This window comes from Mycobacterium sp. GA-1841 (genome assembly GCF_001954135.1).
Lineage (GTDB): Bacteria > Actinomycetota > Actinomycetes > Mycobacteriales > Mycobacteriaceae > Mycobacterium.
Genome location: NZ_MBEQ01000003.1, coordinates 1 through 57,671 on the forward strand (window position 1 = coordinate 1; position 57,671 = coordinate 57,671).

A 57,671-nucleotide genomic window follows, 5' to 3' on the forward strand; every position below is an offset into this window, starting at 1 on the left:
TGGCTAATCCCTTTTCCAGCCCTTCGGGCGAATCAGTGGTCACAGCCTTCGTGTCTACACGGCGGGCCGGCGAAAATGCGGGCGGGGGGCGCCGGGTTGTGAAACGCGGGACCCGCCCTCGAGCGGACCGGGGGTCTCTGCAGCCCTCAGGACTCCGGCACGGTCCGTTGGTCTCGTGCTTACATACTAGGCAAGGCTACCCTAATTAAGCAAGACCTTCCCCGCGCGGCAGCAACCGCGGACCGGAAGACCGAAGCCGACCAGGGCGTCGAGCACCGCCTGGGCACGCCGCATGCTCACCACCTCACTGGACCCGGCCAGCATCGGAACCTGGGTCGCCGCGCCGACCACCGCAGCCCCCACCATGTGCCACATCGCGGCGATCGAGACCGCGCCACCGCTGATCTCCACCAACCGGGCGAACAAGGGCTCCAGTGCGCGATGGCTGCGATGCGCCACCCAGGTGGTCAATGCCGCCTCACTGGGCAACGCGACGATCCCGTCCGCAGTGGCACTCGCATAGCGAACGACGCGGCCGGACAGATACGGATCCTCCGGCAGCCCACGCAAGGTCGGGTCGACGACGCCGACCCAGTCGATCGCGCCTTCCGAGTCGACGTGGACCCACAGGTTCTCCAGGCCGGTATCCCAGGCCCGGCCCTCCAGCGCCAGCAGCGGTATCACCCGCCCGATCACCACATGGGTCAACGTGGCGGCCAACTGCTGTGCGACCGCGGCCCGGTTTGCCGTCTCGGCCATCGCGGCGTCGAACATCGCCTGCAACCGGTTCGCCGTCAACGCCTCGGCCAGCGGCCACCACCGCCGGCGCGACAGGTCGCCCACCACGGCCACACCGTAGACCCGCGGACATTCCGGGTAGAGCTCGCGCAGACGCCGACTCGATTCATGCAGCGGCAGCGTCCGCTCGATGGCCATACCCGCGATCAGCGGATCTTCGATCAAGACCGTCATGCCACCTCCGAAGGCTCCAGTTTCACTTAGGCTAGCCTTACTATAGTCACCGGCAGCACGGGGGCTACCCCGTGTGACTGGTTTCACAGGCGCCCCGACAACGGCGCTGACCTTGAACTAAACCGACGACGGCGACGCTTACCGGCTTGCCGCCAAAGACATACGACGCGCGGTAGTAAACCCGTAGTACGCTGGCTTTACTGCTCAGGAGAGTGAACGGAACATGGCCAAATTGACGCGTCTAGGGGAACTTGAGCGCGAGGTGATGGATCACCTGTGGTCCGCACCCGAACCCCAAACAGTGCGCCAAGTCCACGAGGCGCTGGCCGCCCGCCGCGACTTGGCCTACACGACGATCATGACCGTGCTGCAACGACTGGCGAAGAAGAATCTGGTCGTGCAGCACCGCGATGATCGCGCGCACCGCTACGCGCCGACGCATGGCCGGGACGAGCTCGTCGCCGGCCTGATGGTCGACGCCCTCGACCAGGCTGCGGATTCCGGCAGCCGCCAAGCCGCGCTCGTCCATTTCGTGGAGCGAGTCGGCGCCGACGAAGCCCGGGCTTTGCGCCGAGCGCTGGCCGAGCTGGAGAGCAAGCACCAACTGTCTCCACCGGCTGGCAATTCGGGTACCGCCTGAGAGAGACTTACGGCGTGTCCGCGCTGGCCTTCACCCTCCTTGCGCTGGCGCTGGTGGGGCCAGTGCCGGCGGTGTTGGCGCGCGCCACCTGGCCACTGCGTGCCCCACGCGCGGCCATCGTGTTGTGGCAGTCGGTGGCGCTGGCCGCGGTCCTCTCGGCTTTCTCGGCCGGCATCGCCATCGCCAGCCGCCTGTTCGTGCCCGGGCCCGACGGCCGGCCCACCGCCACGATCACCAGCGAGATCGATGCGCTCGGTTGGCCGCTGTGGCTTCTCTACGTCGTCGTGTTCACGCTGACACTGCTCATCGGTGGCCGGTTGTGCGTAGCCGTGGTCCAGGTGGCCGTGGCCACGCGGCGACGACGTGCCCATCACCGCATGATGGTCGACCTGCTCAGCAAGTCACGCCAGGCGGTGCAGTCCCACCTCTGTACGGCACACCGCCCGTTGGCCGGTGGTGGACTGCGCATCCTCGATGTCGCACAGCCGCTGGCCTACTGTCTGCCCGGGGTCCGCAGCCGGGTCGTGCTCAGCGAAGGCACGCTCACCGCGTTGTCCGACAACGAGCTGGCGGCCATCCTGACCCATGAGCGGGCCCACCTGCGCGCCCGCCACGATCTGGTCCTGGAGATGTTCACCGCCGTCCACGCGGCGTTCCCCCGGTTCGTCCGCAGCGCCAACGCGCTGGATGCGGTCCGGCTGTTGATCGAGTTGCTGGCCGACGACGCCGCGGTACGGACCGCGGGCCCCACTTCCCTGGCCCGGGCACTCGTCGCCTGCGCCGGCGGGCGCACCCCCTCGGGTGCGCTGGCCGCGAGCGGGCCGACCACCGTGATCCGGGTGCGACGCCTCGGCGGCAAGCCCAACAGTGTGGGATTGGCGGCCACCGCCTATCTGGCTGCCGCCGCTGTTCTGGTGGTCCCCACGGTCGCCGTCGCGGTGCCCTGGCTCACCGAGCTTCACCGCCTGTTCGCCGGGCTGGGATAACACCTGGTCCGACAGGCGTTCTGACACAACAAAACAACGAAAGGTTGCTGCATGACTTCGTCGAGGACCCCGTCGAACACCACCGGCACTGCACAGATCGGGGTTACCGGCCTGGCGGTGATGGGTTCCAACATCGCCCGCAACTTCGCGCGGCACGGCTACACCGTCGCCCTGCACAACCGATCGATCGCCAAGACCGACGCCCTGCTGGCCGAACACGGTTCGGAAGGCAACTTCGTCCGCAGCGAGACCATCGCGGAGTTCCTCGATGCCCTGGAGAAACCGCGCCGCGTGCTGATCATGGTCAAGGCCGGCGACCCGACCGATGCGGTGATCAACGAACTCGCCGACGCGATGGAACCCGGCGACATCATCATCGACGGCGGCAATGCGCTCTACACCGACACCATCCGCCGCGAGAAGGCGATCCGCGAGCGTGGCCTGCACTTCGTCGGCGCAGGCATCTCCGGCGGTGAGGAGGGCGCACTGAACGGCCCGTCGATCATGCCCGGCGGTCCCGCCGAGTCGTACAAGAGCCTGGGCCCGCTGCTCGAAGAGATCTCCGCGCACGTCGACGGCGTGCCGTGCTGCACCCACATCGGCCCCGACGGCGCCGGGCACTTCGTCAAGATGGTGCACAACGGCATCGAGTACTCCGACATGCAGCTGATCGGCGAGGCCTACCAACTGCTGCGCGACGGCCTGGGCAAGACGGCGCCCGAGATCGCCGATGTCTTCGCCGAATGGAACGAGGGCGATCTGGACAGCTACCTGATCGAGATCACCGCCGAGGTGCTGCGCCAGACCGACGCCAAGACCGGCAAGCCGCTGGTCGACGTGATCGTGGACGAGGCCGAGCAGAAGGGCACCGGCCGCTGGACCGTGAAGTCCGCCCTGGACCTCGGGGTGCCGGTGACCGGTATCGCCGAGGCGGTGTTCGCCCGCGCGCTGTCGGGATCGGTCGCCCAGCGCAAGGCCACCACCGGCCTGGCGTCCGGAGAACTCGGCGGCAAGCCCACGGACGCAGCGCAATTCATCGACGACGTGCGCAAGGCGCTGTACGCATCGAAGATCATCGCCTACGCACAGGGCTTCAACCAGATCCAGGCCGGCAGCGCCGAATACAACTGGAACATCAAGCCCGGCGACATGGCGAGGATCTGGCGCGGCGGCTGCATCATCCGGGCCAAGTTCCTCAACCGGATCACGGAGGCCTTCGACGAAAGCCCGGAGCTGCCGAGCCTGATCGCCGCGCCGTACTTCCGCGATGCCGTCGAGGCAGGTATCGACAGCTGGCGTCGCGTGGTCGCCACCGCCACGGCTCTCGGCATCCCGATCCCCGGCTTCTCCTCGGCGCTGTCCTACTACGACGCGCTGCGGACCGAGCGGCTGCCCGCGGCACTGACCCAGGGCCTACGCGACTTCTTCGGTGCGCACACCTACGAACGCATCGACGCCGAGCCGGGACAGAAGTTCCACACCCTATGGAGCGGGGACCGCAGCGAAGTCACTGCCTGAGTAGTACTGGGTAGATTCGGGGCGTGAGGTTTTTGACCGGGCACACCCCGCCGTACGACCTGACCTACAACGACGTCTTCGTCGTTCCCGGCCGCTCCGATGTGGCCTCGCGGTTCGATGTCGACCTGTCCACCGTCGACGGGTCCGGCACCACCATTCCGGTGGTGGTGGCGAACATGACGGCGGTGGCGGGTCGACGGATGGCCGAGACGGTCGCCCGGCGCGGCGGCCTCGTGGTGCTCCCCCAAGACCTGCCGAGCACCGTGGTGGCCGACACCGTGCAGTTCGTCAAGAGCCGCGACCTGGTCGCGGACACACCGGTGACGCTGAGTCCCGACGACTCGGTGTCCGACGCGACCGCGCTGCTGCACAAACGGGCGCACGGAGCCGCGGTCGTGGTGTTCGAAGGACGCCCGATCGGACTGGTCACCGAGGCCGGTTGTGCGGGGGTGGACCGGTTCGCCCGGATTCGCGACGTCGCCGTGTCCGACTTCGTCACCGCACCGGTCGGCACCGATCCGCGGCAGGTGTTCGACCTGCTCGAGCATGCGCCGATCGACGTTGCGGTGCTGACCGCCCCGGACGGGACGCTGGCCGGGGTGTTGACCCGCACGGCCGCGGTGCGGACCGGTATCTACAGTCCCGCCGTCGACGCGAACGGGCGGCTGCGCATCGCCGCGGCCGTCGGCATCAACGGCGACGTCGGAGCCAAGGCCCGGGCCCTGGCCGAGGCCGGCGTGGATCTGCTGGTCATCGACACCGCCCATGGACATCAGACCAAGATGCTCGACGCCGTCAAGTCGGTGACGGCACTGGATCTGGGGCTGCCGCTGGTGGCGGGCAACGTGGTGTCGGCCGACGGCACGCGTGATCTCGTCGAAGCCGGGGCCTCGATCGTCAAGGTCGGGGTCGGCCCGGGCGCCATGTGCACCACCCGGATGATGACCGGCGTGGGCCGGCCCCAGTTCTCCGCCGTGGTCGAATGTGCTGCCGCGGCAAGGGAACTCGGCGCTCACGTGTGGGCGGACGGCGGCGTGCGCCATCCGCGTGACGTGGCCCTGGCGCTGGCCGCCGGAGCCGCCAACGTGATGATCGGCTCCTGGTTCGCCGGCACCTACGAGTCCCCCGGCGACCTGATGTACGACCGCGAGGAGCGGCCGTACAAGGAGAGCTACGGCATGGCCTCCAAGCGCGCGGTGGCCGCCCGTACGGCCGGCGACAGCCCGTTCGACCAGGCCCGCAAGGCCCTGTTCGAGGAGGGCATCTCCTCGTCGCGCATGAGCCTGGACCCGGCACGTGGTGGGGTCGAGGACCTGCTCGACCACATCACCTCGGGCGTCCGCAGCACTTGCACCTACGTCGGCGCGGTCAACCTCGCCGAACTCCACGAGAAGGTGGTGTTGGGGGTGCAGTCGGCTGCCGGCTTCGCCGAGGGTCATCCCCTGCCGACGGGCTGGTAATCCGCCGAGTCGCGATACTATTGGGATCCTGTGTATCGAGTGGACGATCGCCTACTGCCTGGTCGCCTGCTGTGTCAGATCGAACGAAAGGGTTCACGTGCCGCAGGCACCCACCGAGGCCTCCGGTTCTGAACCGGCCTTCGGGGCGGAACACCAGTCACTTCTGAGCGCCGACGCTGACGACCCCTCTCCTAGTCGGCCGGGCCATCGGTCCGGCGCCCCCTTGGTGAGGATCTGATGGGCAGCTCGACCGACCTGGTGCTGTCCTTGCTGTCGATCCTCGCGATCGTCCTGCTGACGCTGGGCACCGCGGTGTTCGTGGCGGCCGAGTTCGCACTGACCGCGCTGGAGCGCAGCACGGTGGAGGCCAACGCCCGCACCGGCGACCGTCGCGACCAACTCGTCCGTCGCGCCCACCGCACCTTGTCCTTCCAGCTGTCGGGAGCCCAGGTGGGCATCTCGATCACCACGCTGGCCACCGGTTATCTGGCCGAACCGGTCGTCGGGGAGTTGATCCGCCCCGGTCTGGATGCCCTCGGCCTGCCGGCCAGGTTCGCCGGCGGTCTGTCACTGTTCCTGGCGGTTCTCATCGCGACGTCGCTGTCGATGGTGTTCGGCGAACTCGTGCCCAAGAACCTGGCCGTGGCCCGGCCGGTCCCGACGGCCCGGGCGGCAGCACCGGTGCAGGTGCTCTTCTCGATGCTGTTCACCCCGGTGATCCGGATGACCAACGGCACCGCCAACTGGATCCTGCGCCGTCTGGGCATCGAGCCCGCCGAGGAACTGCGCTCGGCACGCTCGGCGCAGGAACTGGCGTCGCTGGTGCGCAACTCCGCCCGTAGCGGTTCCCTCGATCCCTCCACGGCGTTGCTGGTGCACCGCTCGCTGCAGTTCGGCGAGCGCACCGCCGAGGAGCTGATGACGCCGCGATCCAAGATCGAGGTCCTTGATGCCGGCGATTCCGTGGCCGACCTGATGGAGGCCGCGATCCGGACCGGCTATTCGCGTTTTCCGATCGTCGAGGGCGACCTTGACGAGACGATCGGCGTGGTGCACGTCAAACAGGTGTTCGCGATCCCGCGCGAAGAACGCAGCCGCACCCGGCTGGCCGGACTCGCCCTGCCGGTGGCCACCGTGCCCTCCACCCTCGACGGTGACGCCGTGATGACCCAGATCCGGGCCAACGGGCTGCAGACCGCACTCGTGGTCGACGAATACGGCGGCACCGCGGGCATGGTGACGGTCGAGGACCTGATCGAGGAGATCGTCGGCGACGTGCGCGACGAGCACGACGACGCCACCCCCGACGTCGTCCCCGCCGGTGCCGGCTGGCAGGTGTCCGGCCTGCTGCGCATCGACGAGGTCGCCGCCGGCACCGGATTCCGGGCATCTGAGGGCGAATACGAGACGATCGGCGGGCTGGTCCTGCAGGAGCTGGGTCACATACCGGAGAACGGCGAAGCCGTGGAGCTCACCGCGTTCGACCCCGACGGGGATCCCGACCGACCGGTTCGATGGCTGGCCACCGTGGTGCGCATGGACGGTCGCCGCATCGACCTGCTCGAGCTGACCCGACTCGACGGCCGGGAGGACAGCCATGGGTGACATTCTCGGCGTGCTGTTGACCGTGCTGCTCCTGGCGGCGAACGCGTTCTTCGTGGCGGCGGAGTTCGCGCTGATCTCGGCCCGCCGCGACCGGCTGCAGGCGCTGGCCGAACAGGGCAAGCGCAGCGCCGTCACCGTGATCCGGGCCGGTGAGCACCTGTCACTGATGCTGGCCGGGTCCCAGCTCGGCATCACGATCTGCTCGATCCTGTTGGGCCGGGTCGGTGAGCCGGCCGTCGCCCACCTGTTGGAGATGCCGTTCGGGCTGCTCGGGGTGCCCGACGCCGTCCTGCACACCGTCTCGTTCATCGTCGCGCTGGCCGTCGTGGTGATCCTGCACGTGCTGCTCGGCGAGATGGTGCCGAAGAACATCGCGATCGCCGGACCCGAGACCGCCGCGATGCTGTTGGTGCCGCCGTACCTGGTCTACATCCGCGCCGCCCGGCCGTTCATCGCGTTCTACAACTGGTGCGCCAACGCCACTCTGCGGGCCTTCCGCGTCGAACCGAAGGACGAACTGGAATCGGCCGTGTCGACCGTCGAGCTGTCGGAGATGATCGCCGAGTCGGTCTCCGAAGGGCTGCTCGACACCGAGGAGCACGGCCGGCTGACCCGGGCCCTGCAGATCCGCAGCCGCACGGTCAGTGACGTGGCGATGCCGTTGGACGACATCCATGCCATCCCGGTGGCCGCCGAGGGCAGCGGGCCGACGGTCGGAGCGGTCGAACAGGCCCTGACCGAGACCGGTTACTCCCGCTTCCCGGTGACCGACATGTCAGGGACTGCCATCGGTTATCTGCACATCAAGGATGTGTTGCCACAGCTCAACGATCCCGATGCGGTGGTGGACGTCGCGATGGTGCGTCCGCTGCCGCGGGTGCCCGCCTCGTTGCCGCTGCCCGACGGGCTGTCCCGGATGCGACGCAGCAACAGTCACCTGGCTCTGGTGATCGCCGACGGCACCGCCGCGGACAATCAGGACGGCGCCGATCCGATCGGTGGCGTCGTCACCGCCATGGTGGCATTGGAGGACCTGGTCGAAGACCTGGTCGGTACGGTGCGTGACGGTACGCACCGTGTCTGAGCTGACGCTCTCGGCGACCGAACGGGTTCTCGACGAACCTGAGTGGACCGCTGCCGAGGCGCGTCACCGCGAGCGCGTCGAGCGCTTCGTGGCGCCGCACCGGCGCCGGCAGGAACGCGGCGAGCCGCACCCGGTGTGGGACTTCCTGTTCACCTACTACAGTCTGCGGCCGCGCCAGTTGCGGCGCTGGCATCCGGGCTTCGATTCGGTACTCGCCGGTCCGGCCGCGCGGCGTTATCTGGGCATCGGCGGGTACACCGAACACGACCGCGGTGTCACCGTCGGGCATGACTATTTGGTCACACGTGCGGCGACAGTGCGATTCGTGGCACATCTGATGCGCGCGACTGCGGCCCGGGCGCCGCGGATGAACTGTTTCGGCCTCCACGAATGGGCCATGGTGTACCGCTCACCCGAGGTTCGCCACGGTCAGGTACCGCTGCGTCTCGGTGCCGCCGGAACGGACGCGGTGGTCGAGTCGATGCCGTTGCGCTGCAGCCATTTCGACGCGTATCGGTTTTTCACCGAGGCCGCCGCGGGCCGCAACGACCGAGCGCTGAGCCGCGAACAGCAGCTCGACGCCGAGCAGCCCGGCTGCATCCATGCCGCCATGGACTGCTACAAGTGGGCCTATAAATTGGGTCCGCTGGTGTCGTCGGACCTGGTGATGGATGCGCTCGAACTGGCCGCCGACGCACGCGCGGTGGATATGTGTGCCAGCCCATACGACTTGAGGCGCTATGGTTTCGAGCCGATCGCCATCGAAACACCGGCCGGGCGTGCCGAATACGTCAGGGCGCAACAACGCATCGCCGAACGGGCGGCTCCGTTGCGGATCACGCTGGCAAACCGGTGTGAGCTGTTGCTCACCAGGCTGGACGGCTGAAAGGCCGACGTTACCAATGGGTAAGCTGGATAAACGGCAGGCGCCGCACGGTGCCTGGAGCCGAGGGAGGAAACGCGCATGACCAATCGCGTGACTGTCGGAAACCTGCGCGTGGCACAGGTGCTGCACGACTTCATCACCAATGAGGCACTGCCGGGCACCGGCGTCGACCCGGACAGTTTCTGGTCCGGTGTGGACAAGGTCGTCGCTGACCTCACCCCCAAGAACCAGGAGCTGCTGGCCCGTCGCGACGATCTGCAGGCGCAGATCGACAAGTGGCACCGCTCGCATGTGCTCGAGCCGGTCGACCCCGAGGCCTACAAGCAGTTCCTCACCGACATCGGTTACCTGTTGCCCGAGCCGGCCGACTTCACCGTCACCACCTCCGGTGTGGACGACGAGATCACCTCGACCGCCGGTCCGCAGCTGGTGGTGCCGATCCTCAACGCCCGCTTCGCGCTCAACGCCGCCAACGCCCGGTGGGGCTCGCTGTACGACGCGCTGTACGGCACCGACGTGATCAGCGAAGAGGACGGCGCCGAGAAGGGCACGGGTTACAACAAGACCCGCGGCGACAAGGTGATCGCGTACGCCCGCAAGTTCCTCGACGAGGCCGTGCCGCTGGCCGAGGGATCGTGGGCCGACATCACCGAGGTCAAGATCGAAGACGGCGCGCTGTCCCCGGCCCTGGCCACCCCCGAGCAGTTCGTCGGTTACACCGGCACGCTCGGCGAGCCGCAGTGGTCCGTGCTGCTGCGCAACCACGGCCTGCACATCGAGATCCTCATCGATCCGGACTCCCCGATCGGTTCCACCGACGCCGCCGGCATCAAGGACGTCGTGCTGGAATCCGCGATCACCACGATCATGGACTTCGAGGACTCCGTGGCCGCCGTCGACGCCGACGACAAGGTGCTGGGCTACCGCAACTGGCTGGGCCTGAACAAGGGCGACCTGGCCGAAGAGGTCAGCAAGGGCGGCAAGACCTTCACCCGCGTCCTGAACCCGGACCGCACCTTCACTCGGCCGGACGGCGAGGGTGAGTTGACCTTGCCCGGACGCAGCCTGCTGTTTGTCCGCAACGTCGGCCACCTGATGACCAACGACGCCATCGTCGACTCCGAAGGCAACGAGATCCCCGAGGGCATCCAGGATGCGCTGTTCACCGGCCTGATCGCCATGCACGGGCTGAAGTCCGGTGACGACAACGGCCCGCTCAAGAACAGCCGGACCGGCTCGGTCTACATCGTCAAGCCCAAGATGCACGGTCCCGAAGAGGTGGCGTTCACCTGCGAGCTGTTCAGCCGCGTCGAGGATGTCCTCGGTCTGCCGCAGGCCACGCTCAAGGTCGGCATCATGGACGAGGAGCGCCGCACCACGGTCAACCTCAAAGCCGCCATCCTGGCCGCGTCCGACCGAGTGGTGTTCATCAACACCGGATTCCTGGACCGCACCGGCGACGAGATCCACACCTCGATGGAGGCCGGCCCGATGATCCGCAAGGGCGCCATGAAGGCCCAGCCGTGGATCAAGGCCTACGAGGACAACAACGTCGACGTCGGACTGGCCACCGGTCTGGCCGGCAAGGCACAGATCGGCAAGGGCATGTGGGCCATGACCGATCTGATGGCCGACATGGTCGAGCAGAAGATCGGCCAGCCGAAGGCCGGCGCCACCACCGCGTGGGTGCCGTCACCGACCGCGGCCACCCTGCATGCCATGCACTACCACCAGGTGGATGTCGAGGCCGTGCAGAAGGAACTGGCCGGCACGTCCCGCAGCACGATCGAGGAACTGCTGACCATCCCGCTCGCCGATTCGTCGCTGACCTGGTCGCCCGAGGAGATCCACGAAGAGGTCGACAACAACTGCCAGTCGATCCTGGGCTACGTGGTCCGCTGGATCGACGCCGGTGTCGGCTGTTCGAAGGTGCCCGACATCCACGACGTCGCTCTGATGGAAGACCGTGCCACCCTTCGGATCTCCAGCCAGCTGCTGGCCAACTGGCTGCGCCACGGCGTCATCACCGAAGAGGACGTCAAGACCAGCCTGCGTCGGATGGCCGCGGTCGTCGACGAGCAGAACGCCGGCGACCCCGCGTACCTGCCCATGGCGCCGGATCCAGAGGCCAGCATCGCCTTCGGCGCGGCGCAGGAGCTGATCCTGTCGGGCGCTGCGCAGCCCAACGGCTACACCGAGCCGATCCTGCACCGGCGCCGCCGCGAGTTCAAAGCGAGCACCGCCGGGAAGTGATTAGACTTCGGCGGGTCCGGATGACTAGACGACGCGAGACGTACAGGGGTTAGGAATGGGCAGGCACAGCATTCCCGACCCCGAGGATGCAGCCGAAGAGCCCGACCACGGGCGCATCGGCGACTCCCGGTACTCCGGCGATTACGCGCCCGAGTATCCCGAGTACCGCGCACCTCGGTACGCCGACGGTGACGACGACTACGAATCCGATTACCACGATTCGGAGTACGCCGACTACGACGAAGCGGACTACGAAGCGGACTATGCCGAGGACTACGCCGGAGACGATGCCTACGCATCCGGCTATCACGACGAGTACGCCGACGATTCCGAGACGGATTACGCCGACGACGAGCCGACCACGCAGTTCGGCGCGGTCTCCGACGCCCCACCTCCGCCCGCTCCGCCGCCGTCCGGCCGGCAGCACGGCGGGGACTGGGACGGCGGCGAATGGACCGGTAGCCATCGCGCAGTGCAGACCGGCAGGCGCGGAGTCAGCGTCGGCGTGATCGTCGCGCTGGTCACCGTGGTGGCCGTGGTCGGTGCGATGATCCTGTGGAAGTTCTTCGGGGATGTCCTCGCCGACCGCAGTGACGCCGCGGCAGCCCGGTGCGTCGACGGAGAGCTCGGCGTCGCGGTGATCGCCGACCCCACCATCTCGACGTATGTCGAAAGCCTGGCCAACACCTACAACGAGTCGGTCAGCCCGGTGGGCGACCGGTGCGTCAAGGTGCGCGTGCAGTCCGCCGAATCCGACCGGGTGGTCAGTGGTTTCGCCAACGCCTGGCCGAGCGAACTCGGTGACCGGCCGGCCCTGTGGATTCCGGCCAGCAGTATCGCCGAGGCCCGACTGGAGGCCACTGCCGGCGCCAAGACCGTCAGTGACAGTCGATCCCTGGTCACCTCCCCGGTGCTGCTCGCGGTCCGACCACAGCTCAAGGATGCGTTGGCACAACAGAGTTGGGCCACCTTGCCGCAGCTGCAGAGCAGCCCGGCCGCGATGAACGCGCTCAAACTCCCGGGGTGGGGCACCCTCAAACTCGCGCTGCCGACCCGCAGCAACGGCGATGCCTCCTATCTGGCCGCCGAGGCCGTGGCCGCGGCGACCGCACCGTCGGGCGCGCCGCCGACCTCGGGGATGAGCGGCGTCAACAGCTTGTTCGGCGGGCAACCCAAGCTCGACAACAACGAGCTGGGAACGGCTCTGGACGCGCTGATCGACGCGTCCGACCCGGCGACCGGGCCGGTACACGCCGTCGCCACCACCGAACAGCAACTGTTCCAGCGGGGCAAGACACTCGACGATGCGAAGTCCTCCTTGGCCGGCTGGATACCGCCGGGCCCCACCGCCACCGCCGACTATCCAGCGGTGCTGCTGGCCGGTGATTGGCTGGAGAACGAGCAGGTGACCGCGGCCAGCGAATTCGCCCGCTATCTGCGCAAGCCGGAACAGCTCGCCGAGCTGGCCAAGGCCGGGTTCCGGGCCGAGGGGACGACACCGCCGTCAAGCGATGTCACCGGCTTCTCCGAGTTGGCGGCGCCGCTGTCGATCGGTGACAACACCATGCGGGTGACGCTGGCCAACGCGACTGCCACGCCGTCGGAGAGCCGTGCGGTCACCATCATGCTCGACCAGTCGATGCCCACCGAAGAGGGCGGTAAGTCGCGATTGGCCAACGTGGTGGCCGCGCTCGACAGCCGACTCAAAGCCCTGCCGGACACCTCCGCGGTGGGCCTGTGGACCTTCGACGGCACCGAGGGCCGCTCGGAAGTCTCGATGGGGCCGCTGGCCGAGCCGGTGAGCGGCCAACGCCGTTCCGATGCACTGATTTCCACGCTGGACGAGCAGTCGGCCTCCGGCGGCGGGGCGGTGTCGTTCACCACGCTGCGGATGGTCTACAACGAAGCCCTGTCCAAATACCGTGAGGGCCAAGCCAACTCCGTCCTCGTGATCACCACCGGACCGCACACCGACCAGAGCCTCGACGGTGCGGGCCTACAGGACTTCATCCGCGGCGCATTCGATCCGGCGCGCCCGGTCACCGTCAACGTGATCGACTTCGGTGGTGGTTCCGACCGGGCCACGTGGGAAGCCGTCGCACAGGCCAGCAGCGGCACCTATCAACACGTCTCCAGCTCGGCCTCACCCGACCTCGAGACCACGATCAGCTCTCTGCTGGGCTGAGCCGGTCGACTGGGCTGAGCCGGCGCTGGTCTGAGCCGATCGCACCCGTTTCTACCGCAGGGTCGTTCGACGCGACTGCGCACGACCCTGCGGTAGAAAACGACGAATGCGCTACGCGAACGCTCCAGCCGTCTGGCGCGCTACGCGAACGCTCCAGCCGTCTGGCGCGCTACGCGAACGCCTCGACCGGCGGGCAGGAGCACACCAGGTTCCGGTCACCGTACGCCCCGTCGATGCGACGCACCGGCGGCCAGACCTTGGGCCGGAAGCCCTTCCCCAACGGATAAGCCGCCTGCTCACGGGTGTACGGATGGTCCCAGTCGGCCACCATCAGGCACTCGGCGGTGTGCGGAGCCCCGCGCAATGGGTTGTCCTCGACCGGCCACTCTCCCGAACCCACCCGGTCGATCTCGGCACGGATCGCGATCATCGCGTCACAGAACGCGTCGACCTCGGCCAGGCTCTCACTCTCCGTCGGCTCGACCATCAACGTGCCGGCCACCGGGAAACTCATGGTGGGTGCGTGGAAGCCGTAGTCCGCCAAGCGTTTTGCCACGTCGTCGACGGTGACGCCGGTGGTCTTGGTGATCCCGCGCAGATCCAGGATGCACTCGTGGGCGACCATGCCGTTCTCCCCGGTGTAGAGCACCGGGTAGTACTCGTCGAGCCGGCGCGCCACATAGTTGGCCGAGGCGATCGCGGTCAGGGTCGCCTCGCGCAGACCTTCGGCACCCATCATCCGGATGTAGGCCCATGTGATCGGCAGGATCGAGGCCGATCCGTGCGGCGCCGACGAGACGGTGTGCTCATCGGGCAGCTCGTCGGCCAGCGGGTGCCCCGGCAGGAACGGCGCCAGATGCGACCGCACCGCCACCGGACCCACACCAGGCCCGCCACCGCCGTGCGGGATGCAGAACGTCTTGTGCAGGTTCAAATGGCTGACATCACCGCCGAACCGGCCGGGCCGGGCCAATCCGACCAGCGCGTTGAGGTTCGCCCCGTCGACGTAGACCTGCCCGCCGACATCGTGCACGGCCGCGCAGATGTCGGCCACGTCGTGCTCGTACACCCCGTGCGTGGACGGGTAGGTGATCATCAGTGCCGCAACGTGATCCGCATGCTCGGCGATCTTGGCGCGCAGGTCGTCGAGGTCGACGTCGCCGTTCTCGCGGCAGGCCACCACCACAACTCGCATGCCGGCCAGCGCTGCCGAGGCCGCGTTGGTGCCGTGGGCGCTCGACGGGATCAGGCAGAGATCACGGTCGGTGTCGCCGCGGGAGTCGTGGTAGGCCTTGATCGCCAGCAATCCGGCGTACTCGCCCTGGGATCCGGCGTTGGGCTGCAACGAGATCTGGTCGTATCCGGTGATCCCGGTCAGCCATTCCTGCAGGTCGGCGATCAGCCGCCGCAGTCCCGGGTTGTCCGAGGCCGGAGCGAACGGGTGTTGACGGCCGAACTCGGGCCAGGTGATCGGCTCCATCTCGGCGGCCGCGTTGAGCTTCATGGTGCACGAGCCCAGCGGAATCATGCTGCGGTCCAAGGCAATGTCCTTGTCCGCCAACGACCGCAGGTACCGCATCATCTCGGTTTCGGTGCGGTAGGAGTTGAACGCCGGATGCGTCAGGAATTCTGATGTGCGCGTGGCGATCTCGCCACCACGGGGCTCTGCAGGTGCCACCCCGAACGACTCCAGCACCGCCCCCACATGCGCGTCGGTGGTGACCTCGTCACACGACACCGACACGTGATCGGCGTCGACCCGCCACAGGTTGATGCCCTTGGCTTTGGCGGCCGCGATCACCTCGTCGGCCCGGCCGGGAACCCGGGCCAGCACGGTGTCGAAGAACGTGTCGTGCACCAGCGCGTCCCCCAGACCCGCCGCGATCGCCGCGGCATGGCCGTGCACGCGGCGGGCAATCGCGGTCAGCCCCGCGGCGCCGTGGTAGCTGGCATACGTCGCCGCCATCACGGCCAGCAGAACCTGAGCGGTGCAGATGTTGCTGGTCGCCTTGTCCCGGCGGATGTGCTGTTCGCGGGTCTGCAGGGCCAGGCGGTAGGCCGGCGCCCCGTCGGCATCGACGGACACCCCGACCAGCCGGCCCGGCAGCTGCCGGGCATGCTTGGCGTGCACGGCCAGGTAACCGGCATGTGGACCGCCGAATCCCATCGGCACGCCGAACCGCTGAGTGGTGCCGAATGCGACGTCGGCGCCGATCTCCCCGGGTGGGGTGATCAGCGTGAGCGCCAGCAGGTCAGCCCCGATGGCCACCAGGGCGCCCCGCTCGTGGGCATCATCGACCAGGCTCGTCCAATCCGTGACCCGCCCGCCGGCTCCCGGCAGCTGCACGATGGCGCCGAAGAATTCACCGTCGGGAAGCCCCTCGCCGAGGTCGGCGGTGACGATCTCGATCCCGAGCGGACGGGCCCGGGTAGCCAGCACCGCCGCGGTCTGCGCGTACACATCGGTGTCGACGACCAGACGGTTGGACTTGGACTTCGTCGCCCGGTGCATCAGCGTCATCGCCTCGGCCGCGGCGGTGCCCTCGTCGAGCATCGAGGCGTTCGAGACCTCAAGGCCGGTGAGGTCGGAGACCATGGTCTGGAAGTTCAACAGCACTTCGAGCCGGCCCTGGCTGATCTCGGGCTGGTACGGGGTGTAGGCCGTGTACCAGGCCGGGTTCTCAAGAATGTTGCGGCGCAACACCGCGGGGGTGAAGGTGTCGAAATAGCCCTGGCCGATCATCGAGACCGCGATGGTGTTGGAGTCGGCCAGTGCGCGCAGCTCGGCCAGCGCCTGCTCCTCGGTGGCCGGATCGGGCAGACCCTCCAGGCCCGGGGCCATCCCATCGGAGGCGAGCGCGTCGAGAATGCCGGCGGGCAGCGCCTTGGCGGCGAGGTCGTCGAGCGACGACACGCCGATCACCTCGAGCATGGTGGTGACGGCGGCGGCGTCCGGGCCGATGTGACGATCGGCGAACCGCGATTGATGCTGGTCGGACACGAGACTCCCCTGAGGCGCAGACGTCCGCAGACGCGCGCAGACGTTGTAGGCGTCCCTCCCCCTCTGTCGTCGACCCGGTCCGGGCGCCTGAGAGATTCAGCCCGGCAGCCGGGCCTTTCCCCATGGGCGGGCACCCAGCGGGCACCACTTTCCAGAGGCATCGGGGCCTGGCGCGGTCCTGGGTGCCTGAGAGGTTGATGGAGAGGTATTGCTCCTTCGGCGTCCGTGACTGGCTGTCACGAAGCTCTCCCGCACGAGGGCGATGCGTCGCCGATTCTACCGGGCGGCTAGCCGATCTTGCGGTCGCGGCTCTTGCGACGCGAGGCCAGCTCATCTTCGGGGGCGGCGATGGACTCGCCCCCATCGGCCCGCTCACCCGGGAAGTCGGCGATCGCCCCGGTCAGCTCCCGCATCGCACCCGACACAGCGATGCCGAACACACCTTGGCCGCCCTGCAACAGGTCGACGACCTCTTCGGCCGACGTGCATTCGTAGACCGTGGTGCCGTCCGAGAACAGCGTGATGTTGGCCAGGTCCTGCACACCGCGCTGACGCAGATGATCGACCGCGACCCGGATGTTGTGCAACGAGATGCCCGTGTCCAGGAGGCGTTTGACGATCTTGAGAACCAGGATGTCCTTGAAGGAGTACAACCGCTGGCTGCCCGAGCCGGCCGCACCGCGGATGGACGGGACCACCAGGGAGGTACGGGCCCAATAGTCCAGCTGCCGGTAGGTGATCCCGGCGATCTGGCAGGCGCTCGGACCGCGGTAGCCGACCAGTTCATCCGGCACCGAGTCGTCGGGGAACAACCCACCCTGGACGGCTTCGCCGGTCGGCCTGACAGGCGGCTCCACACCGCTTCCAGTGGTCAGATCCAGCTCTTCCTGCCGTGGCGTGTCACCCACTGTGAATCCTCTCGCCGATCGAACTCGCCCGCGCTGTACTCATACGTCCTGCACCACAGCAACCTCTGCCACGGCGGTTCGCGGCAAGCTCGAATGTGTCGAGCATACGCTTCCCGCCGGGCCCGGAATGCCCGCTGCCAAGAAAGTATGGCGGCCGAATTGGCGCCCCATCGACTGCCGCGCCGCGTGTCGACACCGATATGCCCAGTTGAGACGTATCCGTGACCTCGCGGGCGACGATCATGTCGCCTTGAAGTCGTCCGGGGAGACGCTGTCCAGGAATTCCTTGAACTTCTCCACCTCGTCCTCGCGAACGGTGCCGGTGGCTTCTTCGTCGTTCTCGTCGGGAATCAGCAACCCGGCCTCGGCCAGCACCGCTTCCTCGACGTAGATCGGCACGCCGACGCGCAGGGCGATCGCCACCGAATCCGATGGGCGCGCCGATACCTTGACGTCCCGGTCGAAGATCAGGTCGGCGTAGAAGGTGCCTTCCTGCAGGTCGACGATCCGTACCTCTTTGAGCGAATGTCCCAGGGCGGCAATGACATCTCGGATCAGGTCATGGGTCAGCGGCCGGGCGGGCTCGACACCTTGCTGCTCCAGCGCGATCGCCGCGGCTTCGGACTGCCCGATCCAGATCGGCAGGTAACGGTCACCGTTGGATTCCCGTAGGAGCAACACGGGCTGGTTCTGCGGCTGCTCCACCCGAATGCCGACCACACGAACCTCAGCCATCTGTGCCTGCCCTCCGCACCGCCGTGCCGTTTCGTCGATTTTTCGTCCGTCGTGCCATTCGCCTGCGCCTCCGCCAAGGACCCGACGTTGACGAATTAGCCGTCGAAATGAGTCTAGTCCTCAGCGATCCAGAACGTCGCGTACGGCGGACTTGATCAGGGACGTGTGGAGAGTGATCGCCAGGGCGGCCACTTCACGGGCCAGGTCGTCGGCCCGGTCCCGGGCGCCGGCCTTGCCGGCCTTGCCCACCGGACCGGCGATCTGGGCGATCAGGTCGGACTGGCGGTCGGCGGCCGAGCGAAATGCCCGCAGATGCCGTGGCTCGACCCCGTAGTCGCCGAGGGCGCGCGCACATTGGGCGATGACCACGGAGTGCTCGTCGAAAAGCCCGGCCGGCCCGGCGGTGATGATGCCGTTTCGCAGCAGCGCCGAAAGGGTGTCCTCGTCGACACCGGACCGGGCCAACAAATCTTCCCGGGACAGCCGCACCTGGGTGGGCGCCACCGCGGCAACGCCGGCCCCGTCGCCACCGTTGTCCTCGCCTTCGGACACCGGCACCAGACGCGGAACCCCGTAGGCCGAACCGGTCTGCGGGATCTCCCCGTCGGGTTGGGCGTCCAGCTGCGCCTTGATCACCTTCAACGGCAGGTACTGGTCACGCTGGGCGGTCAGGATGAACCGCAGCCGCGCACAGTCGTACGCGGTGAACCGCCGGTACCCCGACGCCGTGCGCTGCGGCGTGACCAGCCCCTCGGCCTCCAGGAACCGAATCTTGGAGATCGTGACATCGGGAAAGTCACCCCGCAGCAGGTCGAGCACGGCGCCGATCGACATCCCGGCCAGCGCAGGTCTGTCGGGGGCAGTCATCGGCTAGCTGGCGGAGCCGCTGTCGTCGTCAGACCGGGGGCCGGTGAGGAACACCAGGCGGAACTTCCCGATCTGGACCTCGTCGCCATTGGCCAGCACGGCCGAATCGACCGGTTCGCGGTTGACGTAGGTGCCGTTGAGGCTGCCGACATCGACAACCTGGAACTCGCCGCTCTCCAGCCGGAACTCGGCATGCCTGCGGCTCACCGTGACGTCATCGAGGAAGATGTCGCTGTCCGGGTGACGTCCTGCCGAGGTGGTCGGCTGATCGAGCAGGAACCGGGACCCGGCGTTGGGTCCGCGCTTGACGACGAGCAATGCCGAACCCGCGGGCAGGCCCTCCACGCCGGAAACGGCGCCTTCGGTACCGGCCGTTGCGGGCGCATCCAGTTCGTTCAGGAAGTCGGCGCGGAAAACCGATGTGGTTTCCACCGTCACGTCTTCCGACGACTGGTCGGCCCCCAAATTGCTGTCTTTGTCCGTCACCCGCTGCTCCTCACTGGCTGCTGTGGCGTTGCCCGGCGTGGCCCCAGCCCATCGTCGGTCTCACCGTCGACCGTACCGCGCATCAGGCACCATTGTGTCCACCAACGCCGGATCCGATGGGGAAGATCTCTGCGCGCCGGGCACGGTCGAACCGGTCTCGGCGACCGGCCCTCGAAACCCTAACAATCCCTCACTCGGTTACCGCGGCGCGGTAGCCGTCGGCGTCGAGCAAACCGGACAGCGCCTCCTCGAGAGTGCCCTCCTCGAGCCGCAGATCGACCAGCCAGCCTTCGCCGTAGGGGTCGGAATTGACCAACTGCGGGCTGTCTTCCAGATCACCGTTGACGGCAACGACTTTCGCGGCGACGGGGGCATACAGGTCCGACACCGATTTGGTGGATTCGACCTCGCCGAACGCATCGCCGGAGTTCAGTTGGGCGCCGACGTCGGGCAGTTGGACGAACACCACGTCACCGAGCGCGGACTGGGCGTAATCGGTGATGCCGACGCGGACCGTGTCGTCACCGGTACGCAATACCCACTCGTGCTCCGAGGTGTAGTACAGGTCGGCTGGGATCTCGCTCACGGCGCTCCTTTTGTCGGGCATTTGATTGCTGTGCTCATTTGACGGGCTGAGCGTATTGGCGAGGTTTCGGTTGCCGCAAGGCGGTGACGTCGACTCGCTCGGCCTGTTGTACCACCATCGTGCCGCCGACCCGCTTGACGCTGTCCATTGCCCCGCCGGGAATGTTCATCGCCGCGGCCAACGTCGGTGGATCCCCTATGGCCAGAACCGAATACGGCGGGCCCACGGTGACGTCGTCGACCGCCAGCGCGCCGGGGGCGCCGACGATCCAGGTGTCGAGTCCGACCCGGACCGCCGATTGCTGATCCCCACCGCGGATCTCGATGGCCTCGGCTCCGGCCGCGCGCAATTCGTTGATCACGTCGAGCATGGTCTCGGCCGGAACCCCGGGCGCGTTGTCCTCTATGGTGAGCGTCACTCCGGGCCCGGTGGCGGCCACCGTGCCGATCTGGATGGACAGTGCCTCCAGCCGGGCTTGGGCGTTCTCGATAGCCGCCTGGTCGCTGCTGCCCGAAGCCTGTAGCTGCTGCAGGGTCCGCTGCAGGTCGGCCACCTCGGTGTTGAGCGAGGCCTCACGTTGCTGCAGAGAATCGAGCAGGATGAGCAGATCTGCCGGCCGTGCGGTCTCCAGCGAATCCCCGGACTCGTTCTGGCGTACCTGCGTGACGATTGCCATGCCCAGCAGAAGACACAGCAGCACCCCGAGAGCGCCGAACACCAACTGCGAGCGGCCGCCCCGCACGATCCGCAGATTGCGGAACCGGCGTGGCGAGACATCCGCGGGCATCTCGTGACGACCGTGGTGTTCCTCGGCCGCATGCTCGGGCTGGTGCTCGGGAGCGTTGTCGGTCTCGTCGGGGTCGGGGGTGTCGCTCATGTCAGGCGCCGAACAACCGTCGCCGCAGCGCGGCGGCATTGCCGAAGATCCGGATGCCGAGGACCACGATGATCGCCGTGGACAACTGGGTGCCGACGCCCAGCTGATCACCGACGTACACGATCAGCGCCGCCACCAGCACGTTGAACACGAACGACACCACGAACACCTTGGCATCGAAAATCCGCTCCAGATAGGCCCGCAGGCCACCGAACACCGCGTCCAACGCGGCCACCACGGCGATCGGCAGGTACGGCTCGACGAACTCGGGAACGTTGGGGTGGAACACCAATCCCAGCACGATCCCGATGACGAGCGCGACGATCCCGATCATCTAACGGCCAATCCTGTCCACGTCAGGTCTATCCAATCCGTTTGGCGAAGTTGACATCTCGTACCGATACCGCGGGAACGGTCAAACCGTCGCCCGCACTCACGTTGACCCCGGCTCCATAGGAGAGCTCCAACAGCCGCAGCCGCTGCAGGCCCGGTGAGCGTTCGAAAGCATCGGCCATTCCCTTCGGTGGTCCGATGGCCACAATGGCATATGGGCTCGTGATCGGCTGGTTGTCGACCAGAATCCCGCCACCGGCCTGCCGGATCGTGACACCAGCGCCGACCCGCACACCGCCCACCGAAACCGCCTCTGCGCCACTGGCCCACAGCGAATTGACCACCAGTTGCAGGTCGCGGTCGAGGATGACCTGCTGGCCGCCGGCAACCCGCTGTTTCGACACGTCGCTGAGATCCTTGGACACGCCCGGATCGGTGATCGTGACGGTCAGCCCGGGCCCGATCATGCCGACGGCCGCCGCCTCGATGTTCGCGGTGTCCAGGTCGCCGAGCAACTGCTGGCCGTTCTCGTCCATACCGAGTCGGGTCCGTCGTTCGGAGTCCACCTGATCGACGAGTGCGTCGCGGGCGGCAGCGGCCTTGTCGGCACTGAGCGCCGCCGCGCGCACCCGTGCGGCCATGGTGTGTTGCGCTTCGCGGGCGGCCGGGGCCGCGGTCTGCGCCTGCCCGGCGGCAACCGCGAACACCGTGGCGATGGCGGCTGCGCCCACCACCAGCCAACCGAGATCGGTCCACCGGCGACGGGGCCGGTCCTCGGCCTCGCGGGCCGCGGCGGCCGCGGCGTAGCCGGGATCGAGGTGCTCGGACAGCAGCGACCGCAGCAGGGAGGGCAGCGGAATCCGCTTGGGCGCGTGGGCTTCGTGGTGGTTGAGCCCGGCCCCGGATTCGTAGCCGCCCAGGGTGCTCATGACCGGACCGGGGGAAGTCGTCGCACCACCATCGTCACCTGGATCAGATAGAGCACGGCCGACCACAGATACAACGCCAGCCCCCACAGCAGGAAGGCCCATCCGCAGGCCAGCACCACCCGACTCCACAGTGCTGGATCTTGGGCGTCCGCGGTCCCGAGCAGGACCAGCGGGAAACCGGACATCAGCGCGAACGTGGCGGCCTTGCCGAGGTAGGTCACCGGCAGCGCGGTCAACCCCCGGCTGCGCAGCACCGGCAACGTCGCGGCCAGCACTGCGTCACGACCGAGCAAGGTGAGCACCAGCCACCACGGCACCGTGCCGTGCGCGGCCAGTGCCAGCGGGACGGTGACCATGTAGATGCGGTCGACGAGCGGATCGAGCAGTTCACCCAGCCGCGACGACTGGTTGGCCACCAGCCGGGCGATCTTGCCGTCGGCCCAGTCGGAGAAGCCGCTGAACATCAGGATGGCCACTGCCCACGCGTTGGCGTGCGCGCCGAACAACAGCCACAGGAACACCGGCACCAGCGCCAGGCGCAGCACACTGAGCACATTGGGCACCGTCAGCACGCGGTCGCGCGCGGCAATCGGCGCGTGTTCCATGCCTAAAACTTAGCGGAACACTCCCGGCAGGCTCAGCGCCGACATGGTGTCGTCGTTGAGTGGGTTGTCGTGCACCATGTACGTCCACGTCGAGGTCGGGCGCGCCAGTTTGGACAGATCGATGCCCGGCTCGTCCTCGATGGAGTCGGCCGTCTCGAAGGTCTGTTGAGCGGCCTCGATGGCGTCGGCGGCCAGCGAGGCGAACGCGTCCACGGCCATCCGGTGGAATTCGTCGAGCGGGTTCTGCCGGCCCAGCGCCCGCAGGTGGATGCTCTCCCGGATGTCGGCCAGGAACGCCAGGTGATCACACCAGCCACGGTCGAGGTGGTAGAGCATGATCAGCCGGCAGATCTTGGTCAGTTTCTCCTCGGCATCCGCACCGAGTTCTTCTGCCAACTTGGCATACCGCTCGGGTGAGCGTTCCTCGAGCTCGCGGCGCGCGGTGTCGGTGCGCAACAACGTTTCGCGGCGGTCGACGATGATCGCGCGCTGTTGGGCGATCAACTGGTTGTAGCGCCAGGTGTTGGCGTGCACGTCGAGGAGCCGGCCCTCGGCGACGCGCTGGGCGTGGTCGAGAAGACCGGCGGCCTTGGGCGCGATGATGCGCCCGTCCTCGTCGGTGTCGGTGGGCAGCTTGGTCTCGTCGAGATGGGCGGCCACCACCTCGTCCTCCCAGCTGGAGAAGAAGACCGAGGAGCCCGGGTCGCCCTGGCGCCCGGCACGGCCCCGCAGCTGGTTGTCCAGGCGTTCGGTCTGATGCCGGCCCGTGCCCACCACATGCAGGCCGCCGAGCTCGGCCACCTTGTCCTTCTCGTCGGAGTCGTCGCCGACGTCGGATCCACCCAGCCGGATGTCGGTGCCGCGACCGGCCATCTGGGTCGACACCGTGACCGAACCCAGCTTGCCCGCTTCGGCGATCACGGCCGCCTCTTCGGCGTCGTTCTTGGCGTTGAGCACCACGGCCGGCACTCCGGCCTTGACCAGCCTGCGGTGCAGGTCCTCGGATTCGGCCACGTCGTGGGTGCCGACGAGCACCGGCTGGCCGGTGGCGTGCACCTCGGCGATGTGCTCGACGATCGCGTGGTTCTTGGCCGCCTCGGTGAGGTACACCCGGTCGGTCTCGTCCTCGCGGATGTTGGGCTTGTTCGGCGGGATCGGCGACACCCCGAGCTTGTAGAACTGGCGCAGCTGCTCGCCGGCGGCCAGGGCGGTGCCGGTCATGCCGCACACCGTCGGGTAACGGTTGACCAACGCCTGCACCGTGATGGTGTCGAGCACTTCACCGGTTTCGGTGGTCTCGATGCCCTCCTTGGCCTCGACCGCGGCCTGCAGGCCGTCCGGCCAGCGCTGCAGGGAGGCGATGCGCCCGCGCGAGGAGTTGATCAGGTGGACGGCGCCGTCGCGGACGATGTAGTGCACGTCGCGCTGCAGCAGCACGTGCGCGTGCAGTGCGACGTTGATCTCGGTGAGCGTGGTGGCGACGTGCTCTTCGGAGTACAGATCGATGTTTCCCAGCCGGGCTTCGAGCTTGCGGGCCCCGGCCTCGGTGAGGTGGACGTTGCGGTTGTCGTCGTCGGTGTCGTAGTCGACGCCGGCGGTCAGCTCGCCGACCATCTGGATCACCTCGACGCGCGGCTGCTCACGGTGGCTGGTGCCGGCCAGCACCAGCGGGACCAGCGCCTCGTCGACGAGCACCGAGTCGGCCTCGTCGATGAGCGCCACATCCGGATTGGGTGACACCAGATCGGCGACATCGGTGACCAGCTGATCGCGCAACACGTCGAATCCGATCTCGTTGACCGAGGCGTAGGTGACATCGCACTCGTAGGCCGCGCGACGTTCGGCGGCCGTGGAATCGGCGGTGATCCAGCCGACCGTCAGCCCCAGCGCCTCCAGCAGCGGGGTCATCCACTCGGCGTCGCGGCGGGCCAGATAGTCGTTGATGGTGATCACGTGCACGTGCCGTCCGCCGATGGCGTAGCCGGCCGCGGCGATCGCTCCGGCGAGGGTCTTGCCCTCACCGGTGGCCATCTCCACGACGTCACCGGCCAGCATGCGCAGCGCCGCGAGCAGCTGCACGTCGAACGGCCGCAGAGACGTCGTTCGTTCGGCGGCCTCGCGCGCCAGGGCCAGGAACTGCGGCATGTCCGCCGAGGCCGCCAGGTCCTGCAGTTCGAGTAGCTTGGCGGCCTTGGTGAGCTGCTCGTCGTCGAGTTTGGCCGCCTTGTCTTCGAACTCGGCAGCCCCCTTGACCTCGGAGAGCGACCGAGCCTGATTGCGCTCGGTGCTGGCCCCCAGCAACTTCCAGAACTTGCTGCTCAAGCGGCCGGGTTTGGCGGTGGACGTCTTCGACACATGTTCACGGTACGCGGACGCGCCGAGTGGCTTCGAGCATGACCCCGGACAGGATCGGGGCAGCACGCCGGGACACCGTCCCACCCCGCTGCTGCCGGTTGTGGGGGGTACTTTTCCCGCATGGAGATGTTCAGCCCGACACTCGACTGGAGCACCGAGCTGCAGACGTCGCTGGTCTGGATCGCCAAAGGGTGGTTGATCGCAGCGGTGTCCACCATGGTGATCCTGTTTCTGCTCGCCAGGTTCACCACGTGGGGCAGTCAATTCTGGCGCGTCACGGGCGGCTACTTCACCGGAGCCCAGAGCGTCAAGGTGTGGTTGTGGCTGGCGGCGTTGCTGCTGTCGGTGATCACCGGCGTACGCCTGTCCGTGCTGTTCAGTTTCTACGGCAACGACCTGATGACCAGCTTCCAGGTCATCGCGGCCGGCCTGGGCAACGGCAATGAGGCCGTGCGGCAATCGGGCAAGGACGGCTTCTGGTTGGCGATGACGGTGTTCGTCATCCTGGCGATCCTCAATGTCGCGCAGATCATGATCGACCTGTTCATGACCCAGCGGTTCATGCTGGCCTGGCGGAAGTGGCTGACCGACGATCTCACCGGCGACTGGCTCGACGGCAAGGCCTACTACCGGTCCAGGTTCATCGACGACACGATCGACAACCCCGACCAACGCATCCAGGCAGACATCGATATCTTCACCGCCGGTGTCGGCCCGTTGCCCAACACCCCGAACAACACCTCCACCGCCACGTTGCTGTTCGGCGCGATCAGCGCCATCGCCTCGATGATTTCGTTCACCGCGATTCTGTGGAATCTCTCGGGCGAGATCACCTTGCCCCTGGTGGGAATCGACTTGCCCAGGGCGATCTTCTGGATCGGAATCGTCTACGTTCTCTTCGCCAGCGTCGTCGCGTTCTGGATCGGTCGGCCGATCATCTCGCTGTCGTTCAACAACGAGAAGTACAACGCGGCGTTCCGCTACGCGCTGGTGCGCCTGCGTGACGCATCCGAAGCGGTCGCCTTCTACCGGGGCGAGATCGCCGAACGCACCGGACTGCGTCGCCTGTTCGCACCGGTCGTGGAGAACTACAAGAAATACGTCAATCGGATGACGGGCTTCCTGGGGTGGAACCTGTCGGTGAGCCAGGCCCAGGAACCTCTCCCCTACCTGGTGCAGTTTCCGCGGTTCTTCAGCGGGGAGATCACGCTGGGCGCTCTCACTCAAACCGCGACCGCCTTCCGCGAGATCCTGACCGGCTTGTCGTTTTTCCGAAACGCCTACGACAACTTCGCCGGGTACCGGGCCGCGATCATGCGTCTGCATGGCTTGGTCGTCGCCAACGAAGAGGGGCGGGCCCTGCCCGAGGTGACCACCACACCGTGCGTGGACGGCACGGTGCGGCTCACCGACGTCGAGGTCCGCACGCCGGACGGGCGCCAGCTCATCAACCCGTTGGACCTGCACCTGCAGGTCGGCGACACCATGGTGATCACCGGACCGTCCGGCAGTGGCAAGACCACCCTGCTGCGCAGCCTCGCCGAACTGTGGCCGTTCACGTCGGGCACACTGACCCGCCCGTGCGGCCCCAACGAGACGATGTTCCTGTCTCAGCTGCCGTATGTCCCGCTCGGCGACCTGCGCGCGGTGGTCACCTACCCGGGCGAAGAGGGCCTGGTCGACGACGAGACGCTCAAGCGAACTCTCGACGAGGTCGCCCTGGCACATCTGGTCGGCCGGCTCGACGAAGTCCAGGACTGGGCCAAGGTGCTGTCTCCCGGTGAGCAGCAACGGATTGCGTTCGCCCGGATCCTGCTCGTCAAACCCAAGGTGGTGTTCCTCGACGAGTCGACATCGGCGCTCGACGAAGGTCTCGAGTTCATGCTCTATCAGCGGGTGCGCACCGAACTGCCCGACACCATCCTGGTCAGCGTCAGTCACCGCACCACCGTCGAACAGCACCACACCCACGAACTCGAGTTGCTCGGCGACGGTGAATGGCGGTTGGGCCGTGTCGAAGACAAAGACGAACTGATCAAGCAACCGTGAGCACCTGTTCCCGGTAACTTCCCCGGGTATGGAGATGTTCACCCAGTCGCTGGACTGGGGCAACGAGATCCTGTCCTCGCTGTTGTGGGTCGCCAAGGCGTGGGCGATCGGAGCGGTCGTGCTGGTCGCGACGCTCGCGCTACTGGCGGTGGCCACCACGTGGGGCCGCCAGTTCTGGCGCGTCACCCGGGGCTATTTCGTTGGGCGCCAGAGCATTCCGGTGTGGATCCTGCTGGCGGTGTTGCTGTTGTCGGTGATGGTCTCGGTACGCATGGATGTGCTGTTCAGCTACTACCTCAACGACCAGACCACGGCGCTGCAGGTGGCGTTCTCCGGTGCGGGCTCGGGCAATGAGGCGGTGCGCCGCTCCGGAATCGACGGCTTCTGGCGCTCGATCCTGATCTTCGGCCTGTTGATCACGGCGGACATCACCCGGACCCTGCTCGACCTGTATCTCATGCAGTACTTCATCGTTCGGTGGCGGGTGTGGCTCACCCACCGGCTCACCGGCGACTGGTTGGACCAACGCGCCTATTACCGCGGACGATTCATCGGCGGCTTCGGCGGCACCCCGATCGACAACCCCGATCAACGTATCCAACAGGACATCGACGTCTTCACCACCGGCACCGGGCCCGAGACGAACACGCCCACCGTCGCGACGGCGCAGACGCTGCTCTTCGGGTCGGTGTACGCAATCGTGTCGGTGGTCGCGTTCACGCCGATTCTGTGGAACCTGGCCGGCCCCTTGACGATCCTGGGTGTGACGGTGCCCAAGGCGTTGTTCTGGATCGCGCTGCTGTGGGTGGCGGTCACGACGGTCGTGGCGTTCTGGATCGGTCGGCCGATCATCGGATTGACGTTCCGGAACTCGTTGACCAACGCGGCATTCCGGTACGCACTCGTGAGGATTCGTGACGGCGCCGAGGCGGTCGGTTTCTACCATGGCGAGCGTAGTGAACGGGGCACGCTGGCCGATCGGTTCGCCGCGGTGATCGCAAACTATCGCCGACTGGTGCTGCGGGGCGTGGCGTTCCTCGGCTGGAACCGGTCCATCAACCAGATCATCGACCCCCTGCCGCTGATCATCCAGGCGCCACGACTGTTCGCCGGTCAGCTCACCTACGGCGATGTGCTGCAGTCCGCGAGCGCCTTCAACCGGGTTCAGAGCTCACTGAGTTTCTTTCGCGCGGTCTACGACGCCTTCGCCGGGTACCGCGCAGCCGTCATCCGGCTCGACGGTCTGGTCACCGCGAACGAACAGGCAAGGGCGCTACCGTGTTTGGACAGCGGGGTGAGTACCGACGGCGGAGTGGAACTCGTGGGCGTCGAGGTGCGATCACCTTCGGGCGAGCTTCTTCTCGGCGGACTCGACATGCAGTTGGCCCCCGGAGAGTCGTTGGTGATCACCGGGCCCTCGGGCACCGGGAAGACGACGCTGCTGCGTAGCCTGGCCCGGCTGTGGCCGTACGGCTCGGGCACGGTGCGGTATCCGGAACAGGGTGCGGTGATGTTCCTCTCCCAGCTCCCCTACGCTCCGCTGGGCGATCTCCGAACGGTGGTCTGCTATCCCGCGCCGGCCGGCACCTACGGCGACGACGAGATCCGCGCGGCACTGGACGCGGTCGCCCTCGGGAACCTGACGTCGCGGCTGGACGAGGACGCGGACTGGGGAAAGGTGCTGTCCCCGGGCGAGCAGCAACGGATCGCGTTCGCCCGGGTCCTGCTGGCCGCGCCGGCCGCGGTGTTCCTCGACGAGGCCACGTCGGCGCTGGACGCCGGCCAGCAGTACGCCCTGTACACCACGCTGCGGACTCGGCTACCCGACTGCATCGTGGTCAGTATCAGCCACCGCGACAGTGTGAATCGGCTTCACGACCGTCGCCTAGAGCTCCTCGGCAACGGTCGCTGGCAGCTCACCCAACCGGTCTAACGCGCCGCGGCGTGCGTGCCGGCCCGGCGGCCGAAGAACGAGCCCTCACCGAGTTGCACCCCACTGGCATATCCCTGGCCGTCCTGGGCGATGTTCGACGCGCAGGCGCCGGCGGCATACAGACCGGGCACGACGCTGCCGTCCTCACGGAGCACCTCGCCGTCGATCGACACGGTCAGCCCGCCCATGGTGAAACCGGAGTACATGGCGATCCCGAGGGACAGATCGAACGCCGCCCACGGCCCCTTGTCCTGCACCGCAACGTAATCGGGTTGCTTGTGGAAGTCCGGGTCTGCACCGTCGGCCGCGTTCTTGTTGTAGCGGTCCAGGGTCGCGGCCAGGTTTCCGGCCGGAATCCCCAGCGCCTCTTCGGCTTCGGCGATCGTCTCGTACCCGTCGATGAACTTGATCAGCGGCATGGCGGGCATCTCCATGTGTTCCTCATCGACGATGAGGTAGGCCTGCTGGTCGGGCTGTTGCAGGACGAACGCCGAGGTGCGCGAGTGGTAGGAATCCTCGGCGACGAAGCGCTGACCCTGGTTGTTGACGATGACGCCGGTCAACAGGATCTCGGGAGGATAGGCCGCGGCGGTGATGAACAGCTGGTCCATGCCGTTGGCCGCGCCGCCGGCCGACACACCCATCCGGATGCCCAACCCGTCGTCGTTCGGGTTGCCGAGAATGTAGGGCTCGACCTCGCCGTGGTGCTTGGTGCGGCGCTTCTTGCCCAGCGCCGGCGTGTATTCGGCGACCATCTCAGGGTTCATCGCGAAACCGCCGGCGGTGATGATGACCGACTTTGCCCGGATACAACCGGTTTCACCGAAATGCTTCCACTTCACGCCGACCACGGCACCGTTTTCCGGGCCGGCGTCGACGATCAGGTTGGTGGCGCCCACTTCGTAGCGGATCTCCACGCCCAGCGTCTCCGCACGTTTCAGCAGGAGGTCGATCACCATGGCCGCCCCGCCGAGTTCGCCGGGCACCGGCACCGAGTGTCCGCGGGGGGCCGGCTCGGCCTGCTCGATGAACGGCCACACCTTCTCGTTGCCGGTGTAGGACAGTCCCTCGGTGCCCGGTGGGACCACCACCTTGCCCGGGTAATAGCTCCGTTCGAACTGGAAGCCCAGTGCCTCAAGCCAGTTGAAATGCTCGACGCTGCCTTCGCAGTACGCCCGAATCTTGTCCAGGTCGGGTTCGCGTGACACCGCGACCAGGTACTTGTACATCTCCTCAGCGGTGTCGGTGTGTCCGGTGGCCTCCTGTACCGCGGTTCCGCCACCGAGATAGAAGTGCCCGCCGGCCATCGCGGTGGTGCCGCCGGCCGCCGCAGCCTTCTCCAACACCAGCACCCGGGCCCCGGCCGCCGCGGCGCTGACGGCCGCACAACCTCCGGCGATGCCGAAGCCGAGCACCACGACGTCGAATTCGTCGGACCAGGATCCGGCGGCGACGACGTCGGAGGCCTGTAGGACCTCAGGGATTTCCTTCACTGCTGCTCCTGTTTCACATAGTCGAAGAACGCCCGGATCTCGGGCGGGATGTAAGCGATTTCCAGATACGGCACCCCGGCCTCGGCCGCCGACACGTAGGCGAATGTCATGCCGCCGGGCATCTCGCCCCGGCAGACCACCGGCATCCCGTCGGCTTCGGCCCAGCGCAGTTTCGCCTCGAAGGCTTCGGGATCCTCGGCTTCGATGCAGATGTGGTGCAGACCCGATCCGTGCTGCTGGAGAAACTCGGTGTAGATGCCGTCTCCGCGCACCGGCGAGATGAGTTCCAATTGGGTGTCGCCGGCGTAGCTCAGCGAGATGTCGGCGACGAAGTCGCCGGGGCGGCCACGAAAGCTACAGGTTTCCGGCGCGAAGTGGACTGCGGGCATCCGCACCCACCGCCGGGCCCCCAGCAGAGCACTCAGTGCCCGTTCGGTGGCGTCGAGGTCCGCGGTCACCCAGGCAATCTGGACAGGTGTCTGGTCAGGCATCGCGATCAGAATATCGCCCACCGGACGCAATGGCTAGAACGTGTTCTAGTTCGGTGTTTCTTCCGGTCAGGGCGCCCCGCCGACCAGGTTGGAGACCTGACCGGCCGCGGGCGCGCCTGCGCTGCGGGCCTGGCCGCTCGCGTTCTGCCACGACACGGCCGCCGGGTAGTTGCCCCACGTGCTGTTGAACATCCCCACGATCGCGGCGCGCCCGTCGGGCGTGATGACGTAGACCGGCCCGCCCGAGTCACCCTTCTGGCTGATGACGCCGTTGGCCATGGTGAACCACCCGTTGTTGACCGCCTGGATGGTGCCGCAGGTCTCGCCGGTGACCACACCGAAGTGACAGACGGGGGCGCCCGGGGACGGCTGGAAGGCCGGATCTTCGACCAGCATGCGCCCGCCCGGCAGGATGTTGTTCACCGCGACGTCACCGGCCAACTGGATGGTCTCCCAATCGGAGATCATGTGGTTCGTGTCGACGGTGGCGCCGTCGGGGGTGTTGTCCAGATAGGCCCCCATGTGGCCGATGAAGTTGCCGTCGCGGTCACCGACCCGACCATCAGCCCGGCAGTGCCCGGCGGTGTACCCGACGCGGCTCAACGGATCGACGAAGCCGAGCGTGCAGACATTGGTGCCCTGGCGGATTTCCATCCCCGGGAACACCAGCGATCCCGCGGCAGCCGCCGGGGTCGGCACGGTCATCACTGCCGCGATCGGGGCCGCAGCAAGCGCCCGCATCGCATTACGAATCCACCAGTACACGGCCGGCCCTCCCCATCGATCAGCGGATGTGGGTGAAGTCACCCTACCGATATCAATATCGGCGAGAGGGCAACTTCGTTACCGGGAATACCCACTTCCGCAAATCGAAACGACGATGGCCCGGACCAATCGGTCCGGGCCATCGAGGTAAACACGTCAGGGAATCGTCAAAACCTGGCCGGGGTGGATCAGGTCAGGGTTGGCGATGCCGCTGGCATCGGCGATCTGCTGGTACTTGCTGCCGTCGCCGTAGAACCGCTCGGCGATCGCCCACAGCGTGTCCCCGGAGACCACCGTGTAGGTACGGGGCTCGGGCGCCGGCGGTGGTGGCGGCGGGGCGGCCGGCTCAGGTGCGGCGGCCGGTGCCGGCTCCTCGACAGCGACCGGGGCCACCTCGGGCTCGGGCGCGGCGGCCTCGGGTGCCGGTGGGGGCGGTTCGGTGGTGTCGGTCTTGGACGACCAGGCCGGTCCGTCGGCGGCGTACAGCACCAGGTTGCGGTCGTCCTGGAGAACCAGCTTGACGTCCTTCTTGCCCTTGGTGTCGGTGTGCCACACCGGCTTCTCCGAGGTGTACAGCACGAAGTTGCCGTCGGTCTGCACCTCCGCGCGCACGACGTCCTGGCCGTTGGTGGAAGTCGACCAGACCGCTTGGCCGCGTGCCTCCAACACGAGGTTGCCGTCATCCTGCAACGTCAGCGTGTATGCGCCGTTGTTGGAGGTGATCGACCCACCCTTCTCCAGCTTCTGTCCTTCGGTCAGTGTGTCTCCCACGCATTGCCCCTTTCGTGACCGTGATCCGGGTTGTGCACCCGGTGCGTTCGAGCTTACTGACCTGAAGTTTGCTTTGGTGCCATTCGGCTCGGCTCGAATCCAAACGTCGGACCAACATCTCAGAAACCATGCGCGACGGTGTCAGGAGTCGAAGCCCAGCCCCAGCCGGTCGAGCGTGCGCAACAGCACATTGCGTTTACCGGCCGCGTGATCGGCACGGTTCAGCGACCAGCGGGTCGCGTTGATTCCCATGGCGGCCAACGGCTCTGGCGGAAATGGCAGGGGACGCTCGCGCACCATCTGCAGCGCGGTCCGCGCGGTGGGATCACCGTCGAGGAGGTCGAGACAGACATCGGCGGCGAACCGGGTGGCCGCCACCCCGAGCCCGGTGAACCCGTTGACGTAGGCCACCCGGCCGTTGCGGGCCAATCCCCAGTGCGCACAGAACCGGGTGTTGGTGTCGATCGCCCCGGCCCACCGGTGACTGAACCGCACCCCGGACAACTGTGGGAACGTGAGAAAGAAATGCGCGGCGAGCTTGCGGTAACTGGCTTCCCGGTTTTCGTAACCGGCTTTGACCCTGCCGCCGAAGTGGTACACGGCGTCGTACCCGCCCCACACGATCCGATTGTCCGCCGTGAGCCGGTAGTAGTGGAACTGATTGCCACAGTCACCGACCCCTGCCGCCCGCGCCAGCCGATCACCTCGAGTTGTTCGGCGCTGAGCGGTTCGGTGGCCAGCACGTAGTCGTAGACCGGAACGGTGTGGAACGCGTTGCGCCGCAGCAGACTCGGGAACACGTTGGTGGCCAGCACCGCCTGACGCGCGGTGATCGTGGCCTGGGCGGTGTCGATGCGCAGTACTGCTCCCCCGGAGTTGATCGACCGCGCGGCGGTGTGTTCGTGGATGTCCACGCCCGCCTCGGCACAGGCGCGCGCCAGTTCGACCACGAGCTTGCCCGGATGTACCAATGCGCACGTCCGCGCGGACAGCAGACCGGCCAGATAGGTCGGCGAGTCGAGGTGCGCCCGCACCGCGGCGGCGTCCAACAGATCACCTTCGGCGGCGTCGGCAGCCTGCGCCAGCCACGGGATCTGGTGCGCCTCGGTGGCCACGGTGAGCATGCCCGTGCGTTCCCACTCCACATCGAGACCGAGACGCTCGACGTCACGTTCCATGCCGTCGAGATTGGCCATGCCCATCACAGTCAGCTCGTCGAACTCGTCGGGCCACCTTGCTTTCCCGTTGTTGACGCCGTGGGTGAGGCTGGCGTCGACGAAACCGCCGTTACGCCCGGACGCGGCCCAACCGACACGCTGCGCCTCGATCAACACGATCCGCCGGTCCGGGTGACGTTCGGCCGCGTGCAGCGCGGTCCACAGGCCGGCGTAACCACCGCCGATGATTGCCAGATCAGCGCTGACCGCGTGGGTCAGCGGCGGGTAGCACGCCCGCGGCAGCTCCAGCCACACCGATCCCAGCGAGCTTGCCGCCAACGCCTTCTCGACGAGCGCCGGGTCGACATGGTTGTCAAAGACCGTCTGCATAGCCGGACATTACGGCGTCGCGACAGATTGCGACGGGTGAACGCGTTACCCGACCGGCGCAGTGTCGGCGACCTGCGCGGGCTGCCACCCCGGTGGGCCGAAAACGTAACCCACCCGGTCACGCAGCCGACGCGCCTGCCGCACGTCACGGGCGATCGCCACATATTCGTGCGTTTGCAGCTTCCAGACGTTGAAGGTGTTGACCGGCTTCGTCAGCCCATAGTGCGGGCGGAACACCTCGGGCTGGAACGTGCCCAACATCCGGTCCCAGATGATCAGGATGCCACCGTAATTGCGGTCCAGGTACAACTCGTCGCGGCCGTGGTGCACCCGGTGGTGTGACGGTGTGTTGAAGATGAACTCGATTGGCCGCCAGAGCTTTCCGACCCGCTCCGTGTGCACCCAGAACTGGTAGACCAGACTCACCGAGAAGCTGAAGAACACCAGCCAGGGCGGTACACCCAACAGCGGCAGGGGAATCCAGGCCAAAATCTCTCCGCTGTTGTTCCATTTCTGGCGCAGCGCGGTGGCGAAGTTGTAGTACTCGCTGGAGTGGTGTGCCTGGTGCGTGGCCCAGATCAACCGCACCCGGTGCGCCACGCGGTGGTAGGTGTAGTACAGCAGATCCACCCCGACGAGGGCGATCACCCAGGTGTACCAGCGGTCGGCGGGCAACTGCCACGGCGCCAGATACGCGTAGATCGCGGCGTAGCCCAACAGCCCGAGTAGTTTCCAGGCCGACATGGTGGCCATCGACACCAGCCCCATCGAAACGCTGGTCCAGGCGTCACGTGCGTGGAACGATCCGGCCGGCGCGCGTTGCGCCTCGACGTGTTCCAGACGACGCGCCGCCGTCCATTCCACCGCCAGCAGCAGCAGGAAGAACGGGATGGCGAAAACCACCGGGTCCCGCATCGGTTCGGGCAGGAAGTCCAGGATGGACCGGATCATCTCCATGGCTTCATCTTTTGTCTCAGCGGATTTTTCTCAGCGGGATTCGTGCTATCGGAAGTTGAGTATGCGGCTTCCCCACGCCGTGTGTAGGTGGCGGTCCAGGTCGGCGACGGTTTTGTCCTGTTTGTCTATCACCAGTGTGACGCGGTCGTCGCGGCGGTATGGCCGCCACACCGGTTCCCCGGCTGCGCCGGCCGGCTCCCCCGTGGCGGCAAAGTTGACCCACCGCCGACGCACCCGGCCAGACACCGCGCGCCCGTGCTTGAGCCCACCCAGCTTGAACGTCGGATCCTTGGGTCCGGCAACCAGATTGCCCCACACGTACGGCAGCTCGGTGGCGTGGGCAGCACCGAGGCGCAGCAACCGCAGCATCGGGGTGGTGAAGTCGAAGCGGTACAGGTAGACCGGCGCGACCGCACTGTGCCCTTCGGCGAACCACAGTGTCGGCATCCGAAAACCGATGTCACGCGCCACGCCCAGTCCGATCGCCTTGGGCCGCAGACCGGCATACGCCGCGGCGACCTGCGCTTCGGTCGGCAGTTGCAGGCCCGGTTGCTCGTCGGCGATCGCGGCGAACATGGCCCGCAGCGACTCGGGGGTGATCGGCATCAACGGCGACTTCATCCACCGGAACACGGTGGCCTCGTGCTCGTTGGTGCCGATGATCAGCGGCACCCGGTGGCTGCGACCGTCCCGGGCCGCCGCCACCGGATAGTCCGGAACCAGATCGCCGTCGACGATGGGCGCGAAGGCCAGCAGCCCCGGCGACTGGTTGGGCACCGCGTCGTACACCTCTTTGGCCACGGCCAGCAGCCTTGGCACCGGCACCTCCGAGAGCCGGGCGACCTCGTCGCGCCCGATGCCCAGCCGGTCCAGAATCTTGGCGGTGACGGCTCGGGCACGTTCGGCGTCGTAGACCGATGTCGCCGGTGAACTCTGCGCGATCGCGGCGCTGAACAATCCTTCGGCGGCGGGGCTGGTGAGCAGGGTGGTGATGATCCCGCCGCCGGCCGACTCGCCGAACAACGTCACCCGGTTCGGGTCACCGCCGAAGGCGGCAATGTTGTCGCGTACCCACTGCAGCGCGAACAGCACGTCGCGCAGTCCCGGGTTGGTGTCGAACCGTAGCCCCTGGGCACCGGGGTGGCCGTTGAACTCCGAGAGGTCGAGGAAACCGAAGGGTCCCAACCGGTAGTTCACGGTGACCACCACGACGTCACCTTCGCCGGCCAGCACCCCGCCGTCGTAGAGCGGTTGGCTTCCCGAGCCGAGTACGTAGGCGCCGCCGTGCACCCAGACCATCACCGGCTTGGCGTCTCCGGCCTCGGTTCCACTCGGTGCCCACACGTTCAGCACGAGGCTGTCCTCGCCCTGGCGGCCGCCCAGGTCGATCGGCAGACGCGGGTCGGTGATCTGCGGGCAGACCGGCCCGGCGCCGGTCGTGTCGAGAACCTCCCGCCAGCGGGCCGGCGGTTGCGGTGCCCGCCACCGCAATTCGGCGACCGGCGCGGCGGCGTAGCGAATGCCCATCCACCGCTTCGTCGTTCCGTCATCGGTCCCGCGAACCGGGCCATACCCGGTCTCGATGACCGGCGCACCGGCGTCTGTCGAATGGGGCATCGGGTCTCCTGGGCAAAGCTGGTCGGGCTCCCCCACGGTACCCATCGGCGCGACGGGAGATAAGTTTGTCCGGTGCGGACATGGGCGTTGTTGCTGACGGCCGTCATCACCGAAGTCACCGCCACCCTGTCGCTGCGCGCCTCCCAGGACCATGCGGCCTGGCTGGCGCTGGTGGTGTCCGGTTACCTGGCGGCGTTCGTGTTGCTGACGCTGGTGCTGCGCGCGGGCATGCCCGTCGGCGTCGCGTACGGGATCTGGGGCGCGCTGGGCACCGCGGCAACCGCGGCGCTGGCCGCGGTGTTCTTCGGCGATCCGTTCACCTGGCCCATCATGGCCGGTATCGGGCTGATCATCGCCGGCGTACTGCTCGTGGAGCTGGGATCACACCCCCGCGGCGCCGAATCGTGATGTGGTTGACCCTGTCTGGGGCGATCATGGTGGAGGTGCTCGCCACGCTCGCGCTGCGCGCCTCCGACGGATTCCGGCGCAAGGCCTGGATTGCGCCCGTGGTCGCCGGCTACGTGACGTCGTTCTATCTGCTGTGGCTGTCGCTGTCGCTGGGCGTGCCCGTGGGCATCGCCTACGGCATCTGGACCGCCTGCGGGGTCGCGCTGGTGGCCGTCATCGCCCGATTCATGTTCGCCGAGCCGCTGACCCCGGTGATGATGCTGGGCATCGCCCTAATCGTGTCGGGTGTGTTCACGATCGAGCTCGCCGGCGTCGGCCCCACCCACTGAATGCGGTGCCGCCGCAGGCTGTCGCGGAAGCACCCCGGCCAGCGCGATGGCCACCACCCCGGCCGCCGGTACCGCGAGTAGCCCCGCCCGCAGCCCGGCGGCATCGGCGATGAGCCCGACCAGCAGCGGCGCGCCGAAGAAGCCGACCCGCATGAGCCAGGTGACCACGGTCAGTCCGGTGCCCGGCCGGAGCCCGGGCAGCTGATCGGCGGCGTGCATGGCGGCAGGCACCAGGGTGGCAACGCCGAGCCCGGCGAGCGCGAAGCCGGCGATCGTGGTGACAAGGCTCGGGAATGCCAGCGCGGTTCCCATGCCGGCGGCGGCGATGAAGCCGCCCGCGCGGACCACGGTGGCCTCGCCGAACCGGTCGACCAGACGATCACCCGTCAGCCGGCCGATGAACATGAAGCCGACCAGTGCGATGTAGCCGAAGACCGCGAGCGCGGGCGGCGCATGCAGCGAGTCACGCAGATACAGGGTTGCCCACGAGCTTCCGGCGTCCTCGACCGTGGCGCCGGCGATGGCGATCAGCACCAGGGCGAACAGGATCAGATACATCCGCGGCCGGGCCTTGGTGCCTACCGCGGCATGCGCTGCCGGGTGGTCGTCATGGTCCGGACCGGGCAACAGAAAGCGGTAGGCCACCAGCGCCACCGCACTCAACAGCACCGCGACCGCCGAAAGGTGGATTTCCCGCGGTATGCCCAGCGCGATCGTCCCGGCTCCGGTGAGCCCGCCGAGGATCGCGCCGGCGGCCCACACCGCGTGCAGCGAGTTGATGATCGAGCGACCGTGTTCGCGTTGCAGCCGCAGCCCGTGGGCGTTCTGCGCGACATCGACCACCGAGTCGCACGCCCCGGCCAGGAACAGGGCACCGGCAAAGACGAGCGGGGTTTCCGCCGCGCCGGCGGCGGTGATGAAGGCGGCAAGGGCGACGGTCCCGACGACGGCGACCCGCGCACTGCGGAACCGTCGAATCAGGGTCGCCGCGGCCAGTCCGGCAACCAGCGCCCCGCCGGAGAACGAGGCGACGGCGGCGCCGTACACCGCGTTGCTCAGGTGCAGGTCGGTTTTGATCTCCGGATAGCGGGGCAGCAGGTTGGCGAAGAGCGCACCGTTGGTCAGAAACAGCGCGCCGACGGCGATCCGCGTTCGGCGCAGGTCCACGGCACCACGCCGACGCGGAGCCGAACTTTGTGCCATCGAGACGACACTACCGACGGCGTCGCCTGACACGATCGAGCCGGGGCAGCAAGATTGACACCATGACCGCAACCTCGGAGGCCCTGCTGGAGTTGGCCCGCCGCTACGGCGTGGCCGCGGAGTTCGAAGACTGGACCGGCAGGCGCACCGCCGTCGCGGAGTCCACCTTGGTGGCGGTGCTCGACGCACTGGGCGTGCCGGCCGGAACCGAAGCCGACCGCATCAATTCCCTGGCCGCCCACGACCGGCAGTACTGGCAGCGGCCGCTGCCGCCGATCGTGATCGGCCGGGCCGGGACGGCGTCGAGATTCTGGGTGCACGTCACCCACGGTGATCCGGCCGAGCTCACGTTGCGCCTTGAGGACGGCACCGAACGAAGCGGGCTGCGACAACTGGAGAACCACCGGCCCCCGTACGACCTCGGAGACCGGTTGATCGGCGAGGCCACCTTCGAGCTGCCGGCGGACCTGCCGCTGGGCTATCACCGGCTCCGGTTGGGCGCGCCGGGCTCCCAGACCGAAACCTCGGTGGTGATCTCCCCCGCCACCCTGGAACTGCCCAGCCGGCTGGGCCGGCGGCGCGCCTGGGGCCTGGCGGCGCAGCTGTACAGCGTTCGATCGCAGAACTCTTGGGGCACAGGCGATCTCACTGACCTGACGGATCTTGCGGTGTGGTCGGCAGCCGAGCACGGCGCCGACTTCATCCTGGTCAACCCGCTGCATGCGGCCGCTCCCACGCCACCGATGGAGCCGTCACCGTATCTGCCCACCTCACGGCGCTTCGGCAGTCCGCTCTACCTTCGGGTGGAAGCCATCCCGGAGTTCGCCTCGGTCCGTCACCGCGGTCGAATCCGGGCCCTGCGCACCGCGCTCAACAAGCGCGCCGACCGCAGTCCGACCATCGACCGCGACGCAGCCTGGCAGGCCAAACGCACCGCGCTGGAGCAGGTGTACCGGGTGGAGCGCTCTGCGGGCCGGGAATTGGCGTATGCCGCCTACCGAGCCCGCCACGGCCGCAGTCTCGACGATTTCGCGATCTGGTGCGCCCTGGCCGAACAGTACGGGGGCGACTGGCACGGCTGGCCGCATGCGCTGCAGCATCCGGCGAATCCGGAGGTGGCCGCCTTCGCGGCGGCCCACCGACAGGCCGTGGATTTCCATCGGTGGCTGCAGTGGGTGCTCGACGACCAACTCACCGCCACCCAGGCCACCGCGGTGCAGGCCGGGATGGCACTCGGCGTCATGAGCGATCTCGCGGTCGGCGTCGACCCCGACGGTGCCGACGCCTGGGCGCTACAGGACGTGCTTGCCCTCGGGGTGACCGCGGGGGCACCGCCGGATGAGTTCAACCAGCTCGGCCAAGACTGGTCGCAGCCGCCGTGGCGGCCGGACCGCCTCGTCGAGCAGGCCTACGAACCGTTCCGGGCGGTGGTCAACATGGCGTTGCGGCACTCCGGCGGCGTACGTATCGACCACATCATCGGGATGTTCCGGCTGTGGTGGATTCCCAAGGGCGCCGCGCCCACCGACGGCACCTATGTGCGCTACGACCACGAGGCGATGATCGGCATCATCGCGCTGGAGGCGCACCGGGCGGGCGCCGTCGTGGTCGGCGAGGATCTCGGCACGGTGGAACCGTGGGTGCGCGATTATCTGCATGCGCGTGGTCTGTTCGGCACCTCGATCCTGTGGTTCGAGTCCGACTCCGGAAAGCCGTTGCCGGCCGAACGGTGGCGGGAATACTGCCTGTCCTCGGTGACCACACATGATCTGCCGCCGACGGCCGGTTACCTGGCCGGCGAGCATGTGCGGTTGCGCGGCGAACTCGGGCTGCTGACCCGCCCTGCCGAGGAGGAGTTGGCCGCGGACCGCGCCGCACAGGCGGCGTGGTTCGAGGAGTTGCGCCGGGTGGGCCTGCTCGGGCCCGAGGCGGACACCGATCAGATTGTCACCGCGCTGTACCGGTATCTGGGTCGCACGCCGTCGAAACTGCTGGCGCTGTCGCTCGCCGACGCGGTGGGCGACGTGCGGACCCAGAACCAGCCCGGGACCACCGACGAGTATCCGAACTGGCGGATCCCGCTGGCCGGTCCGGACGGGCGGCGCCTGCTGCTTGAAGACGTGTTCGGCGATCCGCGCGCCACGGCGTTGAGCGACGTCATGGCGGAGATCGCCGCGCCCCCGGGGCGGGACGGCATGTAACGCGCCGGGTCTCTGCTCCGGTTTCACAAACGTCTCTGCTGCGATATGTTCGCAACCGCACCCGACTGACGGAGTTCACGTGAAGAAGCTTGTAGCGCTCGGCGGAGGTCTGTTGGCCGCCGGTTCGATCGCCCTGGTGGCTGCCGGAACCGCCACCTCACAGCCGACCTCGACCTCGGTCAACGTCGTGGGCGAGCCGTACATGAAGGCGCTATCGATCCTCAAGAGCCAGGGCGTCAAGGCCACCTTCGGCGGTTCGTTCGGCAGCGCCCTTCCGCAGGCCGAGTGCCTGGTCGATTCCCAGAAGGTCAACTCCAGCGGCAAGATGATCCTGATGCTGGATTGCAGCGAGGCCGCGGCCGAGCAGTCGGCCGATTCGGCTGTCCCGGGTGGTCCGCGCGTGGGCAGCAACGGGGTGACCACGGTGACGCCGACGCCGGTGGTTCCGATCGCCGGTGCGCCGGGCGCGGGCACGCCACCGCCGGCCTGATCCAGCGGCGGGGATGACCGATCGAGTAACCCGGTACCGTCGTTCCCACCTAAATACGTACACTGCTGAGAGACCACTCATTTCAGGGAGGCTCTCGATGCTGCGTCCGTTGCGGTTCGACCACGAGATCGATCCGGGCCCGGTACAGATCCAGGCCCGCAAGGTGCACTTCGATCTCGACGACATCCCGTTGCACTGGATCCCGGGACACCCGGTGGCCTCGACCATGGTGAACCTGTTCAACGTGGTGCTGCCGATGGCCGAGCACTGGTTCGTCGCGACGTTCAACGAAGCGCTGCCGTATGTGCGCGATCCCAGACTCGCCGACGACATGCGCGGTTTCATCGGGCAGGAGGCCACCCACGCCGAAACCCATGACAAGGTGCTCGACGAATTCCTCACCGCGCACGGTGTCGATTACCAGCTGATCCTGTCGGTGGTCGAGCACATGTTCACCAAAATGCTGGCACCGACCACCTCGACCGATCCCCGTCGCAAGCTGTCCAACCTGTGCGACCGGCTGTGGCTCATCGCCGCCATCGAGCACTACACGGCAGTTCTGGGCGATTTCGTGCTGAACTGCACCTGGCAGGACTACGACGCCGATCCGACGCTGACCGACCTGTTCCGCTGGCATGGCAGCGAGGAGGTCGAACACCGCAGCGTCGCGCACGACGTCGCGGTGTATTTCCAGGACAGTTACTACAGCCGGGTGCGGGCGATGTCGGTCGCGGCGACGGCGGTCTACCTGTTCTTCCAGCGCGGCTGTTGGGCGATGGTCAAGCGCGACCCGTCCCTCGACATCAGCTGGTGGCAGATGAACCGGATGCGCATGCGCGATTCCAAGCTCGGTCTGTTACCCAAGTTCTCCCGCATGTTCGGCACCCACACCCTCACCTACTGCCGGCCCGGCTTCTCTCCGGAGGAGATGGGTTCGACGGCGCAGGCGGTCGCCTATCTGGCCAGTTCCCCGGCGGCGCGGGCCGCGCACCTGTGACGGGTCCGGGCCCGCGGCTGTTGTCCCGCTATCGTCAACTGCCCCCGAGCATGTCGGGTCGGTTTCGGCATGATCCGATGATCGGCCTGGCAGAGATCACGATCTCCACGATGTGGGCCGTCAGCCGCTATCTGCGCCGACCCAGTCTGCCACCCGAACTCGATCACACGATCACGTTGACCGTGGCCGAGCGGGAGGTGGTCGCCCACGATCAGGACGTCATCGCCCTGACCCTCGCCGCTGCCGACGGCGGCCCACTGCCGCGGTGGCATCCCGGTGCACACATCGATCTCCACCTGGCCAGCGGCCGAATTCGCCAGTACTCGTTGTGCGGTGATCCCACGGTGACCGACAGTTATCGAATTGCGGTGCGCCGCATACCCACTGGCGGTGGCGGATCTCTCGAGGTGCATGACAGCCTTGCCGTCGGCACGCGGGTCGGCACACACGGTCCGCGCAACGCGTTCGCCCTCACGGTTCCCGGCTACGGCTCCCCCGCCCAACGGTTCCGGTTCATCGCCGGCGGGATCGGCATCACCCCGATCCTGCCGATGCTGGGCCTGGCCGCCCGGTTGGGGGTCGACTGGTCGATGGTCTACACCGGGCGCACCCGGGACAGCTTGCCGTTCCTCGATGAACTGGCCCGGTTCGGTGACCGGATCGAGGTGCGCACTGACGATGTCCACGGCCTGCCCGCCCCCGAGGATCTGCTGGGCGCCTGCCCCGATGGCACCACGGTGTACGCCTGTGGCCCGGCGCCGATGTTGACCGGTGTGCGCAGCGCCCTGGTCGGCAGGGACGACGTCGAGCTGCATTTCGAACGGTTCGCCGCGCCACCGGTTGTCGACGGTGCCGAGTTCTCGGTCACGATCGGCTCGACCGGTGCGGACGTGACGGTCGCCGGCGACGAGACGTTGCTGGCCGCGCTGGGACGAGCCGGGGTGAACGCCCCGTACTCGTGCCGGCAGGGGTTCTGCGGCACCTGCCGGATTCGGGCCACCGATGGGACAGTGGAACACCGCGACACGTTGTTGACCGACCCGGAGCGCGAAGCCGGTTATCTGTTGACCTGTGTGTCGCGGGCCGAGGCGGGGCAACGGTTGACCCTCGACCTCTGAGTGGTCAACTGCCGCCTTCGCCGTACCCGGCGACTACGGGTGCGGCCATCAATTGATCCAGCAGCGGACGTTGCCCGGTCAGTAGCTTTTCCCGCGCAACCGCCACCGGAACCCATGCCACACGGTCGATTTCGGGAAACTCGACCAGGCGCCCGGACCCTTTCGGCAACTCCACGGTGAAGGTGTTGCTGACTGCCGCGGCCGGGTCGAAATCTCCGTGCACCGCGAACGCGGTGACCACCTTGCCACCCGCCTGCTTCACCGGGGTCAGATCGATGCGCGGTCCGGCAGGCGGCGGCGAGCCGAGTTCCTCGGCGAACTCACGTTGCGCCGCAAGCCATGGGTCTTCGCCCTCGGTGTACTCCCCCTTCGGCACCGACCACGCTCCGGCGTCCTTGCGAGCCCAGAACGGTCCGCCCGGATGGGCGATCAACACCTCCACCGCAGTTCCGACAAACCGGTACAGCAATACACCGGCGCTCAGCTTGGCCACCGGGTGCACGCTACGCGATGAGCCGATCGCTGCGATTCGTCGAGCGTTGTCGGTGATGTACGACACTTTGCTGTCGAGAAGGTGGTCCACCTCACCCCACCGGCGCTGCGGTCATGTGACGCAGCCCTCGTCAAGGGTTTTCGGTCAGCCGGAATTTTAATTGTGAACTCCCGGTTAATCAGGAGGTAACACCTAAAAATGACTGGCGATGGCGCTTTGGGCGGGCCGCCGTCGTCGGTCGTGACGCGACACAACAGAAGAGTGAAAGAAGGCACGAAAGATGATGAGGATTGCGTTTGCTACTGCATTCGCAGGCGCCGCTGCCGCGGCGGTAATCGGCCTGGCCGCACCCGCTCAGGCGGCACCGACCGGCCCGGCCAACGCCGAGCAGACGATCAGCCAACTGGAGGCGCAGGGCTACAAGGTGATCGTCAACCACGTCGGTTCCACCCCGCTGAACAAGGCATCGGTAGTGGCCGTGCGCCCGGGTCAAACCTACAGCCGGACGGATTCCAGCAGCCCCGGCGGCGATCTGCAGACCACCGTTTTGAACAAGACAGTTTACGTCGATGTGAAGTAAGCCCAAACATCGCGAAACATCAAGAAGGGACGCCCTTTTCGGGCGTCCCTTCTTGGTGTCCGGGCGAAGTGGCCGAGACGTTGCGCGCTAAAGTCGCCGACGTGCGACGTTTCTCCCGCTATGTCGCCCTTGGCGACAGCCAGACCGAAGGGCTCTGGGACGGCGACGACACCGTCGGTCTGACCGGTTTCGCCGACCGGCTCGCGTCCCGCCTCGATGAGCTCTATCCGGGTTTGGGTTATGCCAATCTGGCCGTCCGGGGCCACCGGATCGGCAATGTGCTGCACACCCAACTGCCGGCGGCACTGTCGATGCGTCCGGACCTCGTCACCGTCTGCATCGGGATGAACGACGTGACCCGGCCGGGGCGTTCGTTCCAGCGCGCACTGGGCGACTTGGGTCAGCTCTACGGCACGCTGGCTGAATCCGGTGCCACGGTCGTCACCACGACATTCCCCGACATCACCCAGATTCTGCCGGTGGGCCGCTTGCTCGGCCGGCGGGTCGTCCGGATCAATGCAGTGATCAATGACGCAGCCGATCGATACGGGTTTCGCCTCGTGGATCTCTATTCGGCTCCCTCGATGCGTGAGCCGCAAACGTGGAGCGCCGACCGGGTGCACGGCTCGTCCCGGGGACACGAGTTGTTCGCCGCGGCGGCGGCCGAAGCACTGGAATTGCCCGGCAGCGATCATGATTGGGCGCTGGCCAACGAACCGGCCCAGGCCCAGGCGATTCGGTCCCGGGCCTACTCGCAGGTGTTGTGGACGCAAAACATGCTGATGTCGTGGCTGTGGCGCCACCTTCGCGGCCGATCGGGCGGTGCGGGCCGCCTGCCGCGACGGCCCGACCTGATGTTCCCCGGCGGCTGAGCGGCCCCTCGGTCAGATGCCGGTCCAGGCGGACTCGAGCTCTTTGGCGACGTCGATCACCTTGGCCTGTTCCGCGCCGGGGCTGTCGATCTCACCGGCCACGTGCGCGGCGATGAACCGTTTGATCTCGGCGTCGACTCCGGCCAGGATGCGCAGCACCTCGGCGCGTAGCGACGTGGAGGTGACATGGATCGAGATGTCGGACGGGCGCGGTTTCTTGACGTCGAGGATCAGCAGCAGCGGCTCGGCGGCCAAAGCCGTGGCCCGCAGGGCGATTTCGCCGAACACCATGAACTTGGGCCGGTCGATGCGGAGGTCGATCACCATGTCGATCTCCAGCGGTATCCGGATGGAGAACGTGATGGTGTCACCGACGATGCGGTTGACCCGGGGCTTTTGAATCTTGACCCGCGCGGTGACCTTGGCGATTTTCCCCGGCCCCTGGGCGATGGGTCCCATTTCGAACTCGTCACCGGCGATCGCCCCGATGGCGTCACCGACCCGGTCTTCGGAGACGGCCACCTCGAAGAACCGACGGCCGAATTCCTCGTAGGTGATGTATGCGTGGTCAGCCATGATCCTTCTACGGTCTCATGGCGGCGTCGAGGCGGGTCGCAGCCTGGCCGGAAGTCCCGCTCACGTCGCATCCGTGTAGTACCGCACCCGCGAGATCGCAAGTGGCCTGCCGGCGAACTCGGCGATCAGCACCGCGCGTCGCCCGCCGTTGTCCAGCCCGACCGCCACGCTGGATCCCGACGCGATCAGCTTGTGCCACGCTGCGCCCGCGGTGCGCTGGACCAAACCGGACGTGGTCATCGGTACGTCGTCACCGCGGCGGATGGCGGCGTCGGTTCCGAGGCGTCGCTGCACCGCAACCGCGTCACCCGCACACAGATCATCGAGCAGTCCGGGCATCAGGCGCTTACCCGCCCGGCCGTGGCCGCCGAGGCCCTTCGCGAAGCCGACCGCACCGACCGGCCCCTGGTTCCGCAGCAGCGCCCCGGCCAGGCGCAGACCGACCGGCAGCGCTCCGGCGCCGGCGCGGGCGAACTGCCCGATCATCGACGGCAGTTCCCAGTACGCCTGCAATTCCTCGATGGCCGGCCCGGTCGGGCCGGGTGTGACGACGTAGCGCAGGTAGGCCGGGATTCGCATGGTGACCGACGCGCTCATGGTGACCTCAAGCTCCAGGTCGCGGATCACCGTGGCGCCGGCGACGATGTCGGCATCGCGATGGAACGTGATGTCACGCGGGGCGATGAAGGTGTCGTAGAACCGTCCGATCTCGACCTGTCCCCGGTGTGGCTGCGAGCCCACCGGATCTTCGACCCGTCCGCCCGCAGCGAACAATCCCACCCACTGTGCGCGGTCGTGTGCGCCCGCTGCCTGCGGTGACAACTCGACGGTGGCTAACAGGTCATCCCGTGTGAAGGCCATCTGTTTCGTTTACCATCCCGCCCGCCGCCAAGTGCGCGCACACTGGTGTTTGACACGTCCGAAGCCCACCACCGAGGAGAGCGCAATGAGTGGCAGTGGACCGTTCGGGTTCGATCCCGAGGATTTCGACCGCGTCGCCCGGGAGGCCGGTGAGGGCCTGCGCGAAGCTCTCGACGGGCTGGGTCGGTTTCTCAACAACCCGGGTCAGGGTGTCGGCTGGGCAGGCCTGCTCGACGAGGTGGCCAGGTTCTCCCGGCCCAGGAGCGAGCCAGAGACCACCGGCGAGGCGGGCGACGGTGTCTGGGCGATCTACACCGTCGACGACACCGGCGGAGCCCACATCGAGCAGGTTTATCGCAGTGAGCTCGAAGCGCTGCGGGCCAATGCCGGCAACACCGATCCGGGCCGCCGGGTGCGGTTCCTGCCGTATGGCATCGCGGTCAGCGTGCTCGACGCCAATACCGGCGAGTAACAACGGCCCCGAATGCCGACTGCTCGGCTCGGTGACCGGCTAGGCTCTTGCCCCATGATTCGCGAGTTCTTCGGTGCAACGGCGGTCGCGGCAGCGGCACTGGCCACGGCGCTGTCGCTGGCACCGGGTGCGGCCGCCGACGACAACAGCAACATGTACCCGGACAACCCGGGCCGCTACCCCACCGATGTGCCGGGGATGAGCTACGAGGCGTCCAACGGCGCGCCGTGTTACAGCTGGGAACGCAACGTGTTCGGCCGCGGACCGGGCGGCACGGCGATGCAGTGCCGGTGGATTCCCAATCAGTGGCCGCCGGTCTACACCGGCTTTTGGACCTACGCCTATCCGTTGCACGGCGTGCAGGAGATCGGCTCGCCGTGCCCCGGCCCGCAGGCTGCGGCGCAGTCGCCCGACGGCCGGCCGATGCTGTGCGTCGGCGCGCAGGGCTGGCAGCCCGGCGTACTCACCGGTGACGGGTTCTTCCCGAGCTGAGGTCCGGGTCAAACCTCACCGGCCATACACATAATCGATCGGTGTATGGTCGGTAGGCCCGAATCCGCGCACACCAGGAGTGCCATGAGCGCTGACGTGAAATTCGATCTGTCCACAGTGTTCTCGACGGTGGCGCAAGCCATCGGCGATCAGACCTTCCTGGTGTGGCGGGACCGGCGGTTGACCTACCGCGAATTCGATTCCCGCGTCGACGGTTTCGCCCACTACCTGGTCTCTGCCGGCCTCGGCGCCCACACCGAGCGCGACGCGCTGGCCGGGCACGAGTCCGGTCAGGATCACCTCGGCATCTATCTGCGCAACGGCAACGAGTACCTGGAATCGATGATCGGCAGCTACCGCGCGCGGGTGGCTCCGTTCAACGTCAGCTACCGCTACGTGGAAGAGGAACTGCTCTACCTGCTGGCCGACTCCAACGCCCGGGCGGTGATCTACAACGCCGAGTTCGCCCCCCGGGTGGCCGCGATCCGCGACCGGCTGCCGAACCTGCAAGTGCTCATCCAGGTGGCCGACGATTCCGGCAATGAGCTGCTGCCCGGTGCGGTCGACTACGAGACGATTCTGAAAACCCCGCCGCCGCAAGCCGGTATGCCCACGCCCTCGGGTGACGACCTGTACATCCTGTACACCGGCGGCACCACGGGCATGCCCAAGGGCGTGCTGTGGCGCCAGCACGACATCTTCCTGTCGTCGATGGGCGGGCGCCCGTTCGGCAGCGACACGTTCCTGGCCTCGTACGAGGAACTCGCCGAGCGGGCCGCCAATGCCGGCGGTGGATTGTCACTGTTGATGATCCCGCCGTTCATGCACGGCGCCGCACAGTGGGCCGCCTACAACGCCGTCACCATGGGCGGCAAGCTGGTGATCCCCGACGATGTGGTGCGGATGCGTCCGGACAACGTCCTGCAGTTGGCCGAACGCGAACGGGTGCTGAGCATCCCGGTGGTGGGCGACGCGATCGCCCGGCCGCTGGTCGACGAGATCGAGAAGGGCGGTTACGACCTGTCGGGTCTGTTCACCATCACCAACGGCGGCGCGCCGCTGTCACCGACCGTCCGTAAACGCATCCTGACCGCGCTGCCGCACCTGACGCTGCTCGACGCCGTCGGCGCATCGGAATCCGGTGCGCAGATGAGCACGTTCTCCACCGCCGGCGGTGAGAGCGAGGCCGCGACATTCACCCCGCAGTCCGACACCGGTGTGGTGGCCGAGGATCTGTCCCGGGTCCTCGGGCCCGGTGAGGGCGGCGGCTGGCTGGCACGGCGGGATCTGATCCCACTGGGCTACCTCGGCGACGAGGCCAAAACCGCGCGGACGTTCCCGACCATCGACGGGGTGCGCTGGTCGGTTCCGGGTGACCGCGCGAATGTGTTGGACGACGGGCGCATTCAACTGCTGGGTCGTGATTCGGTCACCATCAACTCCGGTGGGGAGAAGATCTTCGTCGAGGAGGTCGAGCGGGCCATCGCCGCACATCCCGCGGTGTACGACGTGGTGGTGGTCGGCCGGCCGTCGGAACGTTGGGGCAGCGAGGTCGTGGCGGTGGTGCAGTTCGCCGAGGGCGCGTCGGCCTCCGACGACGAACTCGTTGCGGTGTGTCAGCAGTCGATCGCCCGCTACAAGATTCCCAAGGCCTTCATCCGGTCACCGCAGATTGTGCGCTCCCCCGCCGGCAAGGCCGATTACCGTTGGGCCAAATCGGTGGCCACCGAGCATGCCGAGGCGGTCAGCTAGGCAGCGAGCACTTTTGCGATCGCGGCCAGCATCGTGGAGTGCGCGGCCACCGCCTGGGTCACGGTGATGCCCAACAATGGCCGGGGCGCGGCGACGGTCAGCTCTTCCGTGATTCTGGTTCCGGTGTCGGTCGCGGCGAAATCCACCCGACTGTCCAACGTCACCTGCGGGAACTGCCGAGCCTGTGCCAGCACCGGGCCGGAGCCGGGAACGGTGAGGCAGGCCCGATAGGTGATCGGAATCATGAACGGCCCCAACGGGATCCGGTCGCGTACACGGTACTCCTGCCGGTAACCGTCGGTCAGTTCAACCCGGGCCACGTTCTGTACCCACTGCACCAGCGGATGAACTTGCGAGATGTTGTCCAGGTCGACGTAGAACGCCCGGACCCGCGCCGGCGGGGCTGGCACCTCGGCGCTGACACTGCGCCGAGCCTGCCTGATCCAGAGACTCACCTGAGTCAGTCCACCACAATCAGTTCACGACGATGCGTAGCTCCTCCCAGCCACGGACCGTCGAGGTCGGCGCCAGTTGCGCACTGTCATAGTCGATCTCCCATTCAGGGAACCGGTTGAGCAGTTCGTCGAGGGCCACGCGGCCCTCGAGCCGGGCCAAGTTGGCACCGAGACAGTAGTGCAGCCCCTTGCCGAAGGTCAGGTGGCTGATGTTGTCGCGGTGGATGTCGAAGGTGTCGGGATCGTGGTATCGGCGCGGGTCTCGGTTGGCCGCCCCGAACAACAGCAGCATGGCGCTGCCGGCCGGCACCGTCGTGCCGTCGTGCTCGAAATCTCGTGCCACCCAGCGCGCGATGTGCGGGCCGGTGGGTTCGAAACGCAGCGTCTCGTCGACTGCGCGGGTCAGCAGGGAACGATCCTGGGCCACCTCACGACGCTGGTCCGGGTGTTCGGCCAGCACCTTGGCCAGCCAGCCGATGAGCCGCCCGGTGGTCTCGTTACCCGCTCCCGCCACCACCTGGGTGTAGTGCAACACCTCTTTGCGGTTGAGCTTGCGGTTGACCCCGAACTCGTCGGTGAACTCGACGTTGAGCAGCGCGGTCATCAGATCGTCGGACGGATTCTTGGACCGCCACTCGACGTAGTCGGCGTAGATGCGGCCATCGGCGATCCGGTCGGCCTGTACCACCTTCATCGGGGCACCCGGCTTGGTCCGCAGATTGGCGTCATTGGCGTCGCGAACGCCGATCTGCTCGGATTCGGGTATGCCGAGCAGCATTCCGATGACGCGCATGGGCATCATCGAGGCCAGTTCGGCGATGATGTCGAACCCGTCGGAGCCGACCAGCGGGTCGAGGCAGCGCACACAGAACTGCCGGATCTGGTCTTCGATCTCGGCCATCCGCCGCGGCGTGAACACCCGCGACATCAGGCCGCGCAGCAGGGTGTGCATCGGTGGATCCTCGAACATCATCACCCCGGGCGGCATGGCGAAGTCGGATTTCACCAGTTCGAGGATGTCACTTCGGCTGTTGGAGAAGGTTTCCCAGTCGGACAACGCCTTTTCCACATCGGCGTGCCGGGACAGCGCCCAGAAGTCGTAGCGCTCGTTGTAATACAGCGGCGCTTCGTCGCGCAGCCGGGCGTAGACCGGATACGGGTCGGCGACGATGCCGATGTCGTAGGGGTCGTAGTAAACCTCGGCCCGTCCAGTCATTGCCCACCCTCATCGACCGGGGCAGGTGTCGGGATTCCCGCCACACTGCCGAGTTTGAGCGATCGCCCAATAACTACACTCAGGCCATGTCTAGCAGCCGCCGCCGCGCGTGGTCAAGGGTGCGATGAGCACCCCGAAAGCTCCCGCCGGCCTACTGCACGAGTTGATCTCGGCCGTCGCACGCACCGCACCGGAGCGCGCAGCCGTCATCACCGACGGTGGAACTACCGCGACGTTCGCCGAGTTCGATCGTCAGATCCGCGGTGTCGCAGGCTGGGTGGCCGCTCGGACGGCACCGGGCGACCGGGTGGCCGTGATCGCCGACAACAGCGCGGCCTACGCCCAGCTGTACTACGGGGTGCCGCGCAGCGGACGCGTGCTGACCTTGATCAATCAGCGACTCAACCCCGCCGAGCAGGCTGCTCAATTGCTCACCGCTGCGCCCAGCCTGGTGCTCGGCGACGACCGATATCTGTCGGCACTGGCGGGCACGGCAACAGAGACCGAGCACACCGTGACGTTCGAGTCCGAACAGTGGCGGGCCGCACCGGCGGCCGATCTGCCCTGCCCCGATGCGGTGAGCCCCGACGACCCGGCCTGGTTGTTGTTCACCAGCGGATCCACCGGAACACCGAAAGCTGTTGTGCACAGCCATCGTTCGATCCTCGCCGCGGTGCGGGGTTCGGTCGAGGGGCGCTCGGTGCCACCCGGCGGGGTGTACCTGCTGCCATTCCCGATGTGCCACATCGCGGGGTACAACATGTTGGTCCAGCATGCGGTCGCCGCCACGGTGGTGCTGTGCACCCAGTTCCGGCCCGACGGTTTCGCCCAGATGGTGCGCCGTCACGCGGTGAGCTCGTGTTCGTTGGCGCCGACCATGCTGCATTCCCTGCTCGGCCATCTCGAGCGCACCGGGACCGCGCTGCCGTCGCTCACCGCGATCGCCTATGGATCGGCGGCGATGCCGCTGGACCTGTTACGTCGTGCGATCGACACCCTCGGTGTCGACTTCCACCAGGGCTACGGGATGACCGAAACCGGCGGCAACGTCACGTTTCTCGGGCCGGACGACCATCGGGCCGGAGCGGATGGCCGCCCGGAGTTGCTGACCAGTGCCGGTTATCCGCATCGGGGCGTGGAGATCGGCATCGCCGACGCATCCGGTGGGCTCTCCCCCGTCGGGCAGATCGGTGAGATCCTGGTGCGCGGCACCCAGGTGACACCCGGGCACCGGTCCGAGGGCACGAGCACCGACGACGGTTGGCTGCGCACCGGCGACATGGGTCGCCTGGACGCCGACGGCAGACTGTTCGTGGTGGACCGGCTCAAGGACATCATCGTCACCGGCGGCGAGAACGTCTCCTCCCGCGAGGTCGAGGACGCCCTGTCCAGCCACCCAGGGGTCGACCAGGTGGCGGTGGTGGCGGTGCCCGACGACTACTGGGGCGAAGCGGTCTGTGCGGTGGTCGTCCCGGTATCGGGGCGTCGCCTGACCACCGAGGAGTTGACCGATCACGTACGTGGACAGCTTGCGGGGTTCAAGCGGCCGCGCATTGTGGTGTTCACCGACGCGCTCCCGCTGACCGGCAACGGCAAGGTCGCCAAGGACCGGGTTCGCGCCCTCGCCCGGACCGCCGCGGAGGGCCGGGCCGCGCCACGTTAGTGGGTGTCCGGGTTACGAGGCCTCCGCCGCCGCCCGGTTGATCAGGTTGCGGATCGCGGCGTCGGATTTGAGCACCACCTGCGCCCGGTCCGGCGCACTGTTCAGCTCCGCGCGCTTGGCGTTGCCCCCGGCAATGTGAACCGGCCCGTCACCGAGATGGTCCAGGCCTTCACGGGCGACGTCGGCCGGATCGTTGATGAGCATGCCCGGCGCCTCGAAGTTCAGGCCGGCACGCTGCAACGCCGGCGTGCGCGTCACGCCGAGCACGAGTTCCAACACGTCGACGTTGTACTCGCGTAACTCCAGCCAGAGGCTTTCGGCGAACAAGCGGCCGTAGGCCTTCACCCCGCCGTACACCGTGTGGCGCATCGAGCCGGCATATCCGGCCAGTGACCCCACCAGCAGGATGCCGCCGCGGCCGCGCGCGACCATCGGCCGCCCGAAGTGTTGGACCAGCTCCATCATCCGGGTGACGTTGAGGTCGACGACCTTCTGGAAATCGGCCAGCGGTGCGTCGAGAAATCGTTCGCTGCACGTGTTGGCGCCGGCGTTGTAGATCAACAACCCCACCTCCAGGTCGGCGGTGGCCTCGGCGATCTGCGTGGTCGATGCGGCGTCCACCAGGTCGACGGCCAACGTGCGCACCTGCGCGCCCAGCTCCCGGCAGCGTTGTGCGGTGGCCTCCAGCGGCGCGGGTTTGCGTGCCAGCAGTACCAGGTTGAATCCGTCCTCGGCGAGCATGCGGGCGAACTCCGCGCCCACCCCCTCCGAGCCGCCGGCGATCACGGCCCACGGCCCATATTTGGCAAGGTCGGTCATTCTTCGGATGCTATCTTTGGCCGCCGACCCGCCCCGTGGTCGGGCCGCGAGGAGGCGATCATCGGCACGTCCGCACTGACCAGTGTGTCGCCGGGGCTCGCAGACGTGCACGGACCGCGGCGGGCGTGGGCGGCGGTGGCCCTGCTGACGCTCGTCGGAACCCTCAATTACGTCGACCGGTTCCTGCCCTCGGTGTTGGCCGAGCCGATCAAGCATGACCTGGCCCTGTCCGACACGGCCATCGGCGTGATCAACGGGTTCGGTTTCCTGATCGTGTACGCGGTGCTCGGTATCGCGGTGGCCCGGGTCGCCGATCGCGGCGCCTTCGGCGCGGTCATCGCCGCCTGTCTGACCCTCTGGGGCGGTATGACCATGCTCGGCGGAGCCGTCCAATCCGGATTTCAACTGGCCCTCACCCGGGTGGGCGTCGCGGTGGGCGAGGCCGGCAGTACCCCGGCCGCGCACGCCTATGTGGCCCGCAACTTCGCCCCCGAGCGCCGCGCGGCCCCGCTGGCGGTCATCACCTTCGCGATTCCGCTGGCCAGCGGGGCCAGCCTGATCGGCGGCGGTCTGTTGGCCGAAAATCTGGGTTGGCGAACGGCATTCGTGGTGATGGGCGCATGCAGCGTGGCGTTCGCACCCCTGGTGCTCTTGATGGTCGGGACCCGTCAGTCGTTACCGACGCCGCCGCCGCGACAACCGGGCACGCCGGTCCGCTGGTGGGATCTGCTCCGCAAACCCAGCTTTCTGGCCGTCGTCGGCGGCACCGCATGCATCTCCGCCGCCGGTTACTCGCTGACCACGTTCTCCCCGGCCTTCCTGATGCGCACCCGGTCGATGTCGCTCAGCGAGGTCGGCTGGGAATACGGCCTGGCCACCGGAGGAGCCGGAGTCCTGGGCCTGTTGATCGTGGGCCGCCTGGCCGATCGGCTCGCGGTGCGCGACGCCCGCTGGCTGCTGTGGATCGTGGTGGCGACCACGGCCCTGCTGTTGCCCGCCTCGGTGTTGGCATTCACCGTGGAAAGCCGTGCGGCGTGTGTCTGGTTCCTGGCGCTCAGCTATGTCATCGGCACCGCGTACCTGGCCCCGTCGATCGCCGCCATCCACCGACTGGTACCGCACGAACATCGGGCCACCGCGTCAGCGATCTTCTTGTTTTTCAACGCCGTTCTCGGGTCCGTCGGTCCGTTCGTGACCGGCGTGATCAGCGACGCGCTGACCGCCGACCTGGGCGTGCAGGCGCTGGGCCGGGCACTGCTGATCCTGGTACCGGCCCTGCAACTGCTGGCCATGGGTTGCTACTTCGCTGCAGCCCGCTGGTACCGCCGCGACATCGTGGAGACCGCGGTTGAGTCCGACATCAGCGTTTCTTCTTCGGATCGATGATCTCCGGCGGTCCGTCGGGGTGCAGCGCACCCGCCCTCGCTCACCCAGTCGTTGATCTCGGCGGCGTCTTCCGGGCTGACCGGCCGGCGCCTACTGAAGAGGGATTTCACCTTCCTCGTGAGCTTCGACATCTATCGATCCTAGGTGCGCGGGCCGAATGATCGTGCGCTTCCCGTCAAACAGCTTGGCAGCAGCAGACTTTCATGCGACCGGGACAGTGGTCGATGTCGGTGTGCCCGGGCCTCTGCGTCGATTTGCGCCAACTGGGTACCTCACGGGCTGCACGCCGCGATAATCAGCAGTACCCGAGTTCAGGAGCGAGAGCCATGGCCACCATCGAAGCCAACGCACAGACCGACTCGTCATTCGAGAACGATGTCGCGACCACCCAGGCCTATTTCGACAGCCCTCGATTCGAGGGCATCATCCGCCTCTACTCCGCCCGTCAGGTTGCCGAGCAGCGCGGCACCATCCCGTCGGACTATCCGGTGGCCCGCGAAGCCGCCACGGCGTTCTACCCCTACCTGCGCGAACTGTTCGCGCAGAAGAAGAGCATCACCACATTCGGGCCGTACTCGCCGGGCCAGGCGGTGGTGATGAAACGGATGGGCATCGGCGGGATCTACCTCGGTGGCTGGGCGACCTCCGCCAAAGGGTCGATCAGCGAGGACCCGGGCCCCGACCTGGCCAGCTATCCGCTGAGCCAGGTGCCCGACGAGGCGGCCGGGCTGGTGCGGGCGCTGCTGACCGCCGACCGCAACCAACAGTATCTGCGGCTGCGGATGACGCCGGAACAACAGGCCGCGACGCCGGCGGTCGACTACCGGCCGTTCATCATCGCCGACGCCGACACCGGTCACGGTGGCGATCCGCATGTCCGCAACCTGATCCGGCGGTTCGTGGAGTCCGGGGTGCCCGGTTATCACATCGAGGATCAGCGTCCGGGCACCAAGAAGTGCGGCCACCAGGGCGGCAAGGTGCTGGTGCCGTCGGACGAGCAGATCAAACGGCTCAACACCGCCCGGTTCCAGCTCGACATCATGCGCGTGCCGGGCATCATCGTCGCGCGCACCGACGCCGAGGCCGCCAACCTGATCGACAGCCGCGCCGACGAGCGCGACCAGCCGTTCCTGCTGGGAGCGACGAACCTGTCGGTTCCCACCTACAAGTCGTGTTTCCTGGCGATGGTGCGCCGGTTCTACAACCAAGGGGTCACCGAGCTCAACGGACACCTGCTCTACGCGCTTCCCGAGGGTGAATACGCGACCGCTGAGGCCTGGCTGGAAAACCAGGGCATCGCCAGTGCGATCGACGACGCCGCCAAGAGCCACCGTTCCGGCGACTCGGTGGATGCCCTGTACGACAAGGTCGAGTCGGCGTTCGTCGATGCGTGGCAGAACGACGCCGGCCTGAACACTTACGGTGAGGCGGTCGCCGAGCTGCTGGAGTTCCGGGAACGCGACGGTGAGCCCGCCGACATGAGCGCGGCCGACTGGCGCACCTTTGCCACCCGGGCTTCGCTGTACACCGCCCAACAGAAGGCGCGTGAGCTCGGCGTCGACGTGGCGTGGGACTGTGAGCGGGTCAAGACGCCGGAGGGCTACTACCAGGTGCGCGGCGGCATCCCGTATGCCATCGCGAAGTCGTTGGCCGCCGCGCCGTTCGCCGACATCCTGTGGATGGAGACCAAGACCGCAGATCTGGCCGATGCCAAGCAGTTCGCCGATGCCATCCACGCCGAGTTCCCCGATCAGATGCTGGCCTACAACCTCTCGCCGTCGTTCAACTGGGATACCACCGGCATGACCGACGACGAGATGCGGGCGTTCCCACAGGAACTCGCCAAGATGGGCTTCGTCTTCAACTTCATCACCTACGGCGGCCATCAGGTTGACGGGGTCGCCTGCGAGGAGTTCGCCACCTCCCTGCAGCAGGAGGGCATGCTGGCGCTGGCCCGCCTGCAACGCAAGATGCGGCTCGTCGAATCTCCTTACCGCACACCGCAAACATTGGTCGGCGGCCCGCGCAGCGACGCCGCGCTGGCGGCCTCCTCGGGCCGGACGGCGACCACCAAGGCCATGGGTAAGGGCTCGACACAGCATCAACACCTGGTGCAGACCGAGGTGCCCAAGAAATTGCTCGAGGAATGGCTGGCGCTGTGGAGCGATCACTACAAGCTCGGTGAGAACCTGCGGGTGCAGCTGCGTCCCCGGCGGGCCGGCTCCGATGTGCTGGATCTCGGTATCTACGGCGACGGTGACGAGCCGCTCGCCAACGTCGTCGTCGACCCGATCAAGGATCGGCACGGCCGCAACATCCTCACGGTGCGCGATCAGAACACCTTCGCCGAGAAGCTGCGCAAGAAGCGTCTGATGGACCTGATCCATGTCTGGC

At 67.4% G+C, this 57,671-nt stretch carries 50 protein-coding genes, 1 pseudogene and 1 riboswitch (1 of these 52 running past the window's edge); of the genes and pseudogenes, 25 read left to right on the plus strand and 26 right to left on the minus strand.

The features are described 5' to 3' along the window. Positions 1-201 precede the first annotated feature (201 nt). Entirely contained in the window at positions 202-972 is a 771-nt protein-coding gene (locus A5740_RS00165; protein WP_076190486.1) for an iron reductase, read from the minus strand. Between the two features lie 223 nt (positions 973-1,195). Here A5740_RS00165 and A5740_RS00170 point away from each other — a divergent pair, with 223 nt between their 5' ends. The 9 genes from A5740_RS00170 to A5740_RS00210 all read left to right on the plus strand — a co-directional run bounded on the left by A5740_RS00170 (position 1,196) and on the right by A5740_RS00210 (position 13,589). Then, entirely contained in the window at positions 1,196-1,612 is a 417-nt protein-coding gene (locus A5740_RS00170) for a BlaI/MecI/CopY family transcriptional regulator (RefSeq protein ID WP_067773498.1), read from the plus strand. 14 nt (positions 1,613-1,626) lie between these two features. Continuing rightward, on the plus strand, positions 1,627-2,598 hold the full coding sequence (locus A5740_RS00175) for a M56 family metallopeptidase (protein WP_076190488.1): 972 nt from the start codon (positions 1,627-1,629) through the stop codon (positions 2,596-2,598). Between the two features lie 51 nt (positions 2,599-2,649). Next, positions 2,650-4,116: an NADP-dependent phosphogluconate dehydrogenase gene (gene gndA / locus A5740_RS00180; RefSeq protein WP_076190489.1), complete on the plus strand. Its 1,467-nt coding sequence runs from the start codon at positions 2,650-2,652 to the stop codon at positions 4,114-4,116. A gap of 23 nt (positions 4,117-4,139) precedes the next feature. After that, positions 4,140-5,576: a GuaB1 family IMP dehydrogenase-related protein gene (locus tag A5740_RS00185; protein ID WP_076190491.1), complete on the plus strand. Its 1,437-nt coding sequence runs from the start codon at positions 4,140-4,142 to the stop codon at positions 5,574-5,576. 237 nt (positions 5,577-5,813) lie between these two features. Continuing rightward, a complete protein-coding gene (locus A5740_RS00190; protein WP_076190493.1) occupies positions 5,814-7,181 on the plus strand; it encodes a hemolysin family protein in 1,368 nt (455 codons plus the stop codon). Further along, positions 7,174-8,265 carry a hemolysin family protein gene (locus A5740_RS00195; protein WP_076190495.1) on the plus strand — a complete coding sequence of 364 codons (1,092 nt, stop codon included), beginning with the start codon at positions 7,174-7,176 and terminating at the stop codon, positions 8,263-8,265. Before A5740_RS00190 ends, A5740_RS00195 begins: the two co-directional genes overlap by 8 nt. Next, complete coding sequence (locus A5740_RS00200; protein WP_371454692.1) at positions 8,258-9,151, plus strand: 3-methyladenine DNA glycosylase; 894 nt, start codon at positions 8,258-8,260, stop codon at positions 9,149-9,151. Before A5740_RS00195 ends, A5740_RS00200 begins: the two co-directional genes overlap by 8 nt. Before the next feature lie 78 nt (positions 9,152-9,229). Next, positions 9,230-11,404: a malate synthase G gene (locus A5740_RS00205; RefSeq protein WP_076190498.1), complete on the plus strand. Its 2,175-nt coding sequence runs from the start codon at positions 9,230-9,232 to the stop codon at positions 11,402-11,404. A 55-nt stretch (positions 11,405-11,459) separates the two neighbouring features. Further along, positions 11,460-13,589 carry a substrate-binding domain-containing protein gene (locus A5740_RS00210; RefSeq protein ID WP_076190499.1) on the plus strand — a complete coding sequence of 710 codons (2,130 nt, stop codon included), beginning with the start codon at positions 11,460-11,462 and terminating at the stop codon, positions 13,587-13,589. Positions 13,590-13,758: 169 nt separating this feature from the next. Here the strand turns inward: A5740_RS00210 and gcvP are convergent, their stop codons facing one another. The 11 genes from gcvP to secA2 all read right to left on the minus strand — a co-directional run bounded on the left by gcvP (position 13,759) and on the right by secA2 (position 25,271). Beyond that, a complete protein-coding gene (gene gcvP / locus A5740_RS00215) occupies positions 13,759-16,590 on the minus strand; it encodes an aminomethyl-transferring glycine dehydrogenase (RefSeq protein ID WP_076190500.1) in 2,832 nt (943 codons plus the stop codon). 163 nt (positions 16,591-16,753) lie between these two features. After that, positions 16,754-16,852: riboswitch (glycine riboswitch) on the minus strand. Between the two features lie 25 nt (positions 16,853-16,877). Beyond that, positions 16,878-17,498: a MerR family transcriptional regulator gene (locus A5740_RS00220; protein ID WP_076190501.1), complete on the minus strand. Its 621-nt coding sequence runs from the start codon at positions 17,496-17,498 to the stop codon at positions 16,878-16,880. A gap of 240 nt (positions 17,499-17,738) precedes the next feature. Continuing rightward, positions 17,739-18,233 (minus strand): bifunctional nuclease family protein, encoded by a 495-nt coding sequence (locus A5740_RS00225; RefSeq protein ID WP_076190502.1) that lies wholly within the window; start codon positions 18,231-18,233, stop codon positions 17,739-17,741. 120 nt (positions 18,234-18,353) lie between these two features. Continuing rightward, positions 18,354-19,100 carry a MerR family transcriptional regulator gene (locus A5740_RS00230; RefSeq protein ID WP_076190504.1) on the minus strand — a complete coding sequence of 249 codons (747 nt, stop codon included), beginning with the start codon at positions 19,098-19,100 and terminating at the stop codon, positions 18,354-18,356. A gap of 3 nt (positions 19,101-19,103) precedes the next feature. Beyond that, positions 19,104-19,586: a glycogen accumulation regulator GarA gene (garA, locus tag A5740_RS00235; protein WP_076190506.1), complete on the minus strand. Its 483-nt coding sequence runs from the start codon at positions 19,584-19,586 to the stop codon at positions 19,104-19,106. Between the two features lie 190 nt (positions 19,587-19,776). After that, a complete protein-coding gene (gene gcvH, locus A5740_RS00240; RefSeq protein ID WP_076190508.1) occupies positions 19,777-20,172 on the minus strand; it encodes a glycine cleavage system protein GcvH in 396 nt (131 codons plus the stop codon). Positions 20,173-20,206: 34 nt separating this feature from the next. After that, positions 20,207-21,049, minus strand: a complete 843-nt coding sequence (locus A5740_RS00245) for a DUF881 domain-containing protein (RefSeq protein ID WP_371454693.1) — start codon at positions 21,047-21,049, stop codon at positions 20,207-20,209. A gap of 1 nt (position 21,050) precedes the next feature. Further along, positions 21,051-21,383 carry a small basic family protein gene (locus tag A5740_RS00250; RefSeq protein WP_076190509.1) on the minus strand — a complete coding sequence of 111 codons (333 nt, stop codon included), beginning with the start codon at positions 21,381-21,383 and terminating at the stop codon, positions 21,051-21,053. Positions 21,384-21,411: 28 nt separating this feature from the next. Beyond that, positions 21,412-22,311, minus strand: coding sequence for a DUF881 domain-containing protein (locus A5740_RS00255; protein WP_076190511.1), 900 nt, complete (start codon positions 22,309-22,311; stop codon positions 21,412-21,414). After that, the gene (locus A5740_RS00260) at positions 22,308-22,916 is read right to left on the minus strand and encodes a CDP-alcohol phosphatidyltransferase family protein (RefSeq protein ID WP_076190513.1); all 609 of its coding nucleotides are present in this window, start codon (positions 22,914-22,916) and stop codon (positions 22,308-22,310) included. Before A5740_RS00260 ends, A5740_RS00255 begins: the two co-directional genes overlap by 4 nt. 9 nt (positions 22,917-22,925) lie before the next feature. Continuing rightward, positions 22,926-25,271 carry an accessory Sec system translocase SecA2 gene (secA2, locus tag A5740_RS00265; RefSeq protein WP_076190515.1) on the minus strand — a complete coding sequence of 782 codons (2,346 nt, stop codon included), beginning with the start codon at positions 25,269-25,271 and terminating at the stop codon, positions 22,926-22,928. 120 nt (positions 25,272-25,391) lie between these two features. On the opposite strand from secA2, the gene A5740_RS00270 reads away from it, so the two are divergent. Both A5740_RS00270 and A5740_RS00275 read left to right on the plus strand, forming a co-directional pair. Then, entirely contained in the window at positions 25,392-27,320 is a 1,929-nt protein-coding gene (locus A5740_RS00270) for an ABC transporter ATP-binding protein/permease (protein ID WP_076190517.1), read from the plus strand. Positions 27,321-27,348: 28 nt separating this feature from the next. Further along, on the plus strand, positions 27,349-29,253 hold the full coding sequence (locus A5740_RS00275; RefSeq protein WP_076190519.1) for an ABC transporter ATP-binding protein/permease: 1,905 nt from the start codon (positions 27,349-27,351) through the stop codon (positions 29,251-29,253). On the opposite strand, the gene A5740_RS00280 is transcribed toward A5740_RS00275, so the two are convergent. The 7 genes and pseudogenes from A5740_RS00280 to A5740_RS00310 form a co-directional block, all read right to left on the minus strand. Continuing rightward, positions 29,250-30,737: an FAD-binding protein gene (locus A5740_RS00280; protein ID WP_175616120.1), complete on the minus strand. Its 1,488-nt coding sequence runs from the start codon at positions 30,735-30,737 to the stop codon at positions 29,250-29,252. The genes A5740_RS00275 and A5740_RS00280 overlap by 4 nt on opposite strands. A gap of 5 nt (positions 30,738-30,742) precedes the next feature. Next, the gene (locus A5740_RS00285) at positions 30,743-31,237 is read right to left on the minus strand and encodes a VOC family protein (protein WP_076190618.1); all 495 of its coding nucleotides are present in this window, start codon (positions 31,235-31,237) and stop codon (positions 30,743-30,745) included. Positions 31,238-31,303: 66 nt separating this feature from the next. Next, a complete protein-coding gene (locus tag A5740_RS00290) occupies positions 31,304-31,978 on the minus strand; it encodes a hypothetical protein (protein WP_076190620.1) in 675 nt (224 codons plus the stop codon). Positions 31,979-32,158: 180 nt separating this feature from the next. Then, positions 32,159-32,773 carry a LysM peptidoglycan-binding domain-containing protein gene (locus A5740_RS00295; protein ID WP_076190522.1) on the minus strand — a complete coding sequence of 205 codons (615 nt, stop codon included), beginning with the start codon at positions 32,771-32,773 and terminating at the stop codon, positions 32,159-32,161. A gap of 141 nt (positions 32,774-32,914) precedes the next feature. Next, positions 32,915-34,320: pseudogene (locus A5740_RS00300) on the minus strand (NAD(P)/FAD-dependent oxidoreductase). Between the two features lie 45 nt (positions 34,321-34,365). Continuing rightward, the gene (locus A5740_RS00305) at positions 34,366-35,277 is read right to left on the minus strand and encodes a sterol desaturase family protein (RefSeq protein ID WP_076190524.1); all 912 of its coding nucleotides are present in this window, start codon (positions 35,275-35,277) and stop codon (positions 34,366-34,368) included. A 45-nt stretch (positions 35,278-35,322) separates the two neighbouring features. Beyond that, entirely contained in the window at positions 35,323-36,894 is a 1,572-nt protein-coding gene (locus A5740_RS00310; RefSeq protein WP_076190526.1) for a carboxylesterase/lipase family protein, read from the minus strand. Positions 36,895-36,966: 72 nt separating this feature from the next. Here A5740_RS00310 and A5740_RS00315 point away from each other — a divergent pair, with 72 nt between their 5' ends. Together A5740_RS00315 and A5740_RS00320 are read left to right on the plus strand one after the other, a co-directional pair. Continuing rightward, positions 36,967-37,302 (plus strand): multidrug efflux SMR transporter, encoded by a 336-nt coding sequence (locus A5740_RS00315; protein ID WP_076190528.1) that lies wholly within the window; start codon positions 36,967-36,969, stop codon positions 37,300-37,302. Next, positions 37,302-37,631, plus strand: a complete 330-nt coding sequence (locus A5740_RS00320; RefSeq protein ID WP_076190530.1) for a multidrug efflux SMR transporter — start codon at positions 37,302-37,304, stop codon at positions 37,629-37,631. The genes A5740_RS00315 and A5740_RS00320 overlap by 1 nt, the downstream gene beginning before the upstream one ends. Here the strand turns inward: A5740_RS00320 and A5740_RS00325 are convergent. Next, complete coding sequence (locus A5740_RS00325) at positions 37,575-38,834, minus strand: MFS transporter (RefSeq protein ID WP_076190622.1); 1,260 nt, start codon at positions 38,832-38,834, stop codon at positions 37,575-37,577. The two genes, A5740_RS00320 and A5740_RS00325, sit on opposite strands and share 57 nt — an antisense overlap. 62 nt (positions 38,835-38,896) lie before the next feature. Here A5740_RS00325 and malQ point away from each other — a divergent pair, with 62 nt between their 5' ends. The 4 genes from malQ to A5740_RS00345 all read left to right on the plus strand — a co-directional run bounded on the left by malQ (position 38,897) and on the right by A5740_RS00345 (position 43,640). Continuing rightward, the gene (malQ, locus tag A5740_RS00330) at positions 38,897-41,035 is read left to right on the plus strand and encodes a 4-alpha-glucanotransferase (protein WP_076190532.1); all 2,139 of its coding nucleotides are present in this window, start codon (positions 38,897-38,899) and stop codon (positions 41,033-41,035) included. A gap of 79 nt (positions 41,036-41,114) precedes the next feature. Then, the gene (locus A5740_RS00335) at positions 41,115-41,525 is read left to right on the plus strand and encodes a hypothetical protein (RefSeq protein ID WP_076190534.1); all 411 of its coding nucleotides are present in this window, start codon (positions 41,115-41,117) and stop codon (positions 41,523-41,525) included. 97 nt (positions 41,526-41,622) lie between these two features. Beyond that, the gene (locus tag A5740_RS00340) at positions 41,623-42,522 is read left to right on the plus strand and encodes a metal-dependent hydrolase (RefSeq protein ID WP_076190535.1); all 900 of its coding nucleotides are present in this window, start codon (positions 41,623-41,625) and stop codon (positions 42,520-42,522) included. A gap of 50 nt (positions 42,523-42,572) precedes the next feature. Further along, positions 42,573-43,640 carry a PDR/VanB family oxidoreductase gene (locus tag A5740_RS00345; protein ID WP_076190537.1) on the plus strand — a complete coding sequence of 356 codons (1,068 nt, stop codon included), beginning with the start codon at positions 42,573-42,575 and terminating at the stop codon, positions 43,638-43,640. A gap of 4 nt (positions 43,641-43,644) precedes the next feature. Here the strand turns inward: A5740_RS00345 and A5740_RS00350 are convergent, their stop codons facing one another. Further along, positions 43,645-44,133, minus strand: a complete 489-nt coding sequence (locus A5740_RS00350; protein ID WP_076190623.1) for an NUDIX domain-containing protein — start codon at positions 44,131-44,133, stop codon at positions 43,645-43,647. Positions 44,134-44,413: 280 nt separating this feature from the next. On the opposite strand from A5740_RS00350, the gene A5740_RS00355 reads away from it, so the two are divergent. Both A5740_RS00355 and A5740_RS00360 read left to right on the plus strand, forming a co-directional pair. Beyond that, positions 44,414-44,713, plus strand: coding sequence for a hypothetical protein (locus A5740_RS00355; RefSeq protein ID WP_076190539.1), 300 nt, complete (start codon positions 44,414-44,416; stop codon positions 44,711-44,713). Between the two features lie 101 nt (positions 44,714-44,814). Beyond that, entirely contained in the window at positions 44,815-45,585 is a 771-nt protein-coding gene (locus A5740_RS00360) for an SGNH/GDSL hydrolase family protein (RefSeq protein ID WP_076190625.1), read from the plus strand. Positions 45,586-45,597: 12 nt separating this feature from the next. Here A5740_RS00360 and A5740_RS00365 read toward each other — a convergent pair whose 3' ends face one another. After that, complete coding sequence (locus tag A5740_RS00365; RefSeq protein ID WP_076190540.1) at positions 45,598-46,161, minus strand: hypothetical protein; 564 nt, start codon at positions 46,159-46,161, stop codon at positions 45,598-45,600. Between the two features lie 60 nt (positions 46,162-46,221). Further along, positions 46,222-47,022, minus strand: coding sequence for a ketosteroid isomerase family protein (locus A5740_RS00370; protein WP_076190542.1), 801 nt, complete (start codon positions 47,020-47,022; stop codon positions 46,222-46,224). An 85-nt stretch (positions 47,023-47,107) separates the two neighbouring features. Between A5740_RS00370 and A5740_RS00375 the strand changes: the two genes are divergently transcribed. From A5740_RS00375 to A5740_RS00385, 3 genes are all read left to right on the plus strand, one after another. Beyond that, positions 47,108-47,494 carry a hypothetical protein gene (locus A5740_RS00375; RefSeq protein ID WP_076190543.1) on the plus strand — a complete coding sequence of 129 codons (387 nt, stop codon included), beginning with the start codon at positions 47,108-47,110 and terminating at the stop codon, positions 47,492-47,494. A 54-nt stretch (positions 47,495-47,548) separates the two neighbouring features. Beyond that, complete coding sequence (locus tag A5740_RS00380) at positions 47,549-47,986, plus strand: hypothetical protein (RefSeq protein WP_076190545.1); 438 nt, start codon at positions 47,549-47,551, stop codon at positions 47,984-47,986. Positions 47,987-48,070: 84 nt separating this feature from the next. Continuing rightward, positions 48,071-49,738, plus strand: a complete 1,668-nt coding sequence (locus A5740_RS00385) for an acyl-CoA synthetase (RefSeq protein WP_076190547.1) — start codon at positions 48,071-48,073, stop codon at positions 49,736-49,738. Here A5740_RS00385 and A5740_RS00390 read toward each other — a convergent pair. Both A5740_RS00390 and A5740_RS00395 read right to left on the minus strand, forming a co-directional pair. Next, positions 49,735-50,193 carry an SRPBCC family protein gene (locus A5740_RS00390; protein WP_076190549.1) on the minus strand — a complete coding sequence of 153 codons (459 nt, stop codon included), beginning with the start codon at positions 50,191-50,193 and terminating at the stop codon, positions 49,735-49,737. The two genes, A5740_RS00385 and A5740_RS00390, sit on opposite strands and share 4 nt — an antisense overlap. Before the next feature lie 19 nt (positions 50,194-50,212). Then, the gene (locus A5740_RS00395; RefSeq protein WP_076190551.1) at positions 50,213-51,409 is read right to left on the minus strand and encodes a cytochrome P450; all 1,197 of its coding nucleotides are present in this window, start codon (positions 51,407-51,409) and stop codon (positions 50,213-50,215) included. Between the two features lie 124 nt (positions 51,410-51,533). On the opposite strand from A5740_RS00395, the gene A5740_RS00400 reads away from it, so the two are divergent. Then, a complete protein-coding gene (locus A5740_RS00400) occupies positions 51,534-53,072 on the plus strand; it encodes an AMP-binding protein (RefSeq protein ID WP_076190627.1) in 1,539 nt (512 codons plus the stop codon). Positions 53,073-53,084: 12 nt separating this feature from the next. Here the strand turns inward: A5740_RS00400 and A5740_RS00405 are convergent, their stop codons facing one another. Beyond that, positions 53,085-53,891: an SDR family oxidoreductase gene (locus tag A5740_RS00405; RefSeq protein WP_076190628.1), complete on the minus strand. Its 807-nt coding sequence runs from the start codon at positions 53,889-53,891 to the stop codon at positions 53,085-53,087. A gap of 105 nt (positions 53,892-53,996) precedes the next feature. On the opposite strand from A5740_RS00405, the gene A5740_RS00410 reads away from it, so the two are divergent. After that, positions 53,997-55,277: an MFS transporter gene (locus tag A5740_RS00410; RefSeq protein WP_254849032.1), complete on the plus strand. Its 1,281-nt coding sequence runs from the start codon at positions 53,997-53,999 to the stop codon at positions 55,275-55,277. A gap of 326 nt (positions 55,278-55,603) precedes the next feature. After that, positions 55,604-57,671 carry the 5' portion of an isocitrate lyase ICL2 gene (gene aceA / locus A5740_RS00415; protein ID WP_076190553.1) on the plus strand. The gene runs 215 nt beyond the window's last position, so the window shows 2,068 of its 2,283 coding nt (coding positions 1-2,068); it begins with the start codon at positions 55,604-55,606; the stop codon falls past the right edge of the window.

Bases quoted from the DNA above. Each gene is read 5' to 3' on its own strand.
- A5740_RS00165 (WP_076190486.1), bottom strand. From the start codon at position 972: ATGACGGTCTTGATCGAAGATCCGCTGATCGCGGGTATGGCCATCGAG.
- A5740_RS00170 (WP_067773498.1), top strand. From the start codon at position 1,196: ATGGCCAAATTGACGCGTCTAGGGGAACTTGAGCGCGAGGTGATGGAT.
- gndA (WP_076190489.1), top strand. From the start codon at position 2,650: ATGACTTCGTCGAGGACCCCGTCGAACACCACCGGCACTGCACAGATC.
- A5740_RS00190 (WP_076190493.1), top strand. From the start codon at position 5,814: ATGGGCAGCTCGACCGACCTGGTGCTGTCCTTGCTGTCGATCCTCGCG.
- A5740_RS00195 (WP_076190495.1), top strand. From the start codon at position 7,174: ATGGGTGACATTCTCGGCGTGCTGTTGACCGTGCTGCTCCTGGCGGCG.
- A5740_RS00205 (WP_076190498.1), top strand. From the start codon at position 9,230: ATGACCAATCGCGTGACTGTCGGAAACCTGCGCGTGGCACAGGTGCTG.
- A5740_RS00210 (WP_076190499.1), top strand. From the start codon at position 11,460: ATGGGCAGGCACAGCATTCCCGACCCCGAGGATGCAGCCGAAGAGCCC.
- A5740_RS00225 (WP_076190502.1), bottom strand. From the start codon at position 18,233: ATGGCTGAGGTTCGTGTGGTCGGCATTCGGGTGGAGCAGCCGCAGAAC.
- A5740_RS00230 (WP_076190504.1), bottom strand. From the start codon at position 19,100: ATGACTGCCCCCGACAGACCTGCGCTGGCCGGGATGTCGATCGGCGCC.
- A5740_RS00245 (WP_371454693.1), bottom strand. From the start codon at position 21,049: ATGAGCGACACCCCCGACCCCGACGAGACCGACAACGCTCCCGAGCAC.
- A5740_RS00250 (WP_076190509.1), bottom strand. From the start codon at position 21,383: ATGATCGGGATCGTCGCGCTCGTCATCGGGATCGTGCTGGGATTGGTG.
- A5740_RS00255 (WP_076190511.1), bottom strand. From the start codon at position 22,311: ATGAGCACCCTGGGCGGCTACGAATCCGGGGCCGGGCTCAACCACCAC.
- A5740_RS00260 (WP_076190513.1), bottom strand. From the start codon at position 22,916: ATGGAACACGCGCCGATTGCCGCGCGCGACCGCGTGCTGACGGTGCCC.
- A5740_RS00270 (WP_076190517.1), top strand. From the start codon at position 25,392: ATGGAGATGTTCAGCCCGACACTCGACTGGAGCACCGAGCTGCAGACG.
- A5740_RS00275 (WP_076190519.1), top strand. From the start codon at position 27,349: ATGGAGATGTTCACCCAGTCGCTGGACTGGGGCAACGAGATCCTGTCC.
- A5740_RS00285 (WP_076190618.1), bottom strand. From the start codon at position 31,237: ATGCCTGACCAGACACCTGTCCAGATTGCCTGGGTGACCGCGGACCTC.
- A5740_RS00290 (WP_076190620.1), bottom strand. From the start codon at position 31,978: ATGCGGGCGCTTGCTGCGGCCCCGATCGCGGCAGTGATGACCGTGCCG.
- A5740_RS00305 (WP_076190524.1), bottom strand. From the start codon at position 35,277: ATGGAGATGATCCGGTCCATCCTGGACTTCCTGCCCGAACCGATGCGG.
- A5740_RS00310 (WP_076190526.1), bottom strand. From the start codon at position 36,894: ATGCCCCATTCGACAGACGCCGGTGCGCCGGTCATCGAGACCGGGTAT.
- A5740_RS00320 (WP_076190530.1), top strand. From the start codon at position 37,302: ATGTGGTTGACCCTGTCTGGGGCGATCATGGTGGAGGTGCTCGCCACG.
- A5740_RS00325 (WP_076190622.1), bottom strand. From the start codon at position 38,834: ATGGCACAAAGTTCGGCTCCGCGTCGGCGTGGTGCCGTGGACCTGCGC.
- malQ (WP_076190532.1), top strand. From the start codon at position 38,897: ATGACCGCAACCTCGGAGGCCCTGCTGGAGTTGGCCCGCCGCTACGGC.
- A5740_RS00340 (WP_076190535.1), top strand. From the start codon at position 41,623: ATGCTGCGTCCGTTGCGGTTCGACCACGAGATCGATCCGGGCCCGGTA.
- A5740_RS00345 (WP_076190537.1), top strand. From the start codon at position 42,573: ATGTCGGGTCGGTTTCGGCATGATCCGATGATCGGCCTGGCAGAGATC.
- A5740_RS00355 (WP_076190539.1), top strand. From the start codon at position 44,414: ATGATGAGGATTGCGTTTGCTACTGCATTCGCAGGCGCCGCTGCCGCG.
- A5740_RS00365 (WP_076190540.1), bottom strand. From the start codon at position 46,161: ATGGCTGACCACGCATACATCACCTACGAGGAATTCGGCCGTCGGTTC.
- A5740_RS00370 (WP_076190542.1), bottom strand. From the start codon at position 47,022: ATGGCCTTCACACGGGATGACCTGTTAGCCACCGTCGAGTTGTCACCG.
- A5740_RS00375 (WP_076190543.1), top strand. From the start codon at position 47,108: ATGAGTGGCAGTGGACCGTTCGGGTTCGATCCCGAGGATTTCGACCGC.
- A5740_RS00380 (WP_076190545.1), top strand. From the start codon at position 47,549: ATGATTCGCGAGTTCTTCGGTGCAACGGCGGTCGCGGCAGCGGCACTG.
- A5740_RS00385 (WP_076190547.1), top strand. From the start codon at position 48,071: ATGAGCGCTGACGTGAAATTCGATCTGTCCACAGTGTTCTCGACGGTG.
- A5740_RS00395 (WP_076190551.1), bottom strand. From the start codon at position 51,409: ATGACTGGACGGGCCGAGGTTTACTACGACCCCTACGACATCGGCATC.
- A5740_RS00400 (WP_076190627.1), top strand. From the start codon at position 51,534: ATGAGCACCCCGAAAGCTCCCGCCGGCCTACTGCACGAGTTGATCTCG.
- A5740_RS00405 (WP_076190628.1), bottom strand. From the start codon at position 53,891: ATGACCGACCTTGCCAAATATGGGCCGTGGGCCGTGATCGCCGGCGGC.